The 55,925-nt window shown below is 39.1% G+C and carries 46 protein-coding genes and 1 pseudogene; 6 read left to right on the plus strand and 41 right to left on the minus strand.

Translation table 11 applies throughout. The features are described 5' to 3' along the window. The 6 genes from HMPREF2979_RS08940 to HMPREF2979_RS08965 form a co-directional block, all read right to left on the minus strand. Positions 1 to 1,975, minus strand: a 1,975-nt coding sequence (locus HMPREF2979_RS08940) for a GBS Bsp-like repeat-containing protein (protein ID WP_070656319.1), incomplete at its 3' end; no start/stop codon positions are given. Positions 1,976 to 2,270: 295 nt separating this feature from the next. After that, positions 2,271 to 5,822, minus strand: coding sequence for a GBS Bsp-like repeat-containing protein (locus tag HMPREF2979_RS08945; RefSeq protein WP_070656321.1), 3,552 nt, complete (start codon positions 5,820 to 5,822; stop codon positions 2,271 to 2,273). Positions 5,823 to 6,094: 272 nt separating this feature from the next. Further along, positions 6,095 to 7,852 (minus strand): dihydrolipoyl dehydrogenase, encoded by a 1,758-nt coding sequence (gene lpdA / locus HMPREF2979_RS08950; RefSeq protein ID WP_070656323.1) that lies wholly within the window; start codon positions 7,850 to 7,852, stop codon positions 6,095 to 6,097. Between the two features lie 171 nt (positions 7,853 to 8,023). Next, complete coding sequence (locus HMPREF2979_RS08955; RefSeq protein WP_013990621.1) at positions 8,024 to 9,412, minus strand: dihydrolipoamide acetyltransferase; 1,389 nt, start codon at positions 9,410 to 9,412, stop codon at positions 8,024 to 8,026. 235 nt (positions 9,413 to 9,647) lie between these two features. Then, the gene (locus tag HMPREF2979_RS08960) at positions 9,648 to 10,646 is read right to left on the minus strand and encodes an alpha-ketoacid dehydrogenase subunit beta (protein ID WP_013990622.1); all 999 of its coding nucleotides are present in this window, start codon (positions 10,644 to 10,646) and stop codon (positions 9,648 to 9,650) included. Positions 10,647 to 10,670: 24 nt separating this feature from the next. Further along, entirely contained in the window at positions 10,671 to 11,642 is a 972-nt protein-coding gene (locus HMPREF2979_RS08965; RefSeq protein WP_002884921.1) for a thiamine pyrophosphate-dependent dehydrogenase E1 component subunit alpha, read from the minus strand. A gap of 188 nt (positions 11,643 to 11,830) precedes the next feature. On the opposite strand from HMPREF2979_RS08965, the gene HMPREF2979_RS08970 reads away from it, so the two are divergent. Both HMPREF2979_RS08970 and HMPREF2979_RS08975 read left to right on the plus strand, forming a co-directional pair. Beyond that, positions 11,831 to 13,093: an ATP-binding protein gene (locus HMPREF2979_RS08970; protein ID WP_261787327.1), complete on the plus strand. Its 1,263-nt coding sequence runs from the start codon at positions 11,831 to 11,833 to the stop codon at positions 13,091 to 13,093. Beyond that, positions 13,083 to 14,372, plus strand: a complete 1,290-nt coding sequence (locus tag HMPREF2979_RS08975) for a hypothetical protein (protein ID WP_070656328.1) — start codon at positions 13,083 to 13,085, stop codon at positions 14,370 to 14,372. The genes HMPREF2979_RS08970 and HMPREF2979_RS08975 overlap by 11 nt, the downstream gene beginning before the upstream one ends. 167 nt (positions 14,373 to 14,539) lie before the next feature. Here the strand turns inward: HMPREF2979_RS08975 and HMPREF2979_RS08980 are convergent, their stop codons facing one another. The 3 genes from HMPREF2979_RS08980 to HMPREF2979_RS08990 all read right to left on the minus strand — a co-directional run bounded on the left by HMPREF2979_RS08980 (position 14,540) and on the right by HMPREF2979_RS08990 (position 18,500). After that, complete coding sequence (locus HMPREF2979_RS08980; protein WP_070656331.1) at positions 14,540 to 16,483, minus strand: DUF2207 domain-containing protein; 1,944 nt, start codon at positions 16,481 to 16,483, stop codon at positions 14,540 to 14,542. Positions 16,484 to 16,558: 75 nt separating this feature from the next. Beyond that, positions 16,559 to 17,827, minus strand: coding sequence for a dihydroorotase (locus HMPREF2979_RS08985; protein ID WP_070656334.1), 1,269 nt, complete (start codon positions 17,825 to 17,827; stop codon positions 16,559 to 16,561). Between the two features lie 19 nt (positions 17,828 to 17,846). Continuing rightward, complete coding sequence (locus tag HMPREF2979_RS08990; protein WP_070656337.1) at positions 17,847 to 18,500, minus strand: uracil-DNA glycosylase; 654 nt, start codon at positions 18,498 to 18,500, stop codon at positions 17,847 to 17,849. A 213-nt stretch (positions 18,501 to 18,713) separates the two neighbouring features. Between HMPREF2979_RS08990 and HMPREF2979_RS08995 the strand changes: the two genes are divergently transcribed. From HMPREF2979_RS08995 to HMPREF2979_RS09005, 3 genes are all read left to right on the plus strand, one after another. Then, entirely contained in the window at positions 18,714 to 19,910 is a 1,197-nt protein-coding gene (locus HMPREF2979_RS08995; protein ID WP_070656340.1) for a cation diffusion facilitator family transporter, read from the plus strand. Between the two features lie 228 nt (positions 19,911 to 20,138). Continuing rightward, positions 20,139 to 21,485 carry a D-alanyl-D-alanine carboxypeptidase gene (locus HMPREF2979_RS09000; RefSeq protein WP_048675889.1) on the plus strand — a complete coding sequence of 449 codons (1,347 nt, stop codon included), beginning with the start codon at positions 20,139 to 20,141 and terminating at the stop codon, positions 21,483 to 21,485. A 183-nt stretch (positions 21,486 to 21,668) separates the two neighbouring features. Further along, entirely contained in the window at positions 21,669 to 23,009 is a 1,341-nt protein-coding gene (locus tag HMPREF2979_RS09005; RefSeq protein WP_070438503.1) for a D-alanyl-D-alanine carboxypeptidase family protein, read from the plus strand. A 24-nt stretch (positions 23,010 to 23,033) separates the two neighbouring features. On the opposite strand, the gene HMPREF2979_RS09010 is transcribed toward HMPREF2979_RS09005, so the two are convergent. The 10 genes from HMPREF2979_RS09010 to HMPREF2979_RS09055 all read right to left on the minus strand — a co-directional run bounded on the left by HMPREF2979_RS09010 (position 23,034) and on the right by HMPREF2979_RS09055 (position 32,040). Continuing rightward, positions 23,034 to 23,885, minus strand: coding sequence for a patatin-like phospholipase family protein (locus HMPREF2979_RS09010; protein ID WP_070438500.1), 852 nt, complete (start codon positions 23,883 to 23,885; stop codon positions 23,034 to 23,036). Then, positions 23,882 to 24,502 (minus strand): SGNH/GDSL hydrolase family protein, encoded by a 621-nt coding sequence (locus tag HMPREF2979_RS09015; RefSeq protein WP_038675977.1) that lies wholly within the window; start codon positions 24,500 to 24,502, stop codon positions 23,882 to 23,884. Before HMPREF2979_RS09015 ends, HMPREF2979_RS09010 begins: the two co-directional genes overlap by 4 nt. Positions 24,503 to 24,505: 3 nt before the next feature. Continuing rightward, positions 24,506 to 26,083 carry an ABC1 kinase family protein gene (locus HMPREF2979_RS09020; RefSeq protein ID WP_070438497.1) on the minus strand — a complete coding sequence of 526 codons (1,578 nt, stop codon included), beginning with the start codon at positions 26,081 to 26,083 and terminating at the stop codon, positions 24,506 to 24,508. A gap of 17 nt (positions 26,084 to 26,100) precedes the next feature. After that, on the minus strand, positions 26,101 to 26,379 hold the full coding sequence (locus tag HMPREF2979_RS09025) for a phasin family protein (RefSeq protein ID WP_004182567.1): 279 nt from the start codon (positions 26,377 to 26,379) through the stop codon (positions 26,101 to 26,103). A 247-nt stretch (positions 26,380 to 26,626) separates the two neighbouring features. Further along, positions 26,627 to 28,063 (minus strand): glycoside hydrolase family 1 protein, encoded by a 1,437-nt coding sequence (locus HMPREF2979_RS09030; protein WP_070438494.1) that lies wholly within the window; start codon positions 28,061 to 28,063, stop codon positions 26,627 to 26,629. A gap of 124 nt (positions 28,064 to 28,187) precedes the next feature. Further along, the gene (locus HMPREF2979_RS09035; RefSeq protein WP_048675903.1) at positions 28,188 to 29,324 is read right to left on the minus strand and encodes an AI-2E family transporter; all 1,137 of its coding nucleotides are present in this window, start codon (positions 29,322 to 29,324) and stop codon (positions 28,188 to 28,190) included. A 78-nt stretch (positions 29,325 to 29,402) separates the two neighbouring features. Continuing rightward, a complete protein-coding gene (locus HMPREF2979_RS09040; RefSeq protein ID WP_070656342.1) occupies positions 29,403 to 29,999 on the minus strand; it encodes a histidine phosphatase family protein in 597 nt (198 codons plus the stop codon). Further along, a complete protein-coding gene (locus HMPREF2979_RS09045; RefSeq protein ID WP_038675967.1) occupies positions 29,996 to 30,604 on the minus strand; it encodes a histidine phosphatase family protein in 609 nt (202 codons plus the stop codon). The genes HMPREF2979_RS09040 and HMPREF2979_RS09045 overlap by 4 nt, the downstream gene beginning before the upstream one ends. Next, entirely contained in the window at positions 30,601 to 31,203 is a 603-nt protein-coding gene (locus HMPREF2979_RS09050; protein WP_038675965.1) for a histidine phosphatase family protein, read from the minus strand. The genes HMPREF2979_RS09045 and HMPREF2979_RS09050 overlap by 4 nt, the downstream gene beginning before the upstream one ends. Positions 31,204 to 31,221: 18 nt before the next feature. Further along, positions 31,222 to 32,040 (minus strand): Cof-type HAD-IIB family hydrolase, encoded by an 819-nt coding sequence (locus HMPREF2979_RS09055; protein WP_070656345.1) that lies wholly within the window; start codon positions 32,038 to 32,040, stop codon positions 31,222 to 31,224. Between the two features lie 145 nt (positions 32,041 to 32,185). On the opposite strand from HMPREF2979_RS09055, the gene HMPREF2979_RS09060 reads away from it, so the two are divergent. After that, a complete protein-coding gene (locus tag HMPREF2979_RS09060; protein ID WP_186821191.1) occupies positions 32,186 to 33,205 on the plus strand; it encodes a phosphodiester glycosidase family protein in 1,020 nt (339 codons plus the stop codon). A gap of 36 nt (positions 33,206 to 33,241) precedes the next feature. On the opposite strand, the gene HMPREF2979_RS09065 is transcribed toward HMPREF2979_RS09060, so the two are convergent. The 22 genes and pseudogenes from HMPREF2979_RS09065 to rpiA form a co-directional block, all read right to left on the minus strand. Next, complete coding sequence (locus HMPREF2979_RS09065) at positions 33,242 to 34,294, minus strand: glycosyltransferase (protein ID WP_070656351.1); 1,053 nt, start codon at positions 34,292 to 34,294, stop codon at positions 33,242 to 33,244. A 15-nt stretch (positions 34,295 to 34,309) separates the two neighbouring features. Then, on the minus strand, positions 34,310 to 35,407 hold the full coding sequence (gene glf, locus HMPREF2979_RS09070) for a UDP-galactopyranose mutase (protein WP_070656354.1): 1,098 nt from the start codon (positions 35,405 to 35,407) through the stop codon (positions 34,310 to 34,312). A 10-nt stretch (positions 35,408 to 35,417) separates the two neighbouring features. Beyond that, a complete protein-coding gene (locus HMPREF2979_RS09075) occupies positions 35,418 to 36,833 on the minus strand; it encodes a flippase (RefSeq protein WP_070656357.1) in 1,416 nt (471 codons plus the stop codon). After that, positions 36,830 to 37,978 (minus strand): polysaccharide polymerase, encoded by a 1,149-nt coding sequence (locus tag HMPREF2979_RS09080; protein WP_070656360.1) that lies wholly within the window; start codon positions 37,976 to 37,978, stop codon positions 36,830 to 36,832. Before HMPREF2979_RS09080 ends, HMPREF2979_RS09075 begins: the two co-directional genes overlap by 4 nt. Position 37,979: 1 nt before the next feature. Beyond that, complete coding sequence (locus HMPREF2979_RS09085) at positions 37,980 to 38,972, minus strand: glycosyltransferase family 2 protein (RefSeq protein ID WP_070656363.1); 993 nt, start codon at positions 38,970 to 38,972, stop codon at positions 37,980 to 37,982. A 9-nt stretch (positions 38,973 to 38,981) separates the two neighbouring features. After that, a complete protein-coding gene (locus tag HMPREF2979_RS09090) occupies positions 38,982 to 39,962 on the minus strand; it encodes a glycosyltransferase (protein WP_070656365.1) in 981 nt (326 codons plus the stop codon). A 7-nt stretch (positions 39,963 to 39,969) separates the two neighbouring features. Beyond that, entirely contained in the window at positions 39,970 to 40,620 is a 651-nt protein-coding gene (locus tag HMPREF2979_RS09095; protein WP_070656368.1) for a DUF1919 domain-containing protein, read from the minus strand. A 21-nt stretch (positions 40,621 to 40,641) separates the two neighbouring features. After that, complete coding sequence (locus tag HMPREF2979_RS09100) at positions 40,642 to 41,643, minus strand: Stealth CR1 domain-containing protein (protein ID WP_070656371.1); 1,002 nt, start codon at positions 41,641 to 41,643, stop codon at positions 40,642 to 40,644. A gap of 18 nt (positions 41,644 to 41,661) precedes the next feature. Then, positions 41,662 to 42,807, minus strand: a complete 1,146-nt coding sequence (locus HMPREF2979_RS09105; protein WP_070656374.1) for a glycosyltransferase family 4 protein — start codon at positions 42,805 to 42,807, stop codon at positions 41,662 to 41,664. 2 nt (positions 42,808 to 42,809) lie between these two features. Further along, positions 42,810 to 43,982, minus strand: coding sequence for a beta 1-4 rhamnosyltransferase Cps2T (gene cps2T / locus HMPREF2979_RS09110; RefSeq protein WP_070656377.1), 1,173 nt, complete (start codon positions 43,980 to 43,982; stop codon positions 42,810 to 42,812). Positions 43,983 to 44,014: 32 nt separating this feature from the next. Then, on the minus strand, positions 44,015 to 45,382 hold the full coding sequence (locus HMPREF2979_RS09115) for a sugar transferase (RefSeq protein WP_070656380.1): 1,368 nt from the start codon (positions 45,380 to 45,382) through the stop codon (positions 44,015 to 44,017). A gap of 56 nt (positions 45,383 to 45,438) precedes the next feature. Then, positions 45,439 to 46,179: a tyrosine-protein kinase gene (locus tag HMPREF2979_RS09120; RefSeq protein WP_070656383.1), complete on the minus strand. Its 741-nt coding sequence runs from the start codon at positions 46,177 to 46,179 to the stop codon at positions 45,439 to 45,441. Positions 46,180 to 46,188: 9 nt separating this feature from the next. Next, positions 46,189 to 46,880, minus strand: a pseudogene (locus HMPREF2979_RS09125) (capsular polysaccharide biosynthesis protein). 8 nt (positions 46,881 to 46,888) lie between these two features. After that, on the minus strand, positions 46,889 to 47,620 hold the full coding sequence (gene cps4B, locus HMPREF2979_RS09130; RefSeq protein WP_002884982.1) for a capsular polysaccharide biosynthesis protein Cps4B: 732 nt from the start codon (positions 47,618 to 47,620) through the stop codon (positions 46,889 to 46,891). Next, positions 47,621 to 49,081: an LCP family glycopolymer transferase CpsA gene (locus HMPREF2979_RS09135; RefSeq protein ID WP_070656386.1), complete on the minus strand. Its 1,461-nt coding sequence runs from the start codon at positions 49,079 to 49,081 to the stop codon at positions 47,621 to 47,623. A gap of 340 nt (positions 49,082 to 49,421) precedes the next feature. Then, positions 49,422 to 50,132, minus strand: coding sequence for a purine-nucleoside phosphorylase (gene deoD, locus HMPREF2979_RS09140; RefSeq protein WP_048675940.1), 711 nt, complete (start codon positions 50,130 to 50,132; stop codon positions 49,422 to 49,424). A gap of 305 nt (positions 50,133 to 50,437) precedes the next feature. After that, positions 50,438 to 51,151, minus strand: a complete 714-nt coding sequence (locus HMPREF2979_RS09145) for a type 1 glutamine amidotransferase (RefSeq protein WP_070656415.1) — start codon at positions 51,149 to 51,151, stop codon at positions 50,438 to 50,440. Then, entirely contained in the window at positions 51,148 to 52,395 is a 1,248-nt protein-coding gene (locus tag HMPREF2979_RS09150; RefSeq protein ID WP_070656390.1) for a chloride channel protein, read from the minus strand. The genes HMPREF2979_RS09145 and HMPREF2979_RS09150 overlap by 4 nt, the downstream gene beginning before the upstream one ends. Positions 52,396 to 52,398: 3 nt before the next feature. Next, the gene (locus tag HMPREF2979_RS09155; RefSeq protein WP_037600556.1) at positions 52,399 to 53,208 is read right to left on the minus strand and encodes a purine-nucleoside phosphorylase; all 810 of its coding nucleotides are present in this window, start codon (positions 53,206 to 53,208) and stop codon (positions 52,399 to 52,401) included. Positions 53,209 to 53,226: 18 nt separating this feature from the next. Beyond that, a complete protein-coding gene (locus HMPREF2979_RS09160; RefSeq protein ID WP_070656393.1) occupies positions 53,227 to 53,772 on the minus strand; it encodes a DUF1697 domain-containing protein in 546 nt (181 codons plus the stop codon). A 1-nt stretch (position 53,773) separates the two neighbouring features. Then, the gene (locus HMPREF2979_RS09165; RefSeq protein ID WP_070656396.1) at positions 53,774 to 54,985 is read right to left on the minus strand and encodes a phosphopentomutase; all 1,212 of its coding nucleotides are present in this window, start codon (positions 54,983 to 54,985) and stop codon (positions 53,774 to 53,776) included. 120 nt (positions 54,986 to 55,105) lie between these two features. Beyond that, the gene (rpiA, locus tag HMPREF2979_RS09170; protein WP_048675955.1) at positions 55,106 to 55,786 is read right to left on the minus strand and encodes a ribose-5-phosphate isomerase RpiA; all 681 of its coding nucleotides are present in this window, start codon (positions 55,784 to 55,786) and stop codon (positions 55,106 to 55,108) included. Positions 55,787 to 55,925 lie beyond the last annotated feature (139 nt).

The raw sequence follows: 55,925 nt of genomic DNA on the forward strand, positions 1-55,925 counted from the left end.
GTGTCACTTGTTTGCCACCTAGGCCAATGTATTTACCATCATTGTCAACCAAATAGACATGAGAGTTATAAAGGCCGCTATCACCCTTATGATTGCTTGAACGAACGGTTACCTTATAGGCTCCATTAGCTTGCTTAGCTGCCTTGTACCAGATGATATCATCTTGACCATTCTTTTCTGACCAGGTTGGAACCAATACTTCTTTGAAACCTCGTGGCGCAACTAAATTTGAAATGACAAGATCATAGCTACCCGTAGCATTGTTGAGACCAGTGATGGCAAGGTCCGCTTTGGGATCTGACAAAGTAACTTTTGTTTGCGTGCCTCCCACACCGATTTGTGAACCGTCGTTTTGGACATAGTAAAGATGAACATTATAAAGACCAGTTACGTTTTTGTGGTTGTCTACTTGAACAGTAACCTTGTAATTACCATCTGTTTGACGTGTCGCTTCATACCAACGAATATCGTCTTGACCATCAGCCTCAGACCAGACTGGAACTTGAACCGTTCGGACACCCTTAGGGCTATAAACATCTCTGATGACCACATCAAAAGTGCCAGCGCCATTGTTATTTAAGATAGAAATACTACCACTTGGCTTAGTTTCAGTGACATCAACCACGGTCTCAGTCAAATACTGACGGTTGTCATCCTTATCGACGAGATAAACATCCGCTCTGTATTTACCAGTTGAATGTTTGTGATCTGAAACCTTAATCGTCACACGATAGCTTCCGTCTGCTTGCTTACTTGCCTTATGCCAAACCAAATCATCCTGTCCATTAACAAGACTCCATGATGGGACCAAGACTTCCTTCAAGCCATTTGGTGCAACAATATTACGAACCACTGCATCAAAAGTGCCTGTTGTTGCATTATTATTTTCAATCGTTAGGCTTGCACTTGGTCGAGATTGGCTAACTTCCACAACTTTTTCAGTCAAGTAGAAACGCTTGTTAAAATTATCTACGATATAAGCATCTGCACGATATTTACCAGTTGAATTTTTGTGATCACTTGCCTTAATGGTAGCTCGGTAAGAACCATCTGCTTGCTTCGTCGCCTTATGCCAAATCAAATCATCTTGACCACCAACGAGACTCCATGACGGTACTAAGATTTCTTTCACACCTGTAGGGGCAATGATATTTTTCACCACAGAGTCAAAAGTGCCTGTAGCTGCATTATTATTTTCAATCGTTAGGCTTGCACTTGGACGAGCGTAATTAACAGATACTACTTTCTCAGAAATATAATGTCTCTTATTTGTTCGGTCAACAACATAGGCATCTGCACGGTAATTGCCAGCCTCACCCTTGTGATCTACCGCCTTAATGGTTACACGATAAGAGCCGTCCATTTGCTTGGCTGCCTTATGCCAAATCAAGTCATCTTGACCATTGGCTAGACTCCATGATGGGACAAGAACCTCTTTAACACCCAAGGGTGCCACAATATCTCGAACCACTGCATCAAATGTACCAGTGACCTTGTTGTTGTTCTCAATTGAGAAGCTTGCCTTAGGTTTTAGAACATCAGTATCATGAGAATGAGTCAACTTAGCAGGTTCAGCCACGGTATTGCTTGAAACCTCAGAAGCAGTCGGTACCGTCGCATTTTCTGAACTCGCTACTGTGTTCGCCTGAACTACAGATTCAGAGGCAATGACTCTTGATTCAGATGCTACAATCGTTGTTGAGCTTGCTTGACTAACTTGTGGAGCACTTGAGTTTGCTACTTCACTTGTGGCTGTAGGTGTTTCCGCAACAGTTGAACTTGGTCTTGCTGATGGTGACTCTTGTGCAAGAACTGCCCCACCACCAAAAATTTCTGCTGCTGTCGCAGGTTGATACTGGTTCCCTTCAGTAACCGTAGGCATTTGAGTAGCCACCTCATCAGCACTGGCCACCTGAGTGGTCACCGCCATGAGAAAAGCTGCACTGGCATAGTAGATAAAATCTTTTGTTCGCATTTAACTTTCCTTTGACACTTTTTAATACGTCACCCATTTTACCATAGAAAATGTCTTACGAATAGAGCAAAAGTGATAATTCTCTAAAAAAACTATAAAAATGATAAAAAAATAAGTAGTTTACATACTAAAAGTATCAATCTTATCCAAATAAAGAATCTAAAAGCCTATAAACAAGAGATTTCAAACATGTATATAATATTCTGAAAATAGGTGAAAATAAAATATGACTATCAAGAATGTACACCAAAAAAAGCCCTTAGAAGTTACCTTCTAAAGACCTTTCATTAAGAGATTAAGCAAAGATTGAGAAGAATGGTGCACCAAGCTTAGTATCCATTGCATCTCGACTCTGAACACCATGAATGTAATCCAATGAATACCAGCCATTGTTATTGGCATTAAATGGATCACGAACATAAGTTTTACCATTGTCATAGCCATGAAGCACGATTTCGTGCGTGTAAGGATAATTGATGAATTGGCTCGCTCCTACTGCTGCCAGAACATGTTGGCCTGACATCAAAGCTGAAGCAATGTTAGCAATGCTTGAAAGCATGTTGCTCTTGAGACCCCAATTTTTACTTGCTAATACAATACCATCCGCGTCTGTACCAGCAACTGATGTTTTATTGAATGAGTTTGTATTGTAGTACAAATAATCCGCAACTGTCTTTGGTGCAATTACTGTTCCCAAAATATCTGTAAAAGTCATGGCAAGTGATGTTGGAACACAGCCTGACTGGTCCATATTGCTGACACCATACCACTTAGAAGCCCAACGAGGATCACGTTGAGAATAATAAGTCGTCTGAGGCTCAACACGACGATTACGTGGAGCAAGAGCTGTCTCACCAAGGTTAAATCCGTCTTCAGTATTGTCTACATAGTCTACATAAACATGAGTCGTATAGTTACCGATGAGATTCTTATGATTAACAGTCGAAACATTGATTTCAGTATGTGTTCCAGTAGGTGCCGTATTGTACCAAGAAAGGTTTCCTTGGTTGCTTTCTGACCATACAGCTACACGGATATTCTTAATCTGACGTCCTTGTGGCGCTTGATCAACTACAACTGTAAAACTACCTGCTTCTGAGTTAACATTAGTGATATAGGTTTGCGTCTTAGTCTTAGCATTACGGAATTCAACTGTCGTCGTTGTGCCACCGACACCAACTTGTGACCCATCATTTAAAATGTAGTACAAATGAATATTGTACAAACCTGTTGAGTTTTTATGCTTAGTAGCTTGAACATTTACCGTATAAGTGCCATTCGCTTGGCGGGTCGCCTCATACCAAATAATATCATCCTGACCGTCTTTTTCAGACCAAATAGGCACTTGAACAGTACGAACACCTTTAGGACTATAAACATCACTGATAATGACATCAAAAGTACCAGTGTCTTTATTGTTATTAACTACTGAAATAGTACCTACTGGTTTATTATGTTTTACATCTACAATTGTTTCAGTGACATAATGACGTTGGTTGGCATTATCTACGATATAAAGGTCAGCACGGTAATTTCCTAGGGAATTCTTATGCTCACTAGCCTTAATAGTAACACGATAGCTACCATCAGATTGGCGACTAGCTTTGTGCCAAACCAGATCATCTTGTCCGTTAACCAAGCTCCATGATGGAACTAAGACTTCCTTAACCCCATTAGGTGCAACGATATTGCGAATAACAGCGTCAAAAGTACCTAAATCAGCATTATTATTTTCAATAACGAGACTTGCACTAGGGCGAGTTTGCGTAACTTCTACCACTTTTTCAGTGAGATAGAAACGTTTGTTAGAGTCATCTACAATGTAGGCATCAGCACGGTATTTACCAGTTGAATTCTTATGATCCGTTGCCTTGATGGTCACTCGGTAAGAACCGTCGGCTTGACGAGTTGCCTTATGCCAGATAAGGTCATCTTGACCACCAGCTAAACTCCATGAAGGAACAAGAACCTCTTTCAAACCTGTAGGAGCAACAATATTACGAACAACAGCATCAAAAGTACCTGCTGCAGTATTGTTGTTTTCAATCGTAAGGACACCACTTGGTCGAGCATAATCTACAGACACTACTTTTTCAGCAATATAATGACGATTGTTAGCGTTGTCCACGATGTAGGCATCAGCACGGTAATTCCCTTTATTGCCCTTATGCTCACTTGCCTTAATGGTTACACGATAGCTACCATCATTTTGCTTGGTTGCCTTATGCCAAATAAGGTCGTCTTGACCATTTTCAAGGCTCCATGATGGGACTAACACTTCTTTAACACCTAGTGGTGCTGAGATATTAGTGATAACGGCGTCAAAAGTTCCTGCCTTAGCATTATTATTTTCAATAGCAAAACTTGCTTTTGGTTTCAACTGCTCCGGTGTCTTACCAATGAAGACTTGCGTAGTTGTACCACCAACACCCGTCATTTGACCATCTTTTTGAATATAATAAAGATGGATGTTATAAAGACCGGTTGAGTTTTTATGAGCTGAAGCTTTAACGTTTACTGTATAAGTTCCGTTGTTTTGACGGTCAGCCGTATACCAGATAATGTCATCTTGGCCATTAATTTCTGACCAAATTGGAACAGAGACAGTTTCAACACCGTTTGGTGCCTTAACATTAGAGATGACAACATCAAAGCTACCAAGAGTTGGATTGTTATTGACAATAGAAATGGTTCCACTCAAATCGCCTTGAGTGGCATCAACCTCAGCACTGGCATTAGCTGTGAAACGTCCTGTATAGTCCACGCTATGGTCAAAGACATGTTTACCTGGCAAGAGATTAGCAGTAGCTGAAAACTGCCATGCACCAGTTTTGGCATTATAGCGCATGTTCTTAGCACTTGTTGCTGTAAGAGTTGTTGATGGATACTGGGCAACCCAGAAATTCTCAATCCCAAATTGAGAGGTTGATACCGGTCCACGGTAGCCTAGATTGTTCTCATCCAACCAGCTGGCACTTGTATAGAACATCAAGTTGTTGTATCCATGCTTACGCATTTCATTAACCCAAGCTTGAGTGTTACGGTTGATATTTGGAAGCATCTTAGAGTCTTCGAAATCATTAACCATAACAGTACTCTTTGGAAGGTTTAGTTTTTGTGCAGCTTGGATATAGAAACGAGCTTCTGCACGTGCTTCTTCCTCAGTTGTGTATCGAGAAAAATGATAGGTTGATACTTGAAGACCAGCAATTTGAGCATTGCGAACTTGTGATGGTGCTTTAGGGTTGTTGTACCAAGTGTCCTCAGTCAACTTGACAACGACACCACCCACACCTTGGCGTGCAAGAGCACGATAGTCATCTACACTGATATCACCATTATGGCTGCTGACATCGATAAAAGTCTTTGGTTGCACCTTAAGCGTTGGCGAAGGAACATCCGTAGAATTCGTCAATTTAGCAGGTGTTGCTACAGCGCTGTTTGACGTTTCCGAACTTGTCGCACTTGTAGAAGCTGTTGCACTTTCTGAACTAACAACTGAAGATGTTACTGAAGTTGAAGTCACAGCAACAGTAGAGTTAGCTACTGAAGTTGATGCCGCAGTTGTTACAGCCTCTGAACTTTGTGGTGCAAGTGAGGTAGATACCGCAGGAGCACTAGGTTTTGCCACCTCACTCGTAGCTACGGGTGCTGAAACAGTTGAACTAGGAGTTGCAGGCAAGGCTGCTTCTCCACCAAAAATCTCAGCCGCTGTCGCAGGTTGATACTGATTTCCTTCAGTAACAGAAGGCGTTTGTGTCGCCACTTCATCTGCCTGAGCAACCTGAGTTGTCACAGCTAAAAGAACAGCCGCACTGGCATAGTAGATAAAATCTTTTGTTCGCATTTAACTTTCCTTTTGCATTTTTAATACGTCAACCATTTTACCATAGAAAAACTCTAATGGAAAGGTCATTATTAAAGGTTTTCTAAATAAGGCAGAAATATTATAAAATTCTAAACGCTCCAAAAATTGCGATATATCTTATTTGAAAACCCTTTAACTACCTATTCGTATTTAACACTAAAAATCCAAAGAAATTTGCGAGATATAGCTAAAGATGAAAATGTGTGACAAAAGAAAAATCCCCGAACATCTGTCCGAGAATTTTATCAGCTTTATTTACGTTTTGGTGGGTTATGGATAGCTTCTCCAAGTACGTCAGCAAAGGCTTCATACATGTTTTCAGAGAAGGTTGGGTGACCGTGGATAGATTGCAAGAGTTCATCTACAGTCAATTCATTTTCCATAATTGTTGAGGCTTCGTTAATCAATTCAGCTGCGGCTGGACCGATAATATGAACCCCAAGGATTTCATGGTACTTCGCATCTGCAACGACTTTAACAAAACCTTGAGCTTCGTTTGAAGCAATGGCACGCCCGTTACCAGCGAAGCTTGATTTACCAACGAGAACATCACCGTATTTAGCGCGTGCATCTTCTTCAGTAAGACCACACATTGCAACTTCTGGGTGTGTATAGACAGCTGCTGGTGTGTAGTCAAGGTGAGCCTTACGGACATTGCCACGCATAGCATTTTCAGCTGCAACTTCACCCATACGGTAAGCCGCGTGAGCAAGCATCTTAGTTCCGTTAACATCACCTGGTGCGTAGATTCCTGGGATTGATGTTTCTTGATAAGCATTAACTTTGATACGACCACGGTCAAGTTCAAGGTTAAGATTTTCAAGACCATCCAATTGAGGGACACGACCGATTGAAAGAAGGGCACGATCCGCAACAATTTCTTCACCATTATTAAGTTTAAGGGTCAATTGGTTGTTAGCTTCTACAATCTCAGAAACCCCAACAGATGTCATGATCTTCATACCCTTCTTAGCAAGGATTTTTTGAAGTTCAAGAGATACTTCTTTATCCATAGCAGGAATAATGCGGTCAGCCATCTCAACAACAGTCACTTCTACACCATATGAGGCATAAACAAGACCAAGCTCGATACCAACGACACCACCACCCATAACAGCAAGTGATTTAGGCAATTCACGCAAATCAAGGATATCATCTGATGTCATCACAAGTTGTGACTCAATACCAGGAATATTGATACGAGATACTTTTGATCCAGTCGCAAGGATGATATTACGTCCCTTGATTGTTTCTGAACCAATAGTAACTGTCTTATCTGGATTAACTTGACCAAGACCGTTAAAAATAGTGACCTTGTTAGCCTTCAAAAGACCTTGAACACCACCAGTAAGAGTCTTAACAACAGAGTTCTTAAAGTCAACTGTCTTATCCATATCGATAGTGTAGTTTGTTGACGCTAGGTTAATACCACGACCTGCAGCAATCTTAAGTCCATCAAGGATTTCTGCATTTTTAAGATAGGTCTTAGTTGGGATACATCCTTTATTCAAACATGTTCCACCAAATTCAGATTTTTCAACGATGGCAACCTTACCACCAAGTTGTGCACCACGAATGGCAGAATAGTAACCAGCAGGACCACCACCAACAACGATAATATCGTACTCATTGTCAGCAAGCGGTGCTTTTTCTGCAGCAGCTGCTGGAGCAGCTTGGGCAGGAGCTTTAGGAACTTCAAGACCAGCTGATTCCAACTGAGCAGTTGCTTCAGCAACAGTTGCGCCAGCTGCCTTGTCAGCCACAACTTCACCTTCTGCTCCAATATAACCAATAACCTCAGTAACTGGCACTGTTTCACCAGCCTGACGAGTAATTTTCAAAAGAACACCAGAATCCTCTGCTTCAAGTTCCATGTTCGTTTTATCTGACATGATTTCAAGAAGAATATCTCCCTCATTAACCACATCACCCTCTTGTTTTTTCCACTCGATGATTTCGCCTTCCTGCATGTCCACACCAAGCTTAGGCATAATAATCTCAAAAGCCATTTATAAGATACCAAGAGCGACCAGAAAGCGACTGAAAATTAGGCGTCTGACATGTCAGCCTGCTGACGTAGACAGACGGTCTATTTTCCAAGCTTTCCGCTCGGGTTCAGTTATACCCTCTGGTTCGCCCTCTCCTTTCTATTAAAACTTCAGTTTTCAGATATTTTTTTCTTAAATCAACAATTCCATAGGATTTTCAATCAAATGTTTCAAATCAACCATGAATTTGGCACCATTCATACCATCTACGATACGGTGGTCAATTGTCAAGCATAGACCCATGATTGGTCGTACGACAACTTCTCCATCAACAACAACTGGAGTTTGAATAGTTGCTGAAACACCAAGGATAGCTGAGTTTGGTTGGTTGATGATTGGGTTAAATGACTTAGTTCCAAACATTCCCAAGTTAGTAATAGAGAAGGTTGAACCTGACATTTCTGCAGCCTTCAATTTACCAGCCTGAGCCTTCTTGATGACATCCTTAGAAGCCACAACAAACTCAGACAAACTCATCTTATCTGCACCGTGAACGACAGGTACAATCAAGCCATCATCGAGACCAACGGCAATACCGAGATTAACAAATTTGTGTAATTCGATATTTTGCGCATCGTCAATCAAGGATGCGTTGAGGTAACGGTGTTCCTCTTTCATAAGAGTACGCACAACTGCCAAACCAATCAAATCAGTGAAGGTTACCTTCATGCCAGTCTTATTCATGATTGGATCAAGGACTTGCTTACGAAGAGCCATTAGGTTAGTCATGTCCACGTCATAGTTAAGAGTAAAGGTTGGTGCAGTCAAGTATGAGTGCGTCATTCCCTTAGAAATAGCCTTACGCATAGCAGACATTGGGATAACTTCCACACCTTCTGGCAAGACTTTTTCAGGTTTAGCTTCAACCACAGGAGCAGCAGCCGCTTCCTTAACTTGCGCTGGAGCACTGATTGCAAGGATATCTTCCTTAGTAATCTTACCACCAAAGCCTGTTCCAGATACGCTAGCTAAGTCAATACCAAGATCCGCTGCAATCTTACGTGCCAATGGAGTCGCCTTAGGTTGAGCACCCTTAAAGTTTTCAACGTCATCAGCATGAACACGACCTTTTGCTCCAGTTCCTGGTACTTGAGCGAGGTCAATCCCCAACTCACGCGCCACCTTACGAGCCTTAGGTGTTGCACGTACTTTGCCGCCTTCGTGAACGATAGGTGCTTGCGTTTGCGCTGCCACTACAGGCTCTGCTACAGCGGCAACTTCTTCAACTTTTGGCGCAGGTTCAGCAGCTGGCGCGCTAGCTGCGTTGTCAGCTACCACTTCACCTTCTGCTCCAATATAACCAATAACCTCAGTAACTGGTACAGTTTCACCAGCCTGACGGGTAATCTTCAAAAGAACACCAGAATCTTCTGCTTCAAGTTCCATGTTCGTCTTATCTGACATGATTTCAAGAAGGATATCTCCCTCATTAACCACATCACCCTCTTGTTTTTTCCACTCGATGATTTCGCCTTCCTGCATGTCCACACCAAGCTTAGGCATAATAATCTCAAAAGCCATATTTTATGATACTAAGAACGCTAAAATGCGACAGAATTTTAGGAGTTTTACGTTAGTGTGCTTGCACACAAGTAAAACTATCTAAATTCCGAAGCATTTCGTTCGAGTTCAAATCAACTCAAACGCTTTAACGCCCTCTCCTTTCTACTTTAAATTATAATTTCCGATACTCCCACAGTTAAAACAAGAAACACATTTTACTAGCGAGAAATATCACTTAACCGTCGCTAGAAAGTTAGTTTCCTTTATTGGCCATCTTGATAATAGCAGCCTTAATCTTTTCAACATCTGGAAGAACCGCTTGTTCCAAGACACGCGCATAAGGTACAGGCACATCTTCACTTGCCAAACGTACAATTGGGTGGTCAAGGTAATCAAATGCTTCACTTTCTGTAACCATAGCGGCAATCTCACCGATGAATCCACCAGTCTTATAAGCATCATTGACCAACATAAGTTTACCAGTCTTCTTAACTGACTCGAAAATCAATTCCTTATCAAGTGGGATAAGCGTACGTGGGTCAACAACCTCAACATTGATACCTTGTTCAGCCACCTCTTCAGCAGCCTTAAGAACACGTTCCAACATACGACCATATGTGACAATAGTAAGGTCAGTTCCTTCACGCTTGATTTCACCTTTTCCAAGTGGAATGTAGAAATCAGGATCTTGTGTTACTTCCTCTTTCTTACCGTAAAGTGCTTTTGGTTCCATGAAGATAACAATATTATTATCTTGAATAGCAGATTTCAAAAGACCTTTAGCATCGTTAGCATTACCTGGAGCAACCACTTTAATCCCTGGAATGTGAGTCAACCATGACTCAAGAGATTGTGAGTGCTGTGCGGCAGAACCAATCCCTGAACCAGAAGCTACACGGAAGGTTACAGGAGTCTTCAAACCACCACCAAACATGTAGTTGTTTTTTGCGCCATTATTAACGATAGCGTCAAGGGCAATCGTGATGAAGTCCATGAAAGTCAAGTCAACGATTGGACGAAGACCTGTAATGGCAGACCCAACAGCTGCACCAGCGATAGCTGCCTCTGAAATTGGTGTATCTTTAACACGTTTTTCACCAAACTCTGCCAACATACCAACTGATGTACCGAAGTCACCACCATAGATACCAACATCTTCACCCATAAGGAAGATATTTTCGTCTTTACGCATTTCCTCGCTCATAGCAAGGTTTACTGCCTCACGCAAGGCCATCAATTTTGTTTCACTCATACTTGTATTCCTCAACCTTTCTCTTTAGTCTACCCATACATCTTCAAAGGCAACTGAAAGTTCTGGATCTGGGCTATTTTGGGCGAACTCATAAGCTGCATCAACCTCTGCCTTAACTTGGCTTTGGATAGCATCTAACTCTTCAGCGCTTGCGATATTTTCAGCAACGAGATAGTCACGGTATTTAATAATAGGATCGTTATTGTTCTTCCACTCGTCAACTTCTTCCTTAGTACGGTAAACACCCGCATCAGCAGTTGAGTGACCAAACCAACGGTAAGATTCTACCTCAACGATAGCGGGACCGTTGCCACCACGGACATGCTCAACAGCCTTGCCCATTGTTTCGTATACAGCCAAAACATCGTTACCATCTTCACAGTAAAAACCAGGAATACCATAAGCTTCCGCACGTGTATAAAGGTGAGGTGTGTTTGTAGCTTTATGAATATCCATTGAGATACCATAACGGTTATTGATGATAAAGAAGATAACCGGCAATTTCCAAGTAGCTGCCATATTGACTGACTCATGGAATGAGCCTTCATTAGTTGCACCATCTCCTGAAAAGGCCACAACAATGTTTCCTGTTTCTTTGTATTGCTGAGTGAGAGCTGCACCTACGGCAAGAGCATAACCACCACCAACAATACCGTTAGTTCCGTAGTTACCTTTTTCAAAGTCAGCCAAGTGCATAGAACCACCACGGCCCTTAGAAACACCTGTCGCCTTACCTGCAAGCTCCGCCATCATTTTATTCAAATCCATGTCTTGGGCAATAGATTGTCCATGACCACGGTGATTTGAAAAGAAGATATCGTCATAGCTCAAGTGTTGAACAGCCCCAACGTTGGCTGCTTCCTCACCAACTGAAAAGTGAGTCATTCCTTGAACAAAACCACGACGAACCAATTTATTAATACGTGAATCAAATTCACGGATACGTTCCATTTTAGTGAACATCTCAAGATGTGTCTCTTTAGAAAGTTTTACCATATCGATCTCCTCTATCGAAATTTTACTATACATCTAGGATAGGTTAAAAAAACTTAATGGGCAAGAAATATGCTTGAAAAATGAAAAGCCTTACATCTTTATCACTTATAGGCAATTCGTATGCTCTTTTTGTTTGCGATATGGTATAATAGCATGATTGTATAGATTTTACCCGAATAGGAGAATATTTGATATTGAGTGACGTCATCGTTCACGGGCTTACGGCATGTATAGCTTTTATTTTACAAATTGTTATCTTCAAGGTAACTACGAAAAGGCCTTTAAGATACTGGATTCTTATTTTAGCAGCTTTAGTCATTTTTGCCTCTAGTTATTTTGGTATTTACTTTCCAAAATCTGGTTTTATTGCACTTGTGCTCTTTCTAGCTAACAAATCCTACAAAAATCTGAGACATACCATTTTGGAGACTTCCTTCATACCTTTCACCTTTGCCTTAATGGTGAGACTGGTAATTTTCCTGATTATTCCAATCTTTTTCCCTTCTGTCCTAGATTATTATTTTGCTGGTCCATTTATTCTTTTGCTTGCGTTTTTGCTATGGTTCGCTCAAAATGCCCTTCTTCAAGTGGACTACTCTCGAATGATGCAAATTGACAAAGCAAGACCATGGTACAAATCAACCTCTGTTGCTCTTTGTGCTCTAGCCATTATTTACTTTGCTTCTGAACTTCTTTCAACAGACATTCACTTTACCATTGCCTTTCTTATTATTACAGCTCTGATTCTATCTGGACAGGTTAATCTCTATAGAAAGGACCTCAGTGCACAAACACAAGCAGCTCAAGAGGAACATTCTCTGCTTCTTCAAAAATCAAGCCAGAACATCAATACTTGGTACCAGAAAAAAACTAGCCAAGAACTCTTCATCAAAGACGAAGCTGAAAATCTCTACGATATCATCCGTTTCCAACAAAACGAGGAGGCTCAGGAGTTAATTGACTACTTGCTGACTCCGAATCCGTTAGATAAGAAGATTGATCATTTTTATCGAGATAAACTTGAAAATATTAAACTCCCTGATTTGCGAGTCCTCTTTGAAGCTAAATTTCTAAAGGCAAAAGAATTGGAGGTTTGGGTTAGTATGGAGGTTCCAGAACCCATTACCGTTTATCCTATTTATCCTTTAGATTGGGTATATGTCCTATCAACTATCTTGGATCATGTCATTGACCAAGCACAAGATAGTGAACAGAAATACCTTAGCTATGCTTATTTTAAGGATGAGGATAGTCAACACTTTGTCGTTGAAAGTTCAAGCACTAAAGAAGATTCAGCTATTACATCTGATTTCTCTGATCCTGAACTAAAACGCGTCAATACTATTCTATCTACTTATCCAAACGTTAACATTGTTTCAAATACACGTACTGGGATTTATCGCTTACAAATTGAAATTGACATGACTAAAGGAGGTTACAATGATTACTAATATTATCAATCCTCTCTTACAGGCCGTTAGTTTCATTTCTATTTGGTACCTCTACCAGACTATGTCTAAGGTAAAGCCACTACGAGGACACCTTTTACTTCTATTTTTATCCTATGTAGTTGCAGCGTCCTACTTTAGTCTCGTAAAAATCGTTGTGGACCCACTTTTCTTCCTTGTTGCTGATTTGGCCCTTGTCAAAGAGCGTTCTTTCTATCATCGATTGCTTTACGCTTTTTATCCAACTATCCTTTTTGATATGGCAACACGACTACTTTCAATTGTCATTATCCCTCACGTCTTACATATCAAAGGTGATATTACCCTCAACACTAACTTACATATCTTGACCTACATCTTAGCACCATTAATCATTTACCTAATGCTTAAAATCTTCGCTGTAGACCTAAATCAGATGAGTAGTCTTGACGAAGCTTGGGCTAGACGTAACTGGTTGCGAAGCACTGCCTTCCTAGCTGTCTATTATGTCTTCTTTACTGTTATCCATGGTCTTAACAGTATTCTTCCAACAGCAAATGACCCTAAAAATTTATTTGAAATAGTTTTCAAGGTCAGTCCTAATAGTTCTGTTATCTTAGTTCTCTATATTGCCCTACTACTATGGGATTTTTACAATTGGAACCAGGCTGTCCACCAACAATCTATCGATAGACTGAACAAAGAACGTCATAAATTGTTGGGTACTATGACTAACTATAGCAAAGCCTTTATCCAGATTATTATGCAAAAGCAAACGTCCTTCGACTTATTCAAGAAAAATCTCAAGGAGGTTTCTCTTGCCTTGGAAAATGAAGATACTGCCAAAGCTACTAGTCTACTTGAGATTTATAAAACAGACAATACTAGCATTGGTAATCCAGAGACTCAAGAAAACTTGGATAGGCTTAGCAATCCAATAATAGCTAGTTTTCTTTCAAATCGTATTTTGGAAATGAGAGCGTCACATGTCGATATTTCCATTAATATTAGTCCTCAGTTTGGTGAGATTCCTTTATCTGACCTCGATTTATATCAACTGCTCCAAGCTTCGGATAGAGCGATATTTAAACTACTTCGTCCTGATGTCAAGGTCAATAGTAGTTACCTTCAACTAGATCACTCACAACTCCTTGTTGTTGAATTACCAGTTTTGGCTGATAAGGTTATCAAAGATAAAGAACTGAATGATTTAGTAAAGAGTTTGCCAAATGTTGACTATCGCATCGGTTTACATGCAGGTTATCTGACTCAAATTATTGAAATCTTTGAACCTGGTTATTAAGATCATATTAAAAAAGAGCCAATGGCTCTTTTTTTGTTACTTTATATCTCTTCACACTAAAAATTCCTAACAGTTTAGAATGAAAGGAATTATTCGCCAAACAAAAAGACACCCAAGATCATATAGACTGAGTGTCTCTATTGATAGTAAACTCCAACTAGCGTAGCTTAGAAGGCACCGCCTCCGCCGCCTCCGCCACCACCAGAGAAGCCACCGCCTCCAAAGCCGCCACTACCACTATTTGAATTGATAGAAAAGCTACTTACGGTATCTGAGGCAGAAACATAAGATTCTAGATAATTGACATTATTCAGCATAATAAATGGTGTCGCAGAATAAGTAAACTCATCTAGAGATGGATTACTGAGGTGAATGTTGTATCGTTTTAGCACATCACTAACTTTTTTCGCCTGTCCATAGAGTGTCGCATAAACCAAGATACGATTCCATAGGATGACAGATTCTAATTCTGACTCTTTAAAGCTAGGAATACTCTGAATCATATTTTTAAAGCTATGCCACTGGTAATACGTTGAAATTTGAGTTGAATCAAGACATCTCTGACGACGTCTTTTCACCAAGAACCAGAATAAAACGGTAAGTCCTGCTATAGGTAGTAGTCCGAGAATATAGTAAAAACCAACTCCTGATCCAAATGCACCAAATAAGAACAAAGTTGAAAGTATACAAAGCATCATTGAAAGTGCCAAAGCTGCTACCCCCAATATGTTAAATGTCTTTTCTTTTGCACTAAAATCTCTATAAATTTTAGGAAGTCCTAGCGCAAATTCCTCTTTTTCAACGCCTTTGGCTACTTGATAGCCGTCATTAGAGAATTGATATTTGACACGTTTTCCCTGAGAGCGAATAGTTTCTCGCTCATAGCTTGTTCTAGCACTCTTGAATTGTTTTTCTAGAGCATCTTTATCAAGATAATAGCGCGAGAACATTTCACTATCTCTAATTTCCATGCGACCATCAAACAACATATCCAAGAATGACACTTCAAACGAAGAGAGACCTTCCTTTTCAATACGTGTCAGAATATTACTATCACCTTCTCGCCTAAAAGTGAGATAACCTCTATCAATCAAATCGAGGATGGTAGCTTGCACCATATATTTGAACTTCAAAGGACCCGTTTCTTCTTTTAGCCCTGTTTTATCGAAAGACTGATTATAAACATTCTTAGCTAAGACCAAAGGTGCTAAATCTTGAGGGGCTTCATAAAGACGTGCATCTCGAGGGAAAGAAGGCGTTCTAGTGCTATAAAGAACAATAAGGTAACAGAAAATACCAATAAGAACAAAGCTTAAAATTACAAGTGGCAAAATGACATAAAAAATGCGTCGGTAGTTTTCTTTAGACTTTTTGATATCTCTTTCTTTTTTTAGAAACTCTGCCTCATTTGTCTTATGTAATAAATAAGCCTGATTATTTTCCCGTAAAGTACTGGTCATCGGCCAGTAGGCATGTAATTCCAATTTACCTGATGATGGTAAATTGTCTACATGAACCTGATAACCTGCAGCAGTACGTTTAACCTGTGGGTCTTTTCCAAAATAGCCAGTGTGAGCGTAAAGCTCTCCTTGACTTGCATCTAGACCATCAACTGTGAAATCAACCTGTCCAAATCCTTTATCCCAATCAGAGATTGGAAACCAATTTAAAACTGCAATATCTGAATATAGATTCAACAACTGTTGGATTTGCCAAGTAACTTTGAGAACAACCCTATCACCATCTGAACCTGAATTATAAACTTTGAGTTTAACACCATCATAAGAGTCTGTTTTTTCAACTGTAATATCTGTTTTTTCTTTCCCATTTACGGTTGCTGAAACCTTGGGATCATCCATAATAGAATAACCACCAATTTTCCCCAAGGTTACATACTGACCTTTATAGTCACTATCAAAATCATAAGTCACTTCCTGAGTAAACGTTGCATTACCATCATCATGTATAGAAAGGTGACCAACATAGGAAGGTAGACTATACTCTACCTCATCCTCGTCAGCTTGAACGTGTTGCAAAGAAAGTGGCAGAAAACAGGCTAACAAAACAGTTAAAGCAAGGTATTTAACAAGACCTTTCAGTATCTTTTTCATCATTTTGCTCCTTTAAGGACTAAAAAAGCAGGTGCAACACCAAGTGTCTCGATGTGCCCTGCTCTGATCTGCTATTTAGGCTTGATAAACAATCTCACCGTCACAGATAGTGTATTTGACACTTCCCTTAAGCTCTTCACCGACAAATGGTGAATTGGCCGCTTTAGACTTAAAGTCTGCTGTGACCTGACGTTTTTCTTTATCTGCAAAAATCACAAGGTCAGCTGGTCCATTTTCAGCCAAATAACCGGCATCGAAGCCATAAAGCTCAGATGGATTGCTGGTCATCACTTTCAATAGCTCAATTAAATTCAAATGACCTGCATCAACCAAGTAGGTCAATCCAAGAGATAGAGACGTTTCAAGACCAGTCATTCCTGATGGTGCTTTAGTCACATCATCGACATTCTTTTCATCGGCATGGTGTGGCGCGTGGTCTGTGGCAATAACTGAGATAACTCCAGATTTCAACCCTTCGATAACGGCCTGACGGTCAGATTCCAAACGAAGTGGTGGGTTCATCTTGGCATTAGCACCTTTTGAGAGCAAGAGGTCTTCAGTCTTAGAGAAATGCTGCGGTGCCACTTCGGCAGTAACTTGAGCTCCAAGTTTTTGAGCAAACTCAACGACTTTTACAGATTCAGCTTTTGACAAGTGTTGAATATGAACATGTGCTTGTGTATCATAAGCAATCATGACATCACGCGCAATCATACTGTACTCAGCTACGCCAGTTGCCCCACAAATATGAAATTCTTTTTTAGCAATATTCTCATTGAAACCGAGAATACCATTAAGATTGGGATCCTCCTCGTGAAGACTGATAAAGGTATTATTCTCTTTAGCTGACTCCATGGCTTTTTTGACAATCCCAGCATTGGTCAAGGGAATACCGTCATCTGAGAATCCGACAGCACCAGCTTCAAGCAAACCCTTGAAATCAGTGAGGTTTTCACCATCAAAATTCTTAGTAATAGTCGCAACAGACTTAACATGAATATTTTCCTTAGCTGCCGAAGTCAAGACCTCCTCCAAGGTTTCCTTGTCTGAGATCGTTGGATTTGTGTTAGCCATCATTACAACTGTTGTAAAACCACCGGCAGCAGCTGCTAAGGCCCCAGTATGAATGTCTTCCTTATGAGTTTGACCCGGCTCACGGAAGTGAACATGGATATCCACCAAGCCAGGAGCAACCACAAGACCAGTCGCATCGATGACTTGAGCATCTCCAGCCTCGATATTTTCAGCAATCTTAACGACTTTTTTACCATCAACAAGAACATCAGCTCGCGTATCCAAACCAGACTTAGGGTCTACAACACGACCATTTTTAATCAGTAACATAATCTTCCAACTTTCTATTTTACTTCAACCAATCAATTGGAGATTGGCCTTGAGATACAAGGTAGGCATTGGCTTTTGAAAATGGCTTGCTGCCAAAAAAACCACGATAGGCCGACAAGGGACTCGGATGGGCACTCTCAATAATGGCATGTTTAGAGTTAGTCACTAGTGCCTTCTTCTTACGAGCATAGCCACCCCAAAGTATAAAGACAACAGGAGTATCCTTTTGATTGAGAACCTCAATCACAGCATCTGTAAAAGGTTCCCAAACCTGACCGGCATGCCCATTTGCTTGACCTGCTGGAACTGTTAGACAGGCATTAAGCAAAAGCACCCCCTGCTCTGCCCATGACGTTAAATCATGAAAGGATCTAGGACCTAAATCTTCCTCTAATTCCTTGAGAATATTTTTCAAAGACGGGGGAGCTGGAAGGCTATCAGGTACCGAGAAGGAAAGTCCCTGTGCTTGATGAGGCCCATGATAAGGGTCCTGACCAAGGATTACCACCCGCACTTCTTCAAACGGAGTCTCCAACAAGGCATTAAAAACCTTGTCACGTGGCGGATAAACCGTCCCCTGGCTATAAACCTGGTCCATAAACTGATTTATCTTTGAAAAATAATGGTCAGGCAGCTCCTCTTTCAGAAGCTTGTGCCATGTCGAATGTTCCATAAAAACCTCTTTTTAGACTGTTTTACACCCTAAATTATACCATAATTTGTAGGGAATATTCGGAAAATACTGAAAAAGCACCATGATTACGAAGCATTTCCTATCAAGTTTTAAAAATACATTACTCCACAAGTTTAAAGGGCTTACAACCTTTAACTCGTTATAGTTTTATGCTATAATTTAAACTTGTATTTTAACAGAAAAGGTAACCCTATGACTACGTATGAAAATTTAAGAGCAGCCAGACGAGGTCCCATAGTCAGCATCGCTGCCTACCTTCTTCTTACCATTGCAAAACTTCTAGCTGGACACTTTTTAAATTCTAGCTCTTTGATTGCCGATGGTTTCAATAACTTGTCAGATATTTTAGGGAACGTGGCCCTACTCATTGGATTGCACCTAGCTAGTCAACCTGCTGATGCAGATCATAGGTTTGGTCATTGGAAGATTGAAGACTTATCAAGCCTAGTCACTTCCTTTATCATGTTTGTGGTAGGCTTCCAAGTCCTAATTCAAACAGTCCGAAAGATTTTTCTAAGAGAGGAAACTGTAGTCGATCCCCTTGGTGCAACCGTCGGAGTTCTTTCTGCTATCGTCATGTGTGGCGTTTACTTATACAATAAAGGACTTGCCAAAAAGCTGAAATCTAGCGCTTTGATTGCGGCCGCTAAGGATAATCTCTCCGATGCCGTAACTTCTATTGGAACGTCAATCGCCATTGTTGCAGCATCCTTCGACCTCACGATTATTGACTATATTACAGCCATTATCATTACCTCCTTCATTCTAAAGACAGCCTATGATATCTTCATGGAAGCAACCTTTAGTTTATCAGACGGTTTCGATGAGAGAAACCTCAAAGCCTATGAAAAAGCGATTCTTGAGATTCCAAAAGTCACTAAGGTTAAGAAGCAGCGTGGCCGTTCTTATGGTAGCAACGTCTATCTTGATATGGTGGTTGAAATGAATCCTGACCTCTCTGTTTACGAGAGTCATGCCATTACTGAACAAATTGAAGAGGTTCTCAGCAAGCGTTTCTCTGTCTATGATACTGATGTCCATGTAGAACCAGCTGCTATTCCCGAAGATGAAATTTATGGCAATGTCCTTCACAAACTCTCTCGCAATGAAAAGATTATTCTGTCAAAAATTCCTGACTATGAAAATCTCTTAGCACCAGACTTCTACTTAATCGATGAAAATGGTCACCACCACAATCGTGAAGAAGTCATTGCCAATAACCAACCACTTCTCAATAATTTTGACAGCTTCAAGATGACATCTGTTAGTCAAAAAACGAAATTAATTAGTTATGAGTTGGGAGGAAATTTCCACACTAGTATCTGGCGTCGAAATGAAACCTGGTTCATGATTTACCACCAAGTCACAAGGATAAAAGATGAAAAGTAACGAGCAAGCAAGCTCGTTTTTTCTGCTTTCAAATAGTTTTGTGTAACATTCAATCGATTCTAAAAATTACATTAAAATACTAAATGTTAGGAAAACTCTAACTTTTATATGTTATAATGAAGATGTTTGTCACTACCGAATTTAGGGTTTTGATAGGCAAATGATATTAATAGATAAAAATAGGTTCTGCCAGCTACAGAACCCCATAGATATTAAAGGAGACACATTGTGAAAAAGAAAATTGTTGCCGTCCTTTTAGCAGCTTGTCTAGCTCTAGCACCGAGTCTGTCTAGTGCAGACGAATTGATGGATATCACACGCGCTGCTGGTTATACTGAAGCCACTGAGGCCTATCGTCCCAAATCAACCCTCTTAATCGATGGAAATACCGGAGATGTCCTCTGGGAAGAAAATGCTGATGAGGTGCGTGACCCAGCCTCTATGTCTAAGGCCATGACACTTTATTTGGTCTTTGAAGCTATGTCTAAAGGAGAGATTTCTGAAGATACTGTTATCACAGCTACTCCAACCGACCAAGCTATTGCCGATATTTACGAAATTTCAAACAACAAGATTGTTGCGGGTGTTGATTATACCGTTTCAGAACTCATCACTATGACAGCGGTGCCTTCCTCTAACGTTACAACCGTGATGCTAGCCAACTACTTGACCAATAATGATCCTGATAAATGGCTAGACATGATGAATGAGAAATCTAAAGAGCTAGGGATGACCAATACCAAATGGTTCAACGCTTCTGGTGCCGTTGCTGTTGCCTTCAAAGGTTACTACAGTCCTCAACGTTATGATAACAACCAAACCAACCAAACAACTGCGCGTGATTTGGCTATCATGACCTATAACTTCATCAAGAAATACCCAGAAATTCTCAAGTACACTAGCAAACCTGTTGTCACAGTTAAAAAAGGAACACCTTACGAGGAAACCTTCGAGACTTACAACTACTCTATTCCAGGTGCCAAATACGGAATTGATGGGGTTGATGGATTGAAGACAGGATCTAGCCCAGAAGGTGCTTTCAACTATATTGATACCATCAAGCGTGGTAATCAACGTATGATTGCTGTCATCATGGGTTCTGGTGATTGGTCTGACCAAACAGGTGAAGAGATTCGTCATACCTTTGGTAATGCTCTCGTTGAGAAGATGTACAAAGACTTCTCTTACAAGAAAGTTCTTAGCAAGGGTGAACAAGAAATCGACGGTAAAAAGTATAATGTCGAAAAAGACGTCTATGCCACCGTTAAAAAAGGTAAAGACCCTAAAATCTCTGTTAAAGATGATCACATTGTCATTGATAATGGTCTGAAGACAGTATCACCTAATATCAAGGCTACTTCTGTTAAGGCTACAAAAGTTAAGGGATGGTTCGATTTTGGAAGTAACCAAAAAGATAAAAAGGCTACTAAAGCAACGAATAATGGCCAACTCCCAGTTTATTTCTGGTTGCTATGCCTTATCCCAGTTGGTCTCCTCTACTTGATTTACCTTAATGAAAAAGGACGTCGTCAAAGAGTCAAAGAACGTCGACAAGCAAGACAAATCAATAAATAAAAGAAAGCGTGTCCATGACACGTTTTTTTATACTCTATTCAAGGAAGTCCCCCAAGAATACTGATAAAACCACCCAAAACTATGCTATAATAGTCAAGTATGACTTTTTTTACAAACAAATAACAAAAATAGATTAAAGGATGCTTTTAAGAGTGTCTAAACGTTGTTACTAAGGAAATTATTTTGAAAAAGAAATTGTTAGGACTCTTCCTGGTAGCTAGTTTGGCTTTAGCTCCCAGTCTGTCGTCCGCTGACCAACTGGTAGATATTGCACAAAAAGCAGGCTACAAGGAAGCCACCGAGACCTATCGACCTAAATCATCACTTTTGATTGATGCCAATACTGGGGACATCCTTTGGCAAGATAACATTGATGAAGTACGTGACCCCGCTTCCATGAGTAAGGCCATGTCTCTCTACCTGGTTTTTGATGCTTTGTCAAAGGGAGAAATCAAAGAAGACACCGTGATTACAGCCAAGCCAACCGATGAGGCTATTGCTAATATCTACGAAATCTCAAACAACAAGATTGTTTCTGGAGTTAAATACACGGTTTCGGAACTTATCACTATGACAGCTGTTCCCTCTTCAAATGCAGCAACAGTCATGCTTGCCAACTATCTCAGTAATAATGATCCTGACAAGTGGATTGATCGCATGAACGAAAAGTCTAAAGAGCTCGGCATGACAAACACTAAATGGTATAATGCCTCTGGAGCTGGGGCGGCATCTTACAAAGGCTACTACACGCCTAAACGTTATGACAATAACCACTCTAACCAGACGACAGCTCGTGATTTGTCTATCATGGCTTATAACCTTATCAAACATCACCCTGAAATCCTTAAATACACTAGCCAACAGACAGTAACTGTCAAAAAAGGAACACCATACGAGGAAACCTTTGAAAATTACAACTACTCCTTGCCTGGTGCTGATTATGGCCTCAAAGGAGTCGATGGCCTAAAAACAGGCTCAAGTCCTCGTGGAGATTACAACTACATCTCCACATGCAAACGAGAAAATCAACGTGTCATTTCAGTTATCTTGGGCGTTGGAAATTGGGAAGACGAAAGTAGCGAAAAAATCCGTCATGCCTTCGGTAACTCCCTCATTGAGAAAATGTTTAAAGACTATTCCTACAAGAAAGTCCTAAGCAAGGGCAAACAAAAGATTGATGGTAAAAAATACGATGTCCAAAAAGATGTCTATGCCACAGTCAAAAAAGGACAAGAGCCTAAGATTAGTGTTAAAGATGATTATGTCCTTGTCGATAATGGCTTAAAAACAGTGTCACCTAAGATTACAGCAAGTACTGTCAAGGCAACTAAAACTGGCTTTTTCCTCTTTTCAGGAGGTCAAAAAGAGAAACAAACAAGCAATAAGCATAACTTTATGAAACATTTTGCCTTGTTCTGCTTCCTCTTATTACCGCTTTATGTTGTCTACTTGATTTATATCAATGAGAAAAAACGTCGTCAAAAAGTCAAAGAACGCCGTCAAGCTCGACAAATCAATAACTAAAAACGTGCTCGGTTGAGCACGTTTTTAGTTGTCTCCAAGAAATGTTTTGAGATGAGACATCTCATTTCGCATTTGTTCCAATCCCTCTTGATAGATGGCTTCAAACTTTTCAGGATCCTTCTCCAATCGACCAACTTCAAGCGCATGCTCTGGACGAATGGCATAAAGATTTCCAGTTTTTTCCAAAGCCTCAATCTTTTCAATACTCTTATTGTAGTGAATATGGCGACTTGATGCTACTTGGACAAATTCAGGGTATTTGCGGTAAAAGAGCTTGTAGATTCGCTTACTCGTTTTAGATGGCTCTTTACGATAACCCTTAGGACGCGTCAGAACGACAATGAGTTTGTCAAAGCCCAAATTCTCCATAAAATCAATGGGAAGACTATCAGACAGTCCACCATCCATGTAGCGTTTACCCTTGTACTCGACAATTTCAGAAACCAAAGGTAGGGCGGAACTTGCACGAAGAGCTTCCATCTGCTCAAAGACATGATCAATCTTGATATAGTCTGGTTTGCCGGTCTCAATATCTGTAGTGACTACATAGAAGGGAACACCCGACTCCGCAAAAGCCTCCTGATCAAAAACGTCTAACTCCATAGGAACCTTATAATAAGAGAACTCCTTATTTACAAAGTTACCTGTTGTCAGCCATGACCAGAAACTCATGTAGCGACGGTCTCCCATGAATCGTTTGTTGTAGCGAAGGGCTCTTTTGGGCTGGTTAGAAAGGTAATTAACACCAAAAAGCGCTCCAGCTGATACTGATACAACACCGTCTACTTTGATTCCAGCTTCTAAAAAGGCATCTAAAACACCAGCAGTGTATAAGCCACGCATGCCTCCGCCTTCAAGGACTAAACCTACCTTCATTCTAAAATCTCCTTCTTGATTGGTTCTGCTAGGACTTGATAACCTTGTGGACTCAAGTGTAAACCATCCGTTGTGTAAGTGTCATTTAACTGTCCTTGGGCATCTGTCAGGTAATCATAAAGATCAACATAGGTCACACCAGGGAGAACAGCTAATTGTTGATTAAGTTCACGGACAGTCGCATTATTTCGAATCTTAACCTTAGAAGCATATTGTGAATTTTCACTAACCGGAAAAACACTCAGCAAATAGACCTCAGTAAAGAGGGATTCCTGACGAACTGTCATGATAATATCGGAAATACGATTGACAATATCTCGAATGGGGTAGCCCCTTCCGATGTCGTTAATACCAATCAAGAGTACCAATTTACTGGGTTCCAAATCTAAAACTTGCTCTTTAAGGTGTTCTAAAAGCCAAACCGAGTCTGTTCCAGCAATCCCACGGTTTACCAAGGGGACCTCTCGACCCAAATATTTTTTCAATGCAAAAAACTCCGTGATGGAGTCCCCTGCAAAAACAATTTGGCCTTTGTCTAACTTCTGATTTTCATTCACAAATTTGTCTAAACGCTCTTCTTGATAGGCCACAAGCTCGGGCCTAGTTGTTTCAATCATACTTCATCCTTTTTTCTTAAATATTATACGCACTACCGTGATCAAAGCTAGAAAAGTTCCAAGTCCAAGAAATAGCCAGGCAAGATTTTCAAAACCTGATTTATTGGCCAAAAGGGCACCGGAAAGTAGAAATCCCAATGTCAACAAGGCTAAAACCAGATTATTTAAAACTTTCTCAAAGACTTTAATTCGACCTGAAAAGTTGATAAAATCATGGTTTACCACAATTCGTCCGTTTAAAATCTGCTCTAAGAGCTGATGTAGGCGACGCGGAATATTTTTTCCATTGCGAATCAGATAAAAGAGTTCAATCAAGATACTCTCTTTATTCAGGGCCTGCCTAAGCATGTCAGGGCCCATATTTTCTAGGAAATAATCCTTGGCCAAAGTCATCAAATCCATATTTGGGGCCAACTCTCGGAAAATACCTTCGATTTGAAGCGAAGCCTTCTCCAAAATGGTAATTTGAGACGAGGCTTTAAGATGGTTCTTCTGGAAAATAGTCAGTAAATCCTCTAGCAAATCTGTCATGGACAGACTTCCCAAGTCAACACCAGAATAACGCCCCAGCATCTGCTCCACATCCTGACTTAGAACTGCACGGTTTAGCCCATTATCAAACTGGGTAACTGACAAGATAGCCTTAGTCATGCCGTCAACATCCTGAGCAGTAAAACTATATAGGATGTCATTTAAGGACGCACGCATCCCCACTTCCAACTCACCCATAATCCCAAAGTCAATGAAACAAATCTTGCCATCACGTACCAAGAGATTTCCAGGATGAGGGTCACCATGAAAATAGCCATCTTTGAAAACCTGCTTGATAAATGACAACATTAGTTTCTTGCCCACGTCTTCCAGATCATAACCAGCCTCAATCAGTTGGCTGTAGTCATTAAGTGGAATCCCATCGATGTACTCTTCGACTATGAGGTGTGGCGTCGTAAAGGAATCATAGACCTCCGGGACACCTAGACAAGCAACAGTCCTGTTATTTGCCTTAAAACGCTTCATGGCCTCTGCTTCATTTCTGAAATCAAGTTCCTTAATTAGGGTTTCTCGCAGATTTTCCAAAACCTCCTGAACATCGACCATAGGTATAAAATGCTTTGGAATATGGCGTGCAAGCTTAATGAGAAGCTGAATATCTTCCTTAACGACCTCATCAATACCAGGTCGCTGAATTTTTACAATTACTTCCTGACCAGACAACAATCTAGCCCTATGGGTCTGAGCTACAGAACCAGAAGCCAAGGGCTCTTCCGAAAAATCAAGAAAACTGTCAGAAAGCCCACTGGGTAATTCTCTCCTAATGGCCGTCATGACTTCCTCTTTATTCAAGGGAGGAACTGAACTCTGGAGTTTTGATAATTCTCTGATATAGGCCTCTGGCAAGAGGTCAGAGCGCGTGGATAGGATTTGACCAATTTTAACAAAACTAGGTCCCAATTGCTCAAAGGCTTGGCGTAGCTTGACAGGTGTTGTCTGTTGGTCTTGAGGAAGGTGTTTTTCACGATAAGAAAGGAGACCAACTGACGAGAAAACCTTCAACACATGTCTCAATCGTTTACTTGCCATTTTAGTCTCCTTACATTTTATTTATTTTGACTGAGCAAAGCGTCAAGTTTTTCTTCAAGACGTTTCACGTCATCCTTAGTCGCATACTCAACTGAAGATTTCTTAGCATCAAGTTTATTCAAAAATTCTTGAGCTTCTTCCTTACTTTGACGTTTGAGCTCTTGTTCTAGTTCCTTACCTTCTTCAACAGTCAAACGCCCCTTTTCAACTAACTCTTTGACAAAACTATCAGCTTTATCAACTGTCATAGCAGTCAAGCCAATACCAGCTAAGAGAACTTTTTTCAAATCATTCATTATCGTTACCTCCATCTAAGTAGGAAAAGCAAAGAAATAGACTAGCTACTTCTTCAGAAAATATAAGAACGTTTTCACACTTTTATTCTACCACTTTTTCAGAAAATGTGTTAATTAGCATAAATTAAAATATATAGTATTCAGATACTTAATAAATAGATATATTCACTAAAACACTTATTTATCAAGTTTGTACTAAAATACTAAATAAGAATCTCAAGCTTTTGCTGAGATTCTTAACGATTTTCTATTTGTAAAGGGCTGCACCATTACTTTCGATAACAGACTTATACCAATCAAATGATTTTTTCTTATAACGAGCCAAGCTACCACTACCATCATCATTACGATCAACGTAGATGAAGCCATATCGTTTACTGAGTTCAGCCGTTGAAGCTGAGACCAAGTCAATTGGTCCCCAAGTCGTATAGCCCCAAAGCTCCACACCATCTTGAAGAGCTTCACCGACTTGAATCAAGTGTTTTTGAAGGTAATCAATACGATAATCATCTTCAACTGTTGGACCATCAGGACCATCAACAAGGACATCCTTGGCACCCAAACCATTTTCGACAATAAACAATGGCAATTGATAACGATCATAGAAGTCATTCAAAACTAGACGAAGAGCGATTGGATCGATAGCCCAACCCCACTCAGATTTCTCAAGGTAGGGATTTTCAACACCACCCATAATATTTCCTTTACCAATTGTATAGTCTTCTGGATTATGTGCGGTTGCCACAGACATATAATAAGAGAATGAAATAAAATCAACGGTATTCTTCAAGATTTCTTCATCTCCAGAAGCGAATTGTATTTCAATACCATTATCTTTTAAATAGCGTTTAATATAGTTTGGATATTTCCCACGGGCATGGATATCTGAGAAGAGATAGTTTTGATTTTCAAACTCGTGAACAGCCAACTGATCCAAAGGATTAGCTGTCATCCCATAAGCAGGCATAGCAAGAACCATACACCCAATCTTAAAATCAGGGTTGATGTCATGTCCGATCTTGGTTGCTGAAGCTGATGCGACTAACTCATGGTGAACTGCTTGGTAAAGATCCTGTTTAGAGAGCTCTTCCATCGGAGTTGCAATCCCACCTGACATGAACGGTGCGTGTAAAACAGAGTTCACTTCATTAAAGGTCAACCAATATTTGACCTTATCTTTATAACGTGTGAAGACTGTACGAACATAATTCTCATAAAAACCAATTAATTTACGATTAGTCCATCCATTGTACTCACGCGCCAAGTTGAGTGGTGTTTCATAATGGGACAAGGTTACAAGCGGTTCGATGCCATACTTGGCCAATTCATCAAAAACCTTATCGTAGAAGGCTAGACCTGCTTCATTTGGCTCGGTATCATCACCATTTGGAAAGATACGAGTCCATGCAATTGACATGCGGAAGACCTTAAAGCCCATCTCTGCAAAAAGTGCTATGTCTTCTTTATAACGATGATAGAAATCTATACCTTCTAGTTTTAGATTATCTGGTGTTGGTTGGTCAGTAATCAAAGGATTCAAGGCCCCGGGTTCAAAGGGAACACCGCCTTTTGGCGTTACATCCTGTACGGACAAGCCTTTGCCATCTAGGTTGTAAGCACCCTCAAACTGGTTGGCAGCTGTTGCACCACCCCAGAGAAAATCTTTTGGAAATGTATATGTCATCTTTTATCTCCTTGCATTGTTCAATTTACTCATAGTATAACACTTAGAAAACGATTACACTTATACTATCTTATTGAAATCTGATACTATAACACGAAAAAAAACAGACCGAAGTCTGTTTGAATTAGTCATTACTTTCAAGAGCATTTGCTGCTTTGGCTTCCTCTCGCCTAACAACATTATCTTTAACAATCTGATATAGGGTTGCGGCTACTGGCACAGAAACCAACATACCCAAGATACCACCCAAGGCAGAACCTATGGTGATTGCGAAGATAACCCAAATACCAGGAAGTCCGGTAGATCCACCGACCACATAAGGATAGATGAGATTCCCTTCAAACTGCTGCAAAATAACCACGTAGGCAACAAACAAAAGCGCCAAGGTCACAGAGTGCGTCATAATCAAGATGGTACCAATCGTCACACCAATATAAGCCCCCACAACTGGAATCATTGCTGAAAAACCAATCAGGATAGAGATAGTCGCTGCGTAAGGGAAATTAAAGATACTCATCCCAATATAACACAAGGTCCCCAAAATACAAGCCTCAAGCGACTGATAGACGAAGAAATTGCGGAATCGATTATTGAGAATAGCAACTACATAGTGGAAAGTCTTACCATAACGTCCTAAATAGACGTCTACCAAACGATTGACCTGATTCCCAAGCTTCTCTTTTCCAGCTAAGACATAACAAGAAAAGACAATACTGATAAAAAGATTAATCAAGGTTGATGGCAGACTCGTTAAAGAAGTCAAGAAGCTCGTCAAACCATTCATGATTTGTTGAAGCAACTGAGCACTATAGCTATTGATTAGCTCTCTAACCTGTGTCACACCACCAAAATCTTGAATAATTTTTTGCAAGGATTTGTTTTTAAGCAACCAATTAATCAAGTTATTAATAGCTGAGCGGTCTTGACTAATTAAGGTGTTGATACTGTCAATCAAATCAGGAAGGACAGTGAATACTACCCAAGTAAAGACCAAGCCAATGGTTCCCAATGCCGAGAGCAGAGCAATAGGACGCTTGATTTTAGCGATAAAACCAAATGGAATAAACTTGACCAGTAGCTTCTCATAAAAAGACATCAGGATATTTACCACAAAGGCAATCCCTGCTCCAACCAGGAAGGGCTGACTAGCAACGTAAATGGTGTTACAAATTGAAACAACTGTTTCCCAGTAAGTATAGATCAAGAAACAACTGAAAAAGAGGACAGCCAACCAAATGAACTGATTTTTTGTAAATTTCATAGGCACTCCATAATTTAAAATACCCTTCCATTATACACTAAGAAAGGGTTTCTTACTATCTTTGATCATAGAAAGCCGCTAAAATTCCACCAACTCTTGATCAGCTATTGGATCTATCAGCTTGACAAAGTGAAAGCTCGATCCATCGTAATCAAAAACTAAGATGGCACAATTGCCTGGACAAGACTGAAAGGCCCGCTCTGGCTCAACGGCATGAAGAAAAGTCATCAAGGCTCCAGCGTGACTAACAGCTAAAATAGATTGGTTAGGATGCTTATCTACTATCTCCTTAGCACTCGCAACAACACGCGCAACGAACTGATCCTGACTTTCCCCACCAAACTGGGCATAGTGGTCACCAAAATGCCCCACAACAGGTGTCTTGGGATGAAGATACTCTGGCTGACCTTCAAAAATACCAAAATGCATTTCTTTTAGCCCCTTAACACGTTGATAATCAGTACGCCCAGTCGCCAATTCAATGGTATCAGAAGCTCTTTCAGTTGTCGTACAATAATACTGATCAAAAGTCATATCATGTTTTTCAAAATAAGCACGGACCTGACGAGCTTGGTCCCGACCTTTTTCGGTCAATGGAGAATCACACCAACCTTGAATCCGATTGAGTGTGTTAAAAAGTGTCTGTCCATGTCGCATTAAATAGAGTCGTGTCATTCTTCGCCTCCAAAGATATACTCTTCTTCTACAGGATTATATACTGAAACCAGTTCAAATTGCCCTTGATCATAGGTAAAATGTAAGATGCAACAATTTTTAAGACCACGAATATCTGGGGCGGGATTTAAAACACGTCTACAAAACTGCAAAATAGATGGTCCATGACTAACTAGCAAGGACTTAGAACCATCGGCCACACTCTCCATGATGGCCCTAATAGTTAACTCCATACGATCCCGAACCTGGGTCGTACTCTCGCCACCAAATTGAACAAAGTAATCACCAAAGCCTTGTCCATCAGGTAAGGTTTTAGGAGTAAGATACTCTGGCTGGCCCTCAAAAGCTCCAAAATCCTGTCCCTTAAGACCTTTAAGTCTTTCATAGTCTGTTCGTCCAGTCACAATTTCTAGGGTATCACTAGCTCTCTCAGAGGTTGACGTAAAGACATGATCAAAAATTGGCTCCTGCTTGGCTAGATACTGACCAGCCTTTTTAGCCTGTTCGATCCCGACTTCCGTTAAAGGGGCATCGCAGACCCCCTGAAGCCTATGCTGAACATTAAACCGTGTTTGTCCATGCCTCATTAAATAAAATTCTTTCATAATGTTACCTCTAAACCAGAAATCGGATCAATCACCTGAAGAAGCTCCAATTGACCTTGGTTATAATCATAAACACAAACATTACAATTTCCAAAGCCCACTCCTTCAGGAAAGGCCAAGTCCATGAAAATGATCAATCCCCATAAAGCCGCTCCATGACTAACAAATAGAAGATTCTCATCACCCTCTTTAGTATGCTCTTCTGCTTTCTCTATAACAGTCTTTAAAACCCTCTGGCCAACCTGACGGATATCTTCCCCTCCATATGGAACCAAAAGATCTTCGAAAGATCGTGTGCCAGGTCGATGTTTTGGCAAGAGGTGCTCAGGTTGTGCCTCAAAAGAGCCAAAATTCATTTCTTTAATTCCTTTAAGCTGAGTTACAGTATACTCGGGCGCCACAATCTTTGCCGTGTCAGTTGCTCTCTCTTGCGTAGATGAATAGACAGCGTCAAAAGAAATACCTTTCTTAGCAAAGTACTGCTTAGCTTCTTCCGCCTGCCAGATCCCATTTTCAGTCAGGGGAGAGTCACACCATCCCTGAACACGCTTTTGTGTATTAAATAATGTCTCACCATGTCGCATTAAATATAACTTCATTACTTTTACCACCCTTTTTTAAGATAAACCTAAATAATCTTCTAAGATAGTCAAGACCCCTTGATTCTTATGGTGCGGTGCTATTTGGTCTGCCACTTGTAAAATAGCTGGACTGGCATTTTCCATAGCATAAGAGCGGCCAGCCATTTGCAGGAGCTCAAGATCATTGTCACCATCACCGAAGGCCATGACATTGGACTCAGACAAGTCCCAGTGGTTAAGAAGCTGCTTGAGTCCCCAAGCCTTGTGCATGCCTTTTTGAATGAAGTCAATAGCACCAAAACCACTGGGAACAGCAACTAGATTGCCATCAAAATCACGATTAAAAGCCTGTGACACACGATTAGCCTCTTCAGGACTCAGCAACATGGTAATCTTGATGAAATCATCATCTAAATCCTCCAGCCCATTCAAACGTTGAATGGATGCTTCCATGGCGGCTTGCTCTTCTTCTGTTATCATCTCAGCAAAATTGACCCTAGACCCTTTTAACATATAGGAGCCTTGAGCACCATTAAATATAGTTGGCCTATCCAACAAATCATAATTAAAATAGCTTAGCAGGTTTTCAACATCATTTGATGCCATAAACTCCTGACACAGAAGTTTGCCATAGCTAACCACCTGACCACCATTTTCAGCAACAAAATGCAGGCGGTCAAAAGTCTCCGCAAACATGGGTTTAAGACGGCTCATACTATTACCTGATGCAACGACAAAGTGCATATCACGCGCAGCCATAGCATCTAAAATCTGACGGAAACGCTCCTTGTCATAGCTCCCTTTATCGTCTAAAAATGTTCCATCCATATCTGTTGCAATCACCTTAATGGTCATAAAGAACCTCCTTGACTAGCTTACTCTTATTATAACCCTTTTAGAAAACGCTTACCAGTACCATAATAAGAAAAACTGATACTATTCTTGGATATTTAATGGTCTTAGGATTGTTTTGTAAGCCCAGATTGTTTATAATGATAGTATGAAATTGAAGAATATTTTAAGAATACTATTTTCTCTTCTAATGATTGGTGCCATCGTTGGGGGACTGCTCTACCTCACCATCTACTTCAACAACCGAGATATTAAGAAGCTCTCCATGCCATCAAATAAGGACGGACTGAACTTTACGATAAATAAGAAAGAGCTCTTAGATCAGTCTGTTCTACTTGAAAAAGGCAGTATTAAAAATGTAGACATGCAGATTCTATCCTTCAAGAAGGATGGAAAATATATCCTACAAAAAGGGAGAACCGAAGATAATAATCCTGAACTCACAGAGCAAAGTATTAAGTACGAAGCTAAGCGACGAGATGCTCTTGCTCTCATTAACGCAGGTTTTTGGTCTTACGAAGGACTAGATCGTCCTTTCGCCCAAAAGGAAATCGAATTGGGCAAAACAGGCCTTCTATATGGAGATGATCAAAATAATATCACTGCCGGTACCTACCCAAATATAGACACAGCTAAAATGTTTACCCACATGGGAAGCAACGGTTGGGATACAGGCGCCTTTGGTATTCTCATTAAGGATAAGAAGGTAGATAAAACCTGGGAGAAAGGTGATCCTGACCAACCAAATGCCCGTTCCATTTACGTAGAGACCTATGATGGTATTATCCGTATTATCCAAACCTATGGCCACAACTCCCTCAATAAGGGCTTGAATCACCAAGACGTATATAACCTTTTAAAAAATATAGGCTACTCAAATATTCGCCTTGCCTTCCTACTAGATGGTGGAGGAACGACTCGTATGTATACACGATCTGATAATGGTACGGAAAAGGTTGCTGGGGCCTTTGTCGACAATAGAACCTACATTGAGTACCTCTATCTCACCAAGCGAGATAGCAATGCTACTGACCCAAATGTATGGCGAGATCCTGAACTCGTAAAAGCAGGTAAGTCCAAGTCAATTACTTATGACGACTATATTAAAGCAATCTACTCAAATGGGAAAGTTTCAGGAACCCAATACCAGTTTGAAATCTCCAAATAATGCAAAAAATCCTCACTAAGATGAGGATTTTTTATCTTATTTCAAATTGTTCAATGCGGTAAGTAGGTAGTGGCCATCACGAATACCTTTACCGACACGCTTGGTATTTTCAAGCAAATCTTGGTAATCAGTATCTGAAAGATTATCAATGGTAGCCTTCAAATCATGAAGCGATTCTACTGCAATCCCACAGCCATTCTCAAGTACAAAGTGAGACAAGGCTGACTGTTTCCAAACAACAAGCGGGAAGCCTGATGCCAAGTAAAGTGACGCTTTGTGAGAGTTGTTATAGCGAAGGTACTCTCCAAAAACACCACTACATGTCTCAGCACTATCACCATCCCAGACAAGCCCAAAACCACCCTCAAGGGCTGCAGGAAGCTCATCAGGTAGGAATGAGCCAAAGTAAGCCTCATTCTCAAGAGCTCTGCTCTCGTCGAAGCCAACACCATAAAGGTTATAAGCAGGTTTCGCAGGAAGTGAGTAAAGATAACCAGCTTTTTCTTGTGCCAGATTACCAGCCACAATAATTGGCTGATTCTTACTTAGACTAGTCTTCTCTTGGAAATTTGGAATCAAATAGTCGAAAATGCCAAGGCTAACAATCTTATCTTCCGCAATCCCTTTATCCACCAAAACAGATTTCATAATTGGATTGTGGGCGATGATACCATCAGCCGCACCAAGTAGACCTGATTCTTGAATCTTCATACGAATTCTATGTTTCAAAGGAACAGCTTGACCATTCATGAAACGAAGAGCATCTAAGTCATGGATGATGAAATAGATCTTCACACCTCTTTTTCTTGCTTTTTTCACAAGAGATGTGGTGAAGAAACTATGGTGGAGCATTGGAAATTGAATCAAGAGCTCATCACCTTCATTCAATTGGTTTAATGAATGACTGAAGGCTTTCGCCTTATGTATTTGAGCTTTTGCAGTACTCATCTCATACCAATTATCTACTGATAGGATAAGAGCTTTAAATCCTTGACTTTTTACAATAGATTCAACATCATTACGAGCCTTATTTCCTGCATTTTTAGCGTTATTGTCATGAAGAAATTCTTCTTTTAAGTAGTATTTCATAGATTATCGTTTCTCTTAATCAAACTCATTCACTACGACTTCTAGAGCACGCTCAATGACCACGTGCATGTCGTAGTATTTATAGTCTGCCAAACGTCCACAGAAGATAACCTTGTCATTTTTCTCAGCTTCTTCTTGGTACATAGCAAACATGGCGTTGTTCTTTTCATCATTGATTGGGTAATATGGTTCATCCCCACGTTTCCAGTCAGCTGGGTATTCACGTGTGATAACTGTCTTAGGTTGTGTACCATACTCGAAGTGCTTATGTTCGATGATTCGAGTATAAGGAATCTCACGCTCTGTGTAGTTGACTACGGCGTTCCCTTGATGGTTTTCTTCATCCAAGACTTCGTGTTCAAAACGAAGACTGCGATACTCCAACTCACCATGCTTGTAATCAAAGTATTGGTCAATCATCCCTGTAAAGACAACTTTATCAGCTGAAGCTTCAAGCTCTTCACGATTGGCAAAGAAGTCAACACCAAGTTCTACTTCTACATCACCAAGCATGTTTTCAATGATGACGTTGTAACCACCGATTGGAATTCCTTGGTAACGGTCATTAAAGTAGTTGTTATCAAAAGTCAAACGAACAGGAAGACGTTTAATGATAAATGGTGGAAGGTCTGTGGCAGAACGTCCCCATTGTTTTTCAGTATATCCCTTAATCAACTTTTCGTAGACATCTGGACCAATCAACTTGATAGCTTGTTCTTCAAGGTTTTTAGGCTCAACGTCTTTCATATCAGCCGTTTGCTCAGCAATCTTGTCCTTAACTTCTTGAGGAGTCTTAGTGCCCCACATAGCATAGAAAGTATTCATGTTGAATGGAAGATTGTAAAGACTGCCCTTGTAGTTAGCAATTGGTGAGTTGATATAGTTGTTAAATTCAGCAAACTGGTTAACATAGTCCCAAACCTTTTTGTTTGAGGTATGGAAAATGTGGGCACCATACTTGTGAACATTAATACCTTCAACATCCTCACAGTAGATATTACCACCAATGTGATCACGCTTGTCAATCACTTTTACTTTTTTACCGCGTTTAGTAGCTTCGTGTGCGAAGATTGCTCCAGACAAACCAGCACCAACGATAAGATAATCGTACATATTTTTCTCCTTAGTTTTTCATTAACTGTTGTTTCAAGTCTTTCATATCAACGCCACGTAAGACAATAATCAAGACGATATAAATGATAGCACCGACAAGACCATCTACTGCTACATTAAGCATAGGTTTAAAATGGACAAACATCTTAAAGACAAAGAGCCCAAGATACATGACAACTGATGCTAAGATAATTTTTAACATGGCTGGAAGGATTGAAACATCTTTGATGAATCTCCTTGAAAAATTCAATTGAATAATCCATACCAAAGCCTCTGTTAAAACTGATACAATGGAGGCTCCGACAAAGCCAAATGGTGGAATTAACAAGAGATTAAGTCCCACACTGACAACGGCTGGAATAGTCGTAGAGAGCATAAACTCACGATGTTTATTATGTGGAATCAAAATCTGGATTCCCATAATATTCGTCCAACCGATAAAGAACATCCTAAAGACCATAATAGCAATGGCAAGATAAGCCTCTTGGAAATCTTTTCCTAGGAAGAAACTCACAAAGTCCTTATTGACAATCAAGAGACCTGCTATAATCGGGAAAATCACCAGATTATAAATCAAGAAAGACAACTCATGCATCTTGTTAACGGCCTTATGGTCACCACTAGACAAGAGACCAGATACCCTTGGAAGCATCACACTACCCAAAGACGTTACTAATGTTAAAAGGATATTGATAATCTTCAAGGCCTGGTCATAAATACCGACATCATTGGTAGATGACAAGGCACCCAGCATGGTACGATCCAAAGTCACGTACAGTGAAATGGCAACCTGAGGAAGAAACAGCAAAATAACAGGTTTGAGATGTTTCTTAGCATAGGATAAATCAAATTGAGGCTCACCAATATATGGTCTCGCTGGTAGCCACATACTCAATTGACCAAGCAATTCGAAGAAGGTCAATAGGAAAACATAGAGATACAAATCACCAGGTGTTTTCACAAAAAGGAAGATAGAAATAACTCCTAAAACCTTTACCGTTGTATTCCTTGCTGTGATACGACGAAAATCTTCCAAACCTTGGAACAACCAAGAAATGTCCATCCCTTTCGATATCAAGCTTAACCCTAAGATGTAAGCCACCATATTTTGCATACCTGGGAAGAACAAACACAATGATGTATACAAGATAAGGGACAAAACAGTCGCCATTAACTGGAGGGTGTAAATGCCCCAGAAATTTTTTCTGATATTTTTGCGATGCCCTGAAATTTCTTTAGTACCATAATTGGCAACACCTAAAGTCGCTAAAAGAATAAAGTAGGTCACAATCGAATTAAAGTAACCATAAGTACCTAAATCCTCTGAACTGAAAATACGAGTAACATAAGGTGTCGTAATAATTGGTAAAACAATGACCAGTAATTGATAGGAAAGATTGTAGGCGTAATTTTTTAAAACTTTCATTCTTCTCTCCTGTTTTTATGTGCAATCCCTAGTGTAGTAGACGCAAATAAGATGTAGAAAAAGATATTATATGATGGTCTAATCCAAAACGCTTCAATCATACAATTCCAGGTAATCAAAGATAGCAAAGTTAAAATCAAATAATTTCCTTGTCGATAGATAACCCAAGATCTCACTAAATATAAAATAACTAGAAGAATTACTGCAACACTTCCATAATAGAACAACATCTGAATATATGAGGAATCTACATAGTTATAACTTAAGACTGATTCCGTTTTACCACCGTAACCGATAAATTTCACCTCTGGGTTACCAAACAAACGTACAGCATAAGTTTTTAAGGCATCGTTTCCTAGTCTCAAACGCATACTAACCAAATTATTTGCGGCAACATAGAATGGACTTGACCATGTAAAGTTTTTCGTTAAGTAATACATAATTCCAGATGACGCTAAAATGGATACTGGAAGTATGCCAAAAATCATACGATGTTTATTTTTATTGAAATAAAAGAAAGCAAATATAAGGATTGAAATTACAATAGACAATGCATTTAAACGAGCATCACAAAACTTAATAATAAATGCTGCAAGACCTAATCCTAAAATTGAACGGGTAATAAGGAAACGATTTCTATTTAGATAACATAAAGCAACATATAAATAAAAACAATGTGATGCAAAATCCGTTGGATAAATGAAGCCAAATGAATTTCTGGTCACAACACCTGTATTTCTCATTTGTATGAACTGCAAGTTTGGAATAACATGAACTAATGATAAAAGTACAGTTCCTAATAGAAAGGGAATAACTACTGCACTATAGACTTTTAAAATAAAATCCATGTCCATATCATATAAAGAAACTAGCAAAATCATATAAGCAAGGAAACTATAATTCTTCATTTGTAAAGCAACAAGCAAGCCTACAATTAGAAGTAAAGGTGCAAAAATCAAGTAGTTGATAGAGAATTTCTTAATGTCTTTAAAACGAATTAGCAGACATAAAGAAACAAGTACAGATATAGAACTCGGTATGGTTGGAATCAATCTCCCTAACATAGTTGTACCTAACATATCTACAGCTACAATAAATGCTAATACAAAACCAACTAACAATTTTTCTGCTTCAATACGAAACATTTTAACTCCTTTTAATTAACACCTGAACCTTTTTAAGAAACAGAACAGTACGGTACATTTTATGTTTTAGTATATATTTTATGAAAGGTTTCAAATCGTTTTCTTCTGTATAAATAAATGATTTGATGGCTTTATTTTCACAAATATCCTTTACATATTTTAACTTTATACTGACTTGAGTATTTTGTTTGGAGATATTATAAATATTACTCATTAAGATTCGCGACTTAATTGTTTTATCAAAATCAAAACTATCCAAATTCCAGTCAGAAAGTAGATTATCAACCATCTTCAATTCTTGAAGCTGATACTGAAGACGCTTAGGGTTATAGCCCGACATGGCGGAACCTTTTCTACCAATGACATAAACGTAGTAGGAATCTTGAGAAAGATAAATCTTATTGACATTACGATAAACATCAAGATTAAAGCGGACATCTTCACCTAACTCATACTGCTCAAAAGAAAGGTTATTTTCAAGAAGAAATTCTCTGCGATATATCTTATTCCAAACTGTGTAAAGCATATCCGATAAGAATAGTTCTTTAAATATCTTGATAAAACCATCCTTGTCGTAACTCCCTTTAAACGGAAGTGACTTTTCAGTACGGCTCTTCTCAGTTAAATCTTCCTCAAAAGAATTATAATAACTAAAAACAACCAAATCCAAATCTGAGACTAGCTTATCTGCAAAATCAGCAAAGAGATTACCAACAAGATAATCGTCACTATCAACGAAGTAGATAAACTCTCCCCTGGCTTTGGACAAGCCAAAATTTCGTGCCGAACCAACACCGTGGTTTTCAATATGATAGACTGAGATATTTGAGTATTCACTAGCATAAGTATCGCAAATACTGCCACTACTATCAGTAGATCCATTGTCTATCACTATAATTTCCAAGTCATCATAATTTTGAGAAATAATACTTTTCAAACAACGGTCAATGTATTTCTCAACATTATAAACTGGAATAATAACAGAGTATTTCAATTTAGACTCCTACTTTTTCAATATATGTTGTAGATGAAATGCACCTTTTAATAGACCCAATCGATACAAAAAATATTTTGTTCTATGAGGTAATTTAAGCTTCTGCTGAAACTTAAGTTTATTTATTTTCAATTCTTTTTTAACACTTTTTGTTAGTTTAGGATAAGTCTTGTATAGGTTAGACTTATATAAACTAGACAAACTATGCGTCATACCATCAACAAAAAACATCTTCGCAATTTCTAATTCACTAGAATCAAGTTTCGAACGAACAGCATCCGAATAATAGATTTCTTTGTAGAAGCCAATCATATTTTCAAATTTTTGCTCATTCCATGATTTGGTAATCGCATCTGGGTTATCAATCAAGTAATGATAGTACTTTTGATTAGTTGCATAGACCTTCTTAGCTGAAAGAAACAGTTTGTAATTAGTACCAAGATCCTCATAGTATTTTCCAATTGGAAACTGGATGTTATGATCAGTGAATAAGGATTTCCGATAGACTTTGTCATTAGCGAAACCAGTTATATAACTGTGCTTCAGCATTTGAACAAAGGCATCTTTACCTTCAAATACTTGAGTCACTTCTGGTTCTGAAACAATAGCATCTTCTTCACCCTTCACAAACTCACGATTAAAAGAAATAATATCAAACTCTTGAGATTCTAACGCTTCTGCTAACGCTATAAAGGTATCTGATTCAAGCCAATCATCTGAATCAGGAAAATAAACATATTCTCCTTTAGCATGAGAAATACCAGTGTTACGAGCTTCAGAAAGTCCGCCATTCTCCTTGTGAATAACCGAGATAAAATCATATGCTTTAACATAGTCATCACAAATTTGAGGAGAATGATCAGTACTTCCATCATCTACAAGTAAGATGTCATAGTGCTTCCACTCTTGAACGAGGATACTCTCAATACAACGTTTTAAATATTTTTCGACATTATAAACTGGAATGACGACAGTTAAAAGTGGTTTCATAGATTATTTACCCAATTAATGATGTTAAGTCTTCTCCACCCTTGTTTAACCAAGCTACAGCATTAAAATAGCGGTGGTAAGTTTTTAAATCGATTCCAACATGTCCTTGCTTTTCAGCTGATTTAAAGTGGACCAATGAAGGTAGGTCACTATAATTCTTTGAAGAGAAAATCACCTTACTCTTATATGGAAGCTCTTCAAACTCTTTCATCAGCTCATAAGTACAAGCATCATTGTCATTGAACTTGAAATACAAATTATCCCAATGCATTCTCTTCAAACGGCGGTTCCATTTTTGAGTTGCTTCTTCTTCATCTGCATAATGCAAAAAATGAAGTTCAATATCATCAAGAATTGCAAGAGGGTAGGCGTTATCAAAGTCTTTGATATATTTCGATTCCTGAACAAATTTCAAGGGGATGTTTCCACTCAAATAGTGTTTTAAATTCTTGAGCATCTTGATATAATCAGGCGAAAAGACAAACATCCCTACAAATGGTGTTTGATAAGGCAAGCCCAACTCCTGATATACTTTTCCAGCCCAGCAATTATCACAAATGATAGTGAAATTTTTATTCTTAAGTCTTCGTCTAGGAATAAAATTAATAATTGGATAAACGATAGGTTTTATTCTATCTTTTAGTGATTTTCTTTCCATAATCTCCTAATTACCTATGTTTTATAATTCAAAAGTACTCTTTTCAGGTAGAAACTCATCAAATGAAGCAATGAATTCTTTCATTACCTTATCTTCATCCTGAATGTTAAAGCCATCATTAATACACACAATTTTATATTTCTTCGAAACTAAAAGATTCCAGAAATCTGAATTTGCATCATCCAAAGAAAATAGTCCACCAATTTTTGAATCACCAATAGCATATTGTCCACTAGCAATTTGCCAATATTTAAAAAGCCAAATATTTGTATCTGCTGGATTCCTAAAACGGCTAGCTGATGTTTTTTCTAAGATTTCCTTTTCTTTCTCCCATAAAAGATTAAATGTTGATTTTAAAAGAGGATATGGAAGATGACTTTCCCAGAAGCCACAAATAAATTTACTATTTTTATAGAGTAAAGATTTTATAACTTGCTTTAAGCCCTGTTTCAGAGAAAAGAACTTTCCATTTTTCAAGATTTCTTCTTTGCTGAAATAACTTGTTATTATCTCCATATTATTAATTTGAAAGTTTCCTGTTCCAAATCGTTCAGGAATAATAGGAGATAAAGCAGTATTATACTTAGGTAGCCCTTCCTCAGAGAAAAAATCACTTGGTGAAACTGGTGCCGTTAAATACATATCGTCGTTAAAACAAACAAAATGTTCTGACAAATTTGGTATTTTATGAATATTACATTCAATGGCATTAGATGAAAACACAGGTAGATAGTCATTATTAATGATTTCTTTATGATCAATAACTTCTAATTTACTATTATCTACATCTAACCAATCAGGTGTTTGATTGTCAGTTACTAAATAAACTTTATTTACCCAAGGTGCAAACTTCTCAACACCTCTAAACCAATACTTAAACGTCCCCCATTCACGGTACGCTTTATCGGAGTTCATATTATTTTCTGATGTTGTAAAAGTAGAGTCATATTTACTCTTTTTAGCTCTCCAATTAGGATCGCTCCCATCAACCCAGGTTACAACATAATCTATCGGAAAATTCATATCACTTCCTCTTTGTTTTTACTTCTTATATAACTCCGAGAAATTACGAATATAACTTTGTAATGAAAAGAGTTCTTTTTGGCGTTTGACAGATGCCTTGCCAAATTGCTCTCTCTTCTCGGTGTTATCAGCCAATTCTTGGATGGCCTTAGACAATTCTGCAGGCTGATTTGGTGTGGCAAGAAGACCGTTTTCACCTTCCTTAACCATTTCACAGACACCACCATGACGGTAGCCGACTACAGGTTTGCCACAAGCCATTGATTCGAGAACTACGGTTGGTAGAGGATCTGGATTGGTGCTTGGCAAGACAAAGATATCAAACATATTATAGAGCTCTGTTGTCTTACTATAATAATCGATACGCTTGATTTGTCCAGCTACTGGTGAGTCTGATATTGCCTTTTCCAACTCATCAACACGCCACTCTTCACCTTCAAAAGCACTCCCTGCCAGAAAGGCTACCGCTTTTGGATTAGCCTTTAAGATTGGAGTCACTGCTTCCAAGAAATCGCCTTGACCTTTCCAAGCATTCACTCGACCAACCATTCCGATAACCAAAGCATCCTGTGCGATACCAAACTGGTCACGAACTGCGCTGGCATCCATTTCATGATAGACGGCATTGTCAACACCATTATAGATGACCTGAACTTGGTCATTTTTTACAAAGCGAGACTGCTTGACGTGGTTGGCCACAGCATTTGAAACTGTCACAATCGTATCAGCATAACGCCCCATCAAAAAGTTGATGAAATCAGAGATTGCTTTTGGTTTGACGATAATTTCATGCACATGCCAAATCAAAGGAAGTTTCAACTTACGTTTGAGATAAATCCCCTCAAGTACCGCAGTCGTATTATTGTGAATAAGAGTAATGCCATTATCCTTAGCATATTTAGCAATTTGCTTTGAATAACGATTATAAGAGCCAAAATACTCAAGAATTCCCTTAGGATTAAAATATTTACGGCGCAAGATTGGATAATCGATAACTTTTACGTTAGCCCCAACCTTTTCCAATGCACTCACTAAGACACCATCGTTGGGCAAGATGACATGAGCCTCAAAGGCATCTTTATCCAAGCCCTTAATAAGCTCCAACAAAACCTTGTCAGCACCATACATTTCGGCACCAGCGTGAAGATATAAAATTTTCTGCATTTCTATCCTTTAAATACTTTCTCGTAGTCTGTAACAATTTTTTCCCAAGTAAAGGCTTCAGCGATACGTTTACTTGATTTTTGATTAAGGTCTTCGATAGCTTGTTCATCCAATTGCTCAGCTTGATCAATGACACTTGCCAATTGGTCTTTCTTCCAATAGAGAGCACCATCTTCACCGACTTCACGGTTAAAGCCAACATCCAACAAGAGATTGAGTTTAGTAGACTCAAGAGCCTCAAGAAGGGATGGATTAGTACCACCTACTTCATGACCATGGAAGTAAGCAAAGGCATTTTCACGAATGTATTTGAGCAATTCTTGGTCATAAACAGTCCCGACAAACTTCACACGAGGATCCTTGTCAAAACCAGTTTCCTGACGCAACTTGTCGTAGAATTTGTTTTCTTCAACATTGGTAATGAGTACAAAGTCCTTGTCAGAGTTAGATGCCATAAAGCCACGAATCATAGCCTCATAGTTATTTTCAGGCACAAAACGTCCTACAACAAGGTAATAATTATTTTCAATGACACCCTTTTCAAAATACCATGTGCGAACCTTATCATCAACCTTAGTCAATCGAGATTTAGTTGTATCTGTCCCATAGGCAATATAAGTTGTTTGAGGACGATACTTCGCATAATCCTTTTGAATATAAGATTCAATGTTTTTACTATCACAAATCAAAAGATCTGCATGTTTTACCATGAGTTGCTCAGAAATTTTCCAATATTTACGAACTGGAAGACTCCATTTCGCACGAAGCCATTCATGACCGTCCGGGTTAACCATAAGGGTACCACCGATAGCCTTGATTTTCTTTTTAATACCTGAGATAAATGGACCGATTCGGCAAGCCAAAACATAAAAGATTGGTGCTTGGTCATTATTTTCCTTAGCAATTTCAATGGCCTTATTGAGAGCTGCGATGTCATAAGCGATGGCACGTGCAGGCCCGATATTTGGAACGTCGATATTGTAGCATTTAGCACCGTTATGTACGAAAGTGTCTGCTGTAATACCTGATTTAGCAGAGTTTTCACGCATACAAGCTACATAATATTGGATATCTTTGTCTTGTTGGAACTCTGTTAACTTCTCAACAAAGGTCTCAAATCCACCATATTTTGCTGGAATTCCCTTAGAACCAACGATATAAACTGTTTTTGTCATTTAATCACCATTAAAAGAAATGGAGAAAGCCATCACTTTGCTCCATCCTTCATTACTACTACTTTAATTGTTTTCAATAAGATTTTGATATCGCGCCAGATTGTCCATCCGTCCATATAAGCAACGTCTAGTTTTACAACTTCATCAAAATCCGTAATCTCACTTCGACCGCTTACTTGCCAAAGACCAGTAATACCTGGTTTAAAGCTGAGGCGACGTTTTTGTTCAGGTGTATAAGATTCGTACTCATCCAATGTTGGTGGACGTGTTCCTACCAAGCTCATATCACCTTTTAGAACATTCCAAAATTGTGGAAGTTCATCAAGACTCGTTTTACGAATGAAATGGCCGATTTTGGTAATACGTGGATCATTGTCCATCTTAAACATACCACCAGACATTTGATTCTGTGCCATCAAATTCTTCTTAATTTCTTCAGCATCTACTCTCATAGAACGGAATTTATAAAACTTGAAGATACGTCCATTCTCACCCACACGGTCCTGAGCAAAAATGGCTGGCCCACCATCTTTACGAATAAGTGGATAAAGGAAGATTCCAACAATCCCACAAAGCACCAAACCAACTAGGCCTCCACAGATATCGAGGAAGCGTTTAGCCAAGATATCTCCATAGCTATAAAAATGCGTTGAAAAGGTAACAACTTTGAAAGGACCCAATTGTTGAATACGTTTTTCACCTTGACTCATAAATTCAAGGGCATTCAAATTAATGGATACTGGAATTCCCATGAGCTCAAAAGGTGATGCATAATCCCAAATCTTGTACTGCTCACTTGGCAGATTAATCAAAACTTGGTCTACTACTGAGTGTGTCGCATATTCGATCAAATTTTCAGGTTTAACACTCTTGATAAATGGATCAGTGAAATAAGGATTATCCAAGACACAAACTGCTGTAATCCTACCATCCATATTGTCTTTCATACGAGACAAAACATTTTCAAGACGCGCCTGATCAGAAATCAAGAGAATATTCTTGTTACTTTTACGACGTGTATAGATAGAAGAGCGGAAATACTTAAGAACAGTATTTGTAACGTATAAGAGAACACCTGAAATCAGGGTAACATAAAGAAGTCCGCGACGTGAGATAGAAAAACTTCCATCTGCAAAAAACGAGAGGAAAGTTGCAATTAGAGCAAATACGAAACAATATTTGACAGTTGCAATGAGTTCATCCAAGTAGCCTCTATACTTAAGATTTTCATAATAACTACTGATATAGTAAGACACTACATGTACGACACCTAAAAGGACAATACTTCCTTGGGTAATCTCTGTATAAGGTATTTTACTAGCTACCATGGCTGCGAAAACAACCACAACCAACTGTATAATACCAATTTCAATGCGACGAATTTCTTGTTTTTCTTTCACTCTAAACCCCTTTTTAATCTGTTAAGGTATAAGGAGCCGCATCATCCCCATTAATGCTATCCTTTTCTACGACGATGTGCTCTTGAATGACCTTCTTTTTGGTCTGATTTTTTTCCGTACTCGCCATATGATCCGTAAGAACCATATGATCCATACTTATCAACTGTCATATCAACTTTATTAAGGACGACTCCTAAGAATTGAGAACCACTTTGTTCCAATTGTTCAACGGCCTTAGTTACGAAACGACGTTTGATTTTCCCAGCTGCTGTAACCAAAAGACTAGCATCCGCCTGATGGGCAATAATAACGGCATCAATGACCAAACCAATTGGTGGTGTATCGATGATGACATAATCATAACGACTACGAGCAACTTCCATCAAATGTCTAAAATTGTCATTTTGCAAAAGACTCGTTGGATTAGGTGGTACAGGACCAGATGCAATGACATCCAAACCAGAAATATCAGTTTGGCAAATAGTTTCATTCAGATCTGCATTTCCTGATAGGAAATTTGAAAGACCTTTATAAGGCTCATTTGACTTAAATGTACCTGACAAAACAGAGTTACGAGTATCAGCATCAATGAGAAGTGTTCGAAGCCCAACACTAGCAAATGAAATCGCCAAGTTAACAGATGTCGTTGATTTCCCTTCGCCAGCTTCAACAGAGCTAACCGCAATCACTTTCATCTGTGTACCAGAAAATTGAATATTTGTGCGAATGGCATTGTAATACTCTTCTGTTTGTTTGGCAAAGTTTACTTTAGATTTTACTAACTTTAATAGAGGCATTTCTTCTCCTTAAATTTTATCTGTATCAGGGACAATTCCAAGAAGTGTCATTCCAAGGGCATCTTCTACATCTTCTGGACGGCGAATACGATCATCTAGGATTTCACGTACCAATACACCAACAACTGCAAGGAATCCTCCAAGCACTGCTCCAAGAAGCACGTTACGTTTGATATTTGGTGAAGATGGTGACTCTGGCAATTTAGCTTCTTCAAGCGTTGTGACATCTTCAACTTTTGTCACGTTCTTGATTTTTTCTGAAGCAACTTCACGAACCTTATTGGCAAGTGTTTGCGCATCTTGACCAGTTTTAGCATTAACTGAAATTGAGATAAGACGAGTATCAGTAGGAATATTAACTGAAATCATTTTAGCAAGTTCAGCTTCTGTCATATTCAATTTTTCATCTTTGATAACTTCTGACAAGACATCGTTTGATGTAATAATTTCTTTGTAGTCTTTTGTCAAAAATGTACCGGCCTGCAAATCTTGAGCAGAAAGGTTTTTGCCATCATTCGCTTGGTTAACCACATAGATACGTGTCGATGACGTATATGTGGGTTGAATGAGGAAATAAGTTCCCAAGAAGGCAAAGACAGCTACATAGAAGGCTGTAAATAGAATAAATACTTTTTAGTCCAAAGTTTTTGCAATAGTGCAAGTACATCGATTTCAACACGCTTCGTGTTTTCCTGAGTCATAGTTTCTCCTATATGTATTGATTTTCAAGTAGTGTTTGTGGATTTTCGATGAAAAGGTTACGAGCACGTCTCGTTCCGTAAGTCTTTTCGATAATAGCGTAGGCATCTTTCATAAATGGTGGTCTTGGACCAAGATTATGCATGTCACTAGCAACCATATGAACCAAATTTTTTTCCAAGAAATAACGAACACGTTTCTTTCTTACTTTATCTTTATCTCCAAAGAGCTTTGGTTTGAGGACATGTGAGCTATTGACTTGAGTATAGCAGCCCATATTGATGATTTCTCGAACACGATCAGCATTTTCTTCGAGGGCATCATAGCGCTCAATGTGAGCAACAATTGGTGTCACCCCTGCTCGCAAAACATTGCTAAGCCCACTATGAATTTCTTTCCAAGAGGTGCGAGCACTAAACTCAATCAAAGCAAATTGAGTGTTGTGCATCCGTGGAATGAGATTCTTTTCGAGTTTCTCCACAATGTCTGAGGTGTAATAAAGTTCACCACCATAATAAATAGTTAAGTCTGGATAAAGTGCTTCTGCTTCTTCTTTTACCTTAGAAAAGTTTGCAAAGATTTTATCCTCTGGGGTTTCAAACATTCCCTTACGACGATGGGATGTTGAAACAATAGTACGCACTCCTTGCGCATAGCTTTCGCCAATGAGGTCAAGACTTTCTTCTAAAGTTTTAGGACCATCATCAACATCAAAAACAATATGTGAGTGAACGTCAATCACTTATTTTTCCTCCATCAAATTTTTGATAGCTTGAGAGGCACTTTCCACACTAGAATCATCCAGTTTCATCATGTAGAGACTAGAATTTGGCATAGCATAAGAGGTCAATTGTCCGGTTGAACCTGTACCTGTTACTGCTTGAGAAGTCACCGTAAATTTAGAACCTGAATCAAGTTGTGTATTGGCCAGAGCATTAATGGTATCTAGAGACATATTCGTTTGAACAGAGTCTTGAAGATTGTTAACAATTGAAGTAAAGTTTGATACTGATTTTAGTGAAGCTAACTTGTTTACAATCGCAGAAATCACTTTTTCTTGGTTCTTACCACGGTCATTGTCTCCTCCATCCAAACTATAACGCTCACGAACAAAGCCAAGGGCTTGTTCAGAATTCATTTGGATATCTCCAACTGGGAAATCAAACTTCCCATGAAGACTTGTGAAAGCTTGATCATTATGAACTGTCACACCACCAAGTTGGTCAATCAACTTAAGGAAAGATGTGAAGTTAATTCGTGCATAGTAATCAATCTTAATGCCATAAAGATTTTCCAGAGTTTTTTCAGATGTTTCGACGCCATAAATACCTGCGTGGGTTAATTTATCATACTGGTCTGCCCCACCATCAGGAATCTTAACGTACGCATCACGTGGAGTGGTCGTCAAGAGAATCTTATGTGTGTTCATGTTAACGGTCATAATGATATTGACATCTGAACGTGATACTGTTGAAATTGAACCGTAGGTATCAATACCACTAATATAAATATTGAAGACTTTTGAATCTACTTGTTTTGCAGAATTGTTATTCTTCTTTTTAATTTTATAAGTATAGATTGTTTTTAGATTTGAAGCATAGTTACTATCGACAGACTCTAGTAGGCTAGCATAAGAGCCACTCAAGACCATAGCTTTAGATTTGCCAGACTTAAGATTGTCATAAGCTTCTTGATATGAAGCAACATCATCAACTTTAAGATCAACCTTTTTGTCTTTCTTTAGAGCAGACATTAAGGTGTCGATATTGTTCTTATCAACCTTAGTTGGTGCTTGTACGCTAGTAAGCTGACTCACATCTTTGATGTCACTATCCTTTGGAACTACGATGCTCATTTCCACTTCAGAAAATGCAGCCGTCTGATTCATACGGTTAGTGATATCAATCATTTGTTTAAAACCAAAAATACCAACCAGAGAAACTAGCGAGAAGATAACCAATACAACCGTTGTCACTAGTGGTGATTTCTTAGTCTTCTGAAGGAAGATGCTAATAGCAAGAACTACCAACAAACCAATGGTGATAATGATGTTCAAAAACCTAAATGATAGGAAATTATAATTGAACATTGTGAATAATAAGACCAATGCTAAAATAGCATACAGAATGGTCAACCCAACGTTGACCATCCCCCACGATCTATTACTCGTACGTTTTTGCTTACGATTCGTACGCGAACTCATATAAATTGCTCCTAAAAATTAAAATTAGACATTTCCCATTATCATTATAACATTACTATAACTTCATTTCAATTGTCATTCTTTTTAAAAAAGAAGAAACCGTTTTTCATTATGATATCAAGCATTTAATTTCTATCATTTTTCATAATATTGTAAACTATTTTTCACATTTTTGGTGGTTGAATCTTAAATTATCGGATATTTATCTATTTATTACAAGTCTTTTTCTTCCAAATATTTTTATTTTTTTCTAGTAGTTTGAAAATTTTTAACCTATTGATTCTTCGAGTAGATCTTAGTTACAACACAAAAGGACGACCTAACGGCGTCCTTTTACAAATTAGTCTGCAATTAGTGTTTCAAGACCAACTTTCATCATGTCAGTGAAAGTGTTTTGACGTTCCTCAGCTGTAGTGTCTTCATCTGGATTGACCAAACTATCAGAAATAGTCATGATGGCAAGAGCATCTACTTGGTGTTGAGCTGCAAGGTAATAAAGAGCTGCTGCTTCCATTTCAACAGCCTTCACTCCCCATTTACCAAGCTCAATGTTTTTTTCGAAATAATTTGAATAGAAAACATCAGATGACAAGACATTACCAACATGTGTTGTCATACCAAGGTCTTTGGCAATGTGGTAAGCCTTATCCAAGAGATTGAAACTTGCAATTTGTGGGAAATCGTATTGTGGCCAATCATTACGGATAATGTTAGAGTTTGTCGCTGCGGCCTGTGCTAGAACTAACTCACGAACGTGAACATCCTCGTTCAATGAACCAGCAGTACCCACACGGATCAATTTTTTAACACCATAGTCAACGATAAGCTCACGCGCATAAATAGAGATCGATGGCATCCCCATTCCTGTTCCCATTACTGAGACACGTTCACCTTTGTATGTTCCTGTGTAACCAAACATGTTACGAACTTCATTAAAACATACAGCATCTTCAAGGAAATTCTCAGCAATGAATTTCGCACGCAATGGATCCCCTGGAAGAAGAATTTTATCAGCAATTTCTCCTTGCTTAGCAGCAATATGAATAGACATAATATAAGATACCAAGGGCGTTAAAGAGGCAAAGTAAAAATAGGAAATCCGACAAAGATGCTTCGCATCTAGGAGAATTTATCTTTTTTACACAGCCTCTAGCCCAGGTTCAGTTTCAAACCCGAACTACCCTTCCTTTCATTTTTTGATGGTAAAGGAGCAGACAGAAAACAAATGAAGACTATCTATTTTCCGAGCTTTCCGCTCGTGTTCAAATCAGAACACACGCTCTACCTTTCTTAATTTTTATTTTTAAATATTTTTCTACTATTATATAGTGGATAAATAACTACTTTAAAAGTGGATTAAGCTTGAGTCAATGAATCAAGAAAATCGTATAACTTTTTGTTCATTTCAGAATAATCGTTGGCACGCAATTGTTCAGGTGTTTGAACAAAAGGCAACTCTTTATTTTGCTGACGTAAATGCTCTTCACCGTCAGCAGCTATAAGTAAATCAATGGCTTCAAGATCAAACTCCAAGTGTGCCTGAAAGGCATAGTGTTTAGGACTGAAGCGAACAATTTGGCGTGGACAACCTTGACTAATAGCAAGAACAACTGCATTATCAGTCAATCCAGGCATATCACCATGCCAGTGACCAGTATTTAGGGTTTTGCCAAAACCTTTGATATGGTCATCCGCCAAACCTGCCTCAGTTAATGTAACAGGGAAAACCCCAATCTCACGTTCTGGACTATGTTCATACTCACCACCATAGGCTACAGATAAAAGTTGAGCACCTAGGCAAACCCCAACAATATAGATATCAGCAGCAATTGCTTTTTGCATAAATGCAATCTCAGCTTCTGGGTCATAATAAGGAAAGGCCTGACGATCTTCATCAGGTGACTGAGGGCCACCCATCACAATTAGAAAATCAATACCTTCAACGGTTTCAGGAAGAATCTCTTCCTCATATACCTTGGTTGATGTGATATTATGCCCACGGTCTTGAGCCCATTTTAAATAGGCTCCTGGGACTTCAAACGTTTCGTGTAAGATAAAATGAATATTCATTGTTTTTTCTTCCATCTATTTTTAATTATCCTCGATAGTAGACTCGCTAAGAGTAGTGGTACTGCTACCAGCCCTCCTTGACCAGTAAAACCTAGAACTAAGGCTATCCCAGTTAGAGGAGCATCTAAAGTTGTTCCTAAAAATACGGTTGCACCGAGTAACATTCCTAGAGTAGGATTGAGTGATAAGCCAAAAATCTCAAGACAACTTGTCAATAAGAAACCTAATCCGGCACCTAAGGTAAAGGAAGGGGTTAGGGTTCCCCCATAAGAGCCTCCCCATAAAAGTAAACATACCATAAGACCTTTGACGACAAGGATAAGAGGTAGGTATGCTGAACCCCCACCTGAAAATAACCATTGGGCTAGAACCTGACCATTTCCCATGATTAAAGGATAGAAAGCTGCAATCCCACCTAATACTACATAAGATAGTGGCATGGTCCACAGAATACGTTTATCAGTAATACGACTTTTGCTAGCCTTTTTGGCTAAGAAGCTAAACATCATCGCCAGCGGAGTTATCACTAATACAAGAACAATAACCTGAATCAGACTAGCAGGGTCTGAGCTAACTTTACCGACTTGATACATTGCCTCCTTACCAACGATTGGTCGAGCACAATAAGCTGACAAATAGGTTGTCACAAGAATGATAACAATATTTTTTGATTTCCAAGCAACCCCTAAGGTTTCCAGAACAAACAGTGTACTGGCAAAGGGGACTTGGTAAACCGCAGCTAAGCCAGCGCCTGCCCCGCAAGCAATTAGCAATTGTCTATCAACAACATCCAAATGCAAGGCTTTGGATAGACTACCACCAAATAGAGCGCCTAATTCTCGAGGCGCTCCTTCTTTACCAATTGAGGAACCAGCTCCAACGATTGCAACCTGCATCAAAGCATGTAGACTTTGGCCAAGAAAATTTGGACTCTTCTTACCAACGAGTTGCTTAGACTTACTAATAGAAAGGAGGGACACTCGTCTCTGAAGGAAATACCAAAATAAACTAGCCAAAACACCTACTACAAGCAATACTGCAAATCGTCGAAAGGGACTTACAGAGTTAAACTGTGACAATAAATTCGATTTATCATTACCAAATACAAGAATTTGTATAAACTCCAAAAGGTAATGACAAAGAATGCCTACCAAACCTGAAGCAATACCGGTTCCAAAAACAGCTAAACTTAACCTAGTCGACTTGGGTAATGACGTTATAGGTTTTATTCCCCGAGCTATCATATTTTAGAGTTCAGCAAGAATCGCTTTTAGCAATCCTTTGAAGTCCCCTTTAACACGCTCTGTCACTTCCACCACTTCTTCGTGGTTCAATTCTTCTTGGAAACCAGCAGCAAAGTTGGTAATACATGAAATACCAAGAACTTTCAAACCAGAGTGAGCTGCGATAATAACCTCAGGAACTGTTGACATCCCAACAGCATCTGCACCAAGTGTCTTATAAGCACGGATTTCAGCTGGAGTTTCATAACTTGGACCAGTCACACCGATATAAACACCATCATCCAATTTGATACCAAGTTTATCAGCCACTTTATGAGCGGTTTCACGGTATTCAGGTGTGTAAGCTTTAGACATATCAGGGAAACGTGGACCAAAATCATCCAAGTTTTCACCGATCAATGGGTTTTGACCAGTCATGTTAATGTGGTCAGTGATGGCCATCAAAGTACCTGGGCCAAAGCCGATACCACCTGCTGCATTGGTTACAACAACTCCTTCACATCCAAGAGCTTTCATAACACGTACAGGGAAAGTAACGACTTCAAGCGGATTTCCTTCATAAAAATGGAAACGTCCTTGAAGAGCCAAAACCTTACGTCCAGACAAAGTTCCGTAAACAAGTTTTCCAGCATGTCCGACAACCGTTGATTGTCCCCAGTTTGGAATATCCGCATAGTCAATGACAACTGCGTCTTCAACTTCTTCAGCCAACTCACCAAGTCCAGAACCCAAGATTAAACCAAACTCAGGTTTTTCAATTCCTTTGCTTTCCAAAAATGCTTGAGTAACCCTAATTTTTTCAAGTAGCGACATGTTATTTCTCCCTTAATTTTATTTCATTCTTAAAAAGTGACCAATTTTTGAAAAAGTTCTTGCATTTCGAATGGTTATATCAGGATAAAAAGGTGTTTTCAATAACTTCTTATGATAAGCTGTTTGGCTATAAGTTGATTTATCATACTTTACCCAGTAGACACCAAGTTGACCAAAATGAAGTATTTCATCTTTCAACTCTAAAGAGTTAATAATCTTCTTCATTTCGTTCTTATCAAGTCTTTCAGTGAATAAGAGGACGTCTTTTCTATAGAAATCATCTTCCCACCACTTAGGTAATGAGGCCACTTCATTTTGATAATCTTCAAGAGTAAAAAGAGAAAATACCTTAATAAATGGATAAGCCTTATTTAGAAATTCCTCTAAAACTAAGAGGAGTTCCTCTTTCATCAAGGTAGAATCAAAGAAAAGATTTCCACTATTTATATAGGAAGAAACATGTGACATACCGAGTTCTTCTAACTCACGACAAAATTCCTCCATGACTACCTTGTGACGACCACCAACGTTTATTCCACGAACCAAAAATGCATAGCGCTTCATTTTAGATAAGTTTATCCAAGAAGCTTTCACCAATCATGGCTTTATCTACACCAAAGTTTTCAGCGACAGTTGCTGAGATGTCAGAGAAATGACCTACTGGAATAAGTCCATTTCCTTTGAATGATGGGCTATAAGCCAAGAAAGGAATATATTCACGAGTATGGTCTGTACCTGCATAAGTTGGATCATTTCCGTGGTCTGCTGTAATCATCAAGAGATCATCTTCACGCATAGCAGCAATGATTTCAGGCAAACGTTGGTCAAATTCGTGCAAGCAATCACGATATCCATGTGGGTCTCGACGGTGTCCATAAAGGGCATCAAAGTCTACCAAGTTTGTGAATGAGAAGCCATGTTTGAAGTCTTCAGAAGTCATAGCTTTAATCAAATTATCAATACCATGGCTATTTGATTTGTTGTGCCCCATATCGTGGTTGATACCAGCTCCATTGAAAATATCATTGATTTTACCAACGGCATAAGTATCGATACCAGCTTCATTCAATTTATCCAAAACAGTTGGTGCAAATGGTGAGACAGCCAAATCACGACGGTTAGACGTACGAGTGAAGTTTCCAGGTTCACCAACGTAAGGACGAGCAATGATACGCCCTAGAAGAGCTGGACGCTCAAGAGTAATTGAACGTGCATATTCACAAATGCGATACAATTCATCCAAAGGAATAACATCTTCGTGTGCAGCAATTTGAAGAACTGGGTCAGCTGAAGTGTAAATAATCAATTCACCAGTTTCCATTTGACGAGGTCCAAAGTCTTCGATGACAGCCGTACCTGAGTATGGTTTATTCGCTTCACGAATGACTTTACGGCCTGAGAATTCTTCAATTTTAGTGAGAATTTCTTCTGGGAATCCGTTCCAGAAAGTATCAAAAGGTTCAGTAATATTGAGACCCATGATTTCCCAGTGACCAGTCATCGTATCTTTACCAAGAGAAACTTCCTGCAATTTTGTTGCATAACCAGTTGGGTTGCTTTCTGTCGGTACTGTTTTCAAAGGTGTTTCACGAGGAATATTTCCTAGACCAAGCTTAGCCATATTTGGCACATTCAATCCTACTGATTTAGAGATATGACCAAGGGTATCTGAAGCACCATCTGGCACACCTGCATTGACAAAGTCATTGGCATCTGGAGCAGCACCAATTCCTACTGAATCAAGAACGACTAAATGCATTCGGTTAAATTTGGACATAATAACACCACAAAGAGATAAAATCTTTTCGAAATTACCTCTTGCCTTTCTATATTATTTAATAGTTTGACAAAAATTAATTAGTTTTCCTCATTAAAAGTGAGGGGAATAAAAATCGGACTAAGCCTTAACTTCAACGACCTTAACACCGTCTCTTCCTGCAACGATGACTTTGTTAACCATGCCATTGAACAATCCATGATCGACAACACCAGTCATAGCTTTTAGTTCTTCACCAAGAGCTACTGGATTTTCAATCTTACCTAAATCAAGATCGATGATATAGTTCTTCATATCTGTAACAAAGCGGTCACCTTGTTCCGTAAGTCGGAATGATGGCTTATAACCCTTAGACTCAAAGACACGATACAGACGGTCAGCACCATATTGAACTACTTCAACTGGTAGTTTGAAAGCACCTAATTGATCAACCATTTTAGACTCATCAACCACCCAAATATATTCTTTTGTAGGTGTAGCGACAATTTTTTCCATCAGAAGGGCACCACCACCACCTTTAATCCCGTTGAGTTGAGGGTCTACTTCGTCGGCTCCATCAACAGTAACATCAATACTGTCAATGTCATCCACTGCCTTCAAAGGAATGCCTAAGCCTTCAGCTTGTTTAGTGGTTTGACTTGATGTCGTTACGCCAACAACAGTAAGACCTTCTTCCTTAATGCGACGGCCAATTTCCTCTACGAAGAAGTAAGCTGTTGACCCTGTACCGAGTCCAACAACCATTCCATCTTCAACGTATTTGGCAGCGGTTACACCAGCGATTTTCTTAAGTTCTTCCATGCTCGTCTCCTTGCATCTTTCTATAATAGTCGTTCAAAACAATTATAACATGTTTCACCAGTAAATAGAAATGATATGAGGGAGGAAAACCGAGGAAAACCGAGGAAAAATCATAACCACCCGTCTAACGGGTGGTTTG

Origin of the sequence: Streptococcus sp. HMSC078H12, assembly GCF_001814615.1 — a bacterium.
GTDB classification, from domain to species: Bacteria; Bacillota; Bacilli; order Lactobacillales; family Streptococcaceae; genus Streptococcus; species Streptococcus salivarius_F.

Coding starts and splice junctions, on each gene's coding strand:
- HMPREF2979_RS08945 (WP_070656321.1), bottom strand. CDS start 5,822: ATGCGAACAAAAGATTTTATCTACTATGCCAGTGCGGCTGTTCTTTTA.
- HMPREF2979_RS08975 (WP_070656328.1), top strand. CDS start 13,083: ATGATTACTAATATTATCAATCCTCTCTTACAGGCCGTTAGTTTCATT.
- HMPREF2979_RS09020 (WP_070438497.1), bottom strand. CDS start 26,083: ATGGCAAGTAAACGATTGAGACATGTGTTGAAGGTTTTCTCGTCAGTT.
- HMPREF2979_RS09120 (WP_070656383.1), bottom strand. CDS start 46,179: ATGCCTCTATTAAAGTTAGTAAAATCTAAAGTAAACTTTGCCAAACAA.
- HMPREF2979_RS08990 (WP_070656337.1), bottom strand. CDS start 18,500: ATGGAACATTCGACATGGCACAAGCTTCTGAAAGAGGAGCTGCCTGAC.
- HMPREF2979_RS09155 (WP_037600556.1), bottom strand. CDS start 53,208: ATGTCGCTACTTGAAAAAATTAGGGTTACTCAAGCATTTTTGGAAAGC.
- HMPREF2979_RS09160 (WP_070656393.1), bottom strand. CDS start 53,772: ATGAAGCGCTATGCATTTTTGGTTCGTGGAATAAACGTTGGTGGTCGT.
- HMPREF2979_RS09135 (WP_070656386.1), bottom strand. CDS start 49,081: ATGAGTTCGCGTACGAATCGTAAGCAAAAACGTACGAGTAATAGATCG.
- HMPREF2979_RS09080 (WP_070656360.1), bottom strand. CDS start 37,978: ATGTTTCGTATTGAAGCAGAAAAATTGTTAGTTGGTTTTGTATTAGCA.
- HMPREF2979_RS08995 (WP_070656340.1), top strand. CDS start 18,714: ATGACTACGTATGAAAATTTAAGAGCAGCCAGACGAGGTCCCATAGTC.
- deoD (WP_048675940.1), bottom strand. CDS start 50,132: ATGTCTATTCATATTGCTGCTAAGCAAGGAGAAATTGCTGATAAAATT.
- HMPREF2979_RS09030 (WP_070438494.1), bottom strand. CDS start 28,063: ATGACATATACATTTCCAAAAGATTTTCTCTGGGGTGGTGCAACAGCT.
- HMPREF2979_RS09040 (WP_070656342.1), bottom strand. CDS start 29,999: ATGACACGACTCTATTTAATGCGACATGGACAGACACTTTTTAACACA.
- HMPREF2979_RS08965 (WP_002884921.1), bottom strand. CDS start 11,642: ATGGTAAAACTTTCTAAAGAGACACATCTTGAGATGTTCACTAAAATG.
- HMPREF2979_RS09015 (WP_038675977.1), bottom strand. CDS start 24,502: ATGATTGAAACAACTAGGCCCGAGCTTGTGGCCTATCAAGAAGAGCGT.
- HMPREF2979_RS09035 (WP_048675903.1), bottom strand. CDS start 29,324: ATGAAATTTACAAAAAATCAGTTCATTTGGTTGGCTGTCCTCTTTTTC.
- HMPREF2979_RS08955 (WP_013990621.1), bottom strand. CDS start 9,412: ATGGCTTTTGAGATTATTATGCCTAAGCTTGGTGTGGACATGCAGGAA.
- HMPREF2979_RS08985 (WP_070656334.1), bottom strand. CDS start 17,827: ATGTTACTGATTAAAAATGGTCGTGTTGTAGACCCTAAGTCTGGTTTG.
- HMPREF2979_RS09055 (WP_070656345.1), bottom strand. CDS start 32,040: ATGACCATTAAGGTGATTGCAACAGATATGGATGGAACATTTTTAGAC.
- HMPREF2979_RS09100 (WP_070656371.1), bottom strand. CDS start 41,643: ATGAATTTTCCGATAGATTATGTTGTAACCTGGGTTGATGGGAGCGAT.
- HMPREF2979_RS09090 (WP_070656365.1), bottom strand. CDS start 39,962: ATGAAACCACTTTTAACTGTCGTCATTCCAGTTTATAATGTCGAAAAA.
- HMPREF2979_RS09060 (WP_186821191.1), top strand. CDS start 32,186: ATGAAATTGAAGAATATTTTAAGAATACTATTTTCTCTTCTAATGATT.
- HMPREF2979_RS08960 (WP_013990622.1), bottom strand. CDS start 10,646: ATGAGTGAAACAAAATTGATGGCCTTGCGTGAGGCAGTAAACCTTGCT.
- lpdA (WP_070656323.1), bottom strand. CDS start 7,852: ATGGCTTTTGAGATTATTATGCCTAAGCTTGGTGTGGACATGCAGGAA.
- HMPREF2979_RS09025 (WP_004182567.1), bottom strand. CDS start 26,379: ATGAATGATTTGAAAAAAGTTCTCTTAGCTGGTATTGGCTTGACTGCT.
- HMPREF2979_RS09075 (WP_070656357.1), bottom strand. CDS start 36,833: ATGAAAGTTTTAAAAAATTACGCCTACAATCTTTCCTATCAATTACTG.
- cps2T (WP_070656377.1), bottom strand. CDS start 43,982: ATGACAAAAACAGTTTATATCGTTGGTTCTAAGGGAATTCCAGCAAAA.
- HMPREF2979_RS09095 (WP_070656368.1), bottom strand. CDS start 40,620: ATGGAAAGAAAATCACTAAAAGATAGAATAAAACCTATCGTTTATCCA.
- HMPREF2979_RS09145 (WP_070656415.1), bottom strand. CDS start 51,151: ATGAATATTCATTTTATCTTACACGAAACGTTTGAAGTCCCAGGAGCC.
- HMPREF2979_RS09065 (WP_070656351.1), bottom strand. CDS start 34,294: ATGAAATACTACTTAAAAGAAGAATTTCTTCATGACAATAACGCTAAA.
- glf (WP_070656354.1), bottom strand. CDS start 35,407: ATGTACGATTATCTTATCGTTGGTGCTGGTTTGTCTGGAGCAATCTTC.
- HMPREF2979_RS09105 (WP_070656374.1), bottom strand. CDS start 42,807: ATGCAGAAAATTTTATATCTTCACGCTGGTGCCGAAATGTATGGTGCT.
- rpiA (WP_048675955.1), bottom strand. CDS start 55,786: ATGGAAGAACTTAAGAAAATCGCTGGTGTAACCGCTGCCAAATACGTT.
- HMPREF2979_RS09165 (WP_070656396.1), bottom strand. CDS start 54,985: ATGTCCAAATTTAACCGAATGCATTTAGTCGTTCTTGATTCAGTAGGA.
- HMPREF2979_RS09050 (WP_038675965.1), bottom strand. CDS start 31,203: ATGAAGTTATATTTAATGCGACATGGTGAGACATTATTTAATACACAA.
- HMPREF2979_RS09045 (WP_038675967.1), bottom strand. CDS start 30,604: ATGAAAGAATTTTATTTAATGAGGCATGGACAAACACGGTTTAATGTT.
- HMPREF2979_RS09010 (WP_070438500.1), bottom strand. CDS start 23,885: ATGAAGGTAGGTTTAGTCCTTGAAGGCGGAGGCATGCGTGGCTTATAC.
- HMPREF2979_RS08980 (WP_070656331.1), bottom strand. CDS start 16,483: ATGAAAAAGATACTGAAAGGTCTTGTTAAATACCTTGCTTTAACTGTT.
- HMPREF2979_RS09150 (WP_070656390.1), bottom strand. CDS start 52,395: ATGATAGCTCGGGGAATAAAACCTATAACGTCATTACCCAAGTCGACT.